This window comes from Streptomyces netropsis (assembly GCF_014203545.1).
GTDB lineage: Bacteria > Actinomycetota > Actinomycetes > Streptomycetales > Streptomycetaceae > Streptomyces > Streptomyces netropsis.
The window spans coordinates 115,343-171,270 of sequence record NZ_JACHJG010000003.1 but is presented as its reverse complement, the minus strand read 5'-3'; the positions used below and the strand labels follow the sequence as shown (position 1 = coordinate 171,270).

The following is a 55,928-nucleotide window of genomic DNA, read 5'->3' as shown; positions in this document are numbered from 1 at the left end:
CCACATCACTTCTTTCCGGCGTGCTCGTCCCTGGCACTGCCACCGCTGCCCCCGGACCTGATGGTGATGCCCCTCTGTCTTCTGCGGTTGAGACCTTCAACTACCCCAACGCAGCGAAGATTCTCAAAGAGAAGGGGATCGCGCTACGCAAGGGGGACGGGCACATCCTCCTGGCCGATTGCAGTGTTTCCAGGGATATCACGGTCCACAGTCGACACGGTGACGGCGATGGAACGTTCTGTTTCAAGGTCACGGGGTCCGGCAAGTCCGGGTACCTCTCGTTGGAGATACCCGAGACGTTCATGGTGATGGTCGGCAACTATGCCGTTCGGGCCAGTGTCACCGCCGAAGGTAATACCTCGACCGTCGACGTTCCCCGGAACGGGCAGCGCAGTGTCGGGGAGGGCGCCCAAGGCGCGTCGACCGTTCTCGTCGAGCTCCGCGTCACCGGCTGAGCACCTTCACCTTCACCTCACGCGTCACAGCTCCGGATCAGCCCCGCCTCACCCGGTCACACCCAGAAGGAAACAACATGCCTGCCATACGTCCACGCGCAGCGTGGGTGACAGGAATTCTCGCGTCTGCCGTCACAGCCAGCCTGCTGGCTGGCGTTCCGGCGAACGCGGTTGTCGGCGAGGCGGCCAAGGACGGCACGTACCCGTTCACGGCCAAGCTGGACATCGGAGGCGGGCAGCGTAGTTGCTCGGGCGCGTTGGTCGAGCAACAGTGGCTGGTCACAGCCGCCAGCTGCTTCGCAGATAACCCCGCCCAGGGTTACAAGGTGGCTGCGGGTACGCCGAAGCTGAGGACGACGGCCACCATCGGCCGCGCTGACCTCACCCGTGACAGCGGCAGCGTCGTGGACGTCGTGGAACTCGTTCCGCGCGAGGACCGAGACCTGGTGATGGCCAAGCTGGCCAAGCCGGTCACCGGGATCAGCCCCACCGGCCTCGGCTTCAACCCCCTGCTGCCGGGCGAAGACCTGTGGGTCGCCGGCTACGGGCGGACCAAGGACGAGTGGGTGCCCGACCGCATGCACTACGCGAAGTTCACCGTGGAAGCGGTGAAGGACACCACTATCGGCCTCACCGGTAAGTCCGATGACGCGGCTGTCTGCCAGGGCGACACCGGCGGCCCGACCTTCCGGGACATCGGTGGCCGATACGAGCTGGTCGGCGTCCACAGCATGTCCGGGCACGGCGGCTGCTTCGGCTCCGACGAGACCCAGACCAGCAGAAACGCCTCTGAAGCCCGTGTCGACGACATCGCCGGCTGGGTCCAGACCGTCTCCTCCCGCAATCTTCTCTCCCGGGCCAACTGGAAGAACGCCGCGCACATGGCGTCCGGCTACTTCACCGGTGGTTCGGCGGCCGGTAAGCGTCGGATGGACCTGTTCGTGGTCTGGAAGGACGGCTCGGCCAGCCTTTATCAGGGCGCGGACCATAGCGACCCCAAGTACCCCTTCTCCGCCGAGCACAAGGTCGCCGATGCGGGAAGCTACTGGAAGGACGCCCGAGCCGTCACCGGTGGCAACTTCACCGGCAGCGGCAGCGACGGGATTGCTGTGCGCTGGGCCAGCGGCAAGCTGTCGACGTACACCCATGCTGACCAGAACGGCTTCCACGACGAGAAGGAACTCGCCTACAGCGATACGTGGAAGCGGGCCCGCCTCATCACGGCGGGCCGCTATACGGCGAACCCGCTCCGCGACGACCTGCTCGTCCTGTGGGACGACGGCTCCACGTCGATGTACTCGGACACCGACACCAACGGTGTCCGCAAGGAATCGCAGCTGACCAAGGCGGACAAGAGCTGGACCGAAGCCGCGCAGATCAGCGCCGGTGAGTTCACCGGTAAGAAGACCGCCGACCTGGTCATCCGCTGGAACGACGGCAACACCAGCCTCTTCCCCGGCGTTGACACCGCGGGCTATCACGGCCGCATCCGGATCCGCCCCGACGACTCCGCCTGGAAGAACGCACAGATTCTCACCACCGGCTCGTTCACCGCAGCTGCCAACCGCCCCAATGACATCCTCATTCGCTGGAGCAACGGCAACGTCAGCTACTACCCCGGCGTGGACGCGGACGGTACGCACAGCGAGGTCCAGCTCGTCGGCTGACTCGGCTAGTGTGAAGCCCCCGCATTCCCCTGCCAGTCCGGGTTGGAATGCGGGGGTTCTTGTATTGAATCCGATCCCGTCTCGCCGTACGGCCGGGCATGCACAGCCTTCACACTAGGTGCTGACCGAGTTGTGCCATGCGCACGGCACCCCACGGGGCCCGGATGGATGTGGCGCCTCGGCCTTGGCCACATGCGGCGCGTCGACGGCGCTAGGTGTGCCGCCCGCGAGGCCGGGGGGCCCATCGCGGTGACCGCCTGTGCGAGCGAGGCTGCGCCGATGAGCGCCGGGGTGAGCGGCGGTCAGCGCGGCACCCGCCGTCCGGTGAGGAAGGCATCTGCCGGTTGGTTGAGCCGCCAGCCGCCAGCCGCCAGCCGCCAGCCGCCAGCCGCCAGCCGTCGCCGTTAGGGGGGTGCGCCGTTCGGCCCAATGCCCGGTGTTTCGCGGTTTCGGCCCTTCGAGGCCCCATTTCCGTCAGCAGAAACGGTTGTCGGGTGCATTCCGGCCGGGACCGCGGGGTTGGTAGGGGAGGGTGGGGCCGGGAGTGCCTCCACGGTTTCCGCCGCCGTCGTGGGCGGGGCAGTCAGCCCATTGGTAAAGAGCCGTCGTGACTAATTTCCGCAGTTCCCCGCCGGTGGCTCGATAGGGCCGATGTGGGCGCGTCGGGCAGGGCCGTACCTTTGCCGTACGGCGGAGAAATAAGGCGCCATAGCGGGATATCCGGAGGGGTGGAAGCCCCGGTGCCCGAGCCGCCGATCTCCGTGCACTGGCTCGACCAAGAAACTCAAGGCCCACGACCGCTAGGAGTTCTCTGGTGACACAGCCGTACGCACCGCCGCCGCAGCAACCACCCGGGTACTACCCGCCGCAGCAACCGCCGGGGTACTACCAGCCCCAACCCGGGTACTACCCGCCCCAGCAGGGGTACTACCCGCCGCAACCCCAGCCGGGGTACGGGTACTACTACCCGCCGCCGCCCCAGCCGGATGTGGAAAAGGAATACCCGCAACTCACCGCGGCGACGGTGAAGGGAACGGTTCTCGGCCAGGCGCAGGCTCAAATCAGTGCGAAGCTCATCAGTAATGACGGTGAGCCGATCAAGGGTCAGCCGATCACCTTCACCGTCTCCGACGGCCGGCAGATCGGCACCGCGGTAACCGATGCCACTGGCGTCGCGCATCTCGACAGCGGTTCGAATCTTCTCGACCCCTTGCTGTGGTTCCACGCCGTCAGCTCCGGCTACGAGGTCCACTACCAGGGGAGCAAGAAGTACATGCCCGCGAATGCCCATGGAAAGATCGAGCCCGCGATCAGTTGATATCGTCGGCCGAATTTCGACGCACCGGGCGCCGGCCTTTTTCGGGTCCGCTCCACCAGAGCGGGCGCGGGCCGGTGCCCGGTGCGCACGGTCAAGCGGGCCGGGTGCGGAGCCAGTACGAGCGGGCGGCCACGGTCAGCGCGACGCCGTAGACGGCGAAGGCGCCGAGGCCGATCCAGCTGACGAGCAGCGCGTCGGCGGAGGAAGGGAAGTCGCCGGGCCGCACGCGCACCGCCCCGACGGTGGCCAGGGCGCAGTAGCCGATCCCGAGTACACCGTACGGCGCGAGCGTGGCGGCGCCGATGAGGGCCGGGGCGAGCGGCAGCCAGCGCGGCACCCGGCGGCCGCCGAGGACGAGCGTCCAGCGAGGGAAGACCTGGCCCCAGGGCCGGATCAGCCCGAACAGCAGGAACACCCCGAGCGCGGCGAGCAGCGCGGTGGCGTCGAGACCCCAGGACGCCAGGGTGAGCCACAGCCCGGAAGCGCCGTTCTCCTCGGACTTCGCGAGCATCTCCTCGCCGCTCACGCCCGCGAAGGTCCCGCCCACCGCCCAGGTCACCTTCATCGCCGCGTACGGAACGAAGGCGGCGGTCCCGGCGTAGGCGGCGAGGTGGACGTCGCGGGACGCCGGGGACGGTGCCGGTCGGGCACCCGTCGCGGGCCGCGCGTCGCCGGCGCGGGCGGTGGCGGCGAGCAGGCCTGCGCCGACCCCGCCGAGGGCGTTCTTGAGGAAACCGGCTGCGCTGTCGGCTTCCTGATTGAACATCAGTGTGATCACGTCCATGAGCAGCCCGAATGCGCAGACGGTGGACAGCGCGCAAGCCACCCAGAGCAACGCCCGCGCCCGGGTCAGCACGGCCAGCGCGGCCAGCGCGCCCAACCCCACGATCAGCCAGCCCAGTTCGACGGGTCCGGGGTCGTCGCCCCGGTAGAAGAGGGGCGTGCCGCTCAGCACGCACCCCAGCCCGAACCCGCTGTAGGTCAGGGCCCAGCCGAGCGTCGCGTACCCCACCCAGCGTGGCCACGCCTGCCGTCGCTCGCGCCAGGACATGCTCGTCATTCGTACGACATCGGTCATGCGTCGAACGTCGCATCCGCCGTGGTCGGCGCACGTCCCCCGGCTGGACGATCCACCTCCCCCAGCCGGGCGAGAACCAGGAGCCCCGACTAGGCAGCGGGCCGGTAGGTCTTGAGCCTGGCGACCTGGGTGCGGGACACCTCCGGCGCGTTCGCTGCGATCATGTCGAGCATCTCCTGGGTCGGCGTGCCCATGAAGAACCGCTCGGCCCCTTCCCGGCCGGCCTGCTGGTGCTCGGTGACGTAGCCGCGCATCTCCCGCTCGTACGCCTCGAATGCCGCGGTGTGCTCACCGCCCGCCGCGGCCAGCTCGCCGGCCAGGACGTAGGCGCCGATCAGAGCCTGCGAGGTGCCCCGACCGGACGTCGGCGCCGCGCAGTAGCCCGCGTCGCCCAGCAGGACCACCCGGCCCGTGGACCAACGGTCCATCTTCACTTGGGCGTTGGCGTCGAAGTGGAAGTCGGAAGCCTTGGCCGCCTCCCGCAGGAGCCGGGGCACCTGCCAGCCCTCGTCGGCGAAGCGCTCGGCCACGATGCGCCGGTGCTCCTCGACGTCCCGCCAGTCGTACTCCAGCGGCTCGGAGGCGAAATGCAGGGCGGCCCTGGCCTCGGTGTTGTTCCGGGCGCTGAAGATGTTGGCCGCTCTGCCCGGCACGCTGTAGAGATGGCCGGTGTTGCGCAGCCCGAGGTAGTTGTCCAGGCTGAAGATCGCGGTGTAGATGCCCAGGTGGCGCACGAACTGCTCCTCGGGGCCGAAAGCGAGCGCCCGGGTGCGCGAGTGCAGGCCGTCGGCGCCCACCGCCAGTTCGAAGGTGCGCGGCTCGCCGCGCTCGAAGGTCACGTGCACGCCGGTGTCGTCCTGCTCCAAGGTCGCGATGGAGTCGCCGAAGACGTACTCGACGTCGTCGCGGGTGGCCTCATAGAGCAGGCGGGTCACATCGCCCTTGAGGACCTCCAGATCTCCCGCGAAGATCACCGCCGGGAGCGTCGCGTACTGCTGTCCGTCGGCGCCCATCAGCGCCGCGTCGCCCATCTCGGTGTCGAGCGCGCGTATCTCCTCCAGCAGGCCCATCCGGTCGAGCACGTCCAGCGCCTCGCCGCGGAAGTCGACCGCGTAACCGCCCTCACGCACCTGCTCGGCCCGCTCCACGACGGTGGGAGTGAAGCCGTGGCGACGCAGCCAGTAGGCGAGGGCGGGGCCGGCGACGCCGGCGCCGGAGACGAGGATGTTCATGGGAGCTCCCTGTACGTTGCTGAGATGCGTACAACGTACGAGCCGAAATTCGTTGGGGGCAAGGAAGCGAGCGCCAAAAGCGTACTAGTCCACTAGGGTAGGTGTACTAGTACGCAGAGGAGCGCCGTGACCGACCAGCCGCCCTACGCCCGCATCGCGGCCGAGATCCGCCGACGCATCGACGCCGGTGAACTCCGGCCCGGCGCGCGGGTCCCGTCCACCCGCCAGATCGCCGTGCGTTGGGGCGTGGCCATCGCCACCGCCACCAAGGCGCTCGCGGCACTGCGCCACGAAGGGCTGGTGCATGCCGTTCCGGGGGTGGGGACGGTGGTCAGCCCGACCGCGCCCGGGCGGGCTGACCAGCCCCGACGGGCCGGGCAGGCGGCCCCCCGCGCGACGAGGGCGGGCGTCCCCGACGACGCCGTCCGTGCGCGCATCGTGCGAGCCGCGATCCGGATCGCCGACGCCGAGGGACTGGCCGCGCTGACCATGCGGCGCATCGCCACCGAACTAGACGTGGCCACCATGTCGCTCTACCGGCACGTGCGGAACAAGGACGAGATCGTCGCCCTCATGGCCGACGCGGCCTTCGCCGAGGCCCCCCTGCCCGAGCCCGGTGGCGGGTGGCGGGACCGGCTCGAACTCTCCGCCAAGACCCAATGGGGGCTCTACCGCGCGCACCCCTGGCTGGCCCGGACCATGAGCCTCAGCAGGCCCCTGCTGGTTCCCCACGGAATGCTGCACATCGAATGGGCACTCCGCGCCCTCGACGGGCTCGGTCTCGACGACGACACGGTCATGCACACGGCCATCACCCTGTTCGGCTATGTCCGCGGTACCGCCGCCGACCTGGAGGTCGAGGAGCAGGCAACCCAGGACACCGGTGTCGGCGGTGAGGAATGGCTGGAAGCGCAGGAAGACGCGATGATGGCCCTGCTGGCCGGGGGCTCGTTCCCGGCCTTCGCCGCCATCAGGCGACGGCCCGGCGTCGACATCAGCGTGCAGTCGCTGTTCGAGTACGGCCTGGAGCGACTGCTCGACGGCGTCGCCGCCGTCATCGCGAAACAGCGGGCACCCGCCGTCGAGTCCACTTCGTGATCGGTCGGTGTGCGTGTCCCGGTGTCACCGGCGCGCGGACGTGCGCCCCGCCGGATGTGCCTCGGCGGTCTGGTTCACCGGTGCCGAGGTCGCCGGCCTGAAGTGCGGGCCGCCGTCTTGGTGAGGGAACCGCACGGGGAGGAGAGGTGATGACACACCCATCATGACAGGTCGGAGGGTGCTTTCCTAGGACAGAAGGCACAGGTCAGAGGCCTTGTCCGGGCTGTGTGGCGGCTCGCAGAATCGCCGCCATGAATCACTCCGAGAACGTCGATCACGATGCGGTGCTGCGAGCGCGGACGATGCTGCTCGGATCCGGCGGGCTCGCCCTCCAGCAGGAGGTCGAGGCGTACCGGGTGCTCGCCGACGTGGGCCCGCTGACCTATCTGCCGCGCCTGAGCCGGGCACTGGTGTGGCTCAGCCAGGACGCGTACCGGGACCAGCCGGAGGCGTGCCTGGCCCTGAGGGCCGAGGCGGTGGAGGCGGCCCGGCGGCTGGACGAGAACGAGCCCGCGCGGACCGAGTTGCTCGTCGACGCCCTGCGCGCCTACCAGCAATCGCTGTACGCGCTCGGCCGACGGGCGGAGGGTTTCTCCGTGCGCGAGGAGATGGCCTGCGTCGGGCGCCGGGGATATGAGACGGGCCAGGTGGAGAGCCCCGCGTACGGGCTCGGGTCGTTGGCCGCCGCCCTCGCCGAGGAGGGACGTCACCGCGAGTCGGCAGAGGCCTACGGGCAGATCGTCGACGCGGAGCGCCCACGGCCGGGCGGTGTCTCCTTCTGGACCATGGTCGACTGGACGACCCAACTGGACGCCGCCGGACTGCCCGACGAGGCCCTCGCCGCCTTCAAGGAACTCGTGGACCACACCCGCGCCCGCCTCGAAGAGGGCTGGGCCTCGCTGGCCACGCTGATCTGGGACCTGGTCCACTACTCCCGGATGCTCGACGCCCGGGGTCGGTGCGACGACGCCCATGAGGCCCGGCGGGAGGTCGACACCCTGCTGAGCGAGCTGGCCGAGACCGGCGAACGCAAGTCCTGGAGCTGCATCCTCCCTTGGTGGACCGCCCTGTTCGTCCTGTCGGACAAGGAGGAAGACGAGGGGCAGGCCGCGCCCGATGGACTCGCCGAACGGATCGCCGCGCAGCGGAGATTGACCATCGACGCGGCGAAGCGCTGGGGATCACACCACCACCGGTTCCTCGCATCGCTGCGGCCCTCGTTCGACGAGGGGGTCGAGCTGGCCCGTCGCCTGGCCGAGCTGGATGAGAGGTGCGGCACGCCCGCGCTCGTCAGGGCCCTGACCGACCGATCGGCCCTGCTCGTCGCGGGCAAGAGCTACGCCGAGGCGCTCGCCGACTTCCGCGAGGCCGCCGCACTGCGTCCGGACAGGACCCGGACGAGCCGCTGACCAGGACGGACAGGCGGTGCGATGTCCGGGACGGATATCGCTGTTGCCCCGGCCCGGGCCACGCCAGCACGCTCGGAGCAGCCGAACCACTTCGATCACGAGGGGGAACCATGCAGAAACGAGTCCGGCTCGCCGGCGTCGCGTTGGCCGCCACGCTGCTGGCGGGCGGAGCCGCCACAGCAGCCACCGCGCAGGCGGCACCCGCGTCCTCCGAGACCGCCACGGCATCCGACGTGGCCGTTCCGGGCTGGGAGTACATCGACAACTACCGCAGCAAGCGGGCGTGCCAAGCGGCAGGCAAGGACTACGCCGGCAGGTACAAGTGCGTCTCGTGGGGCGACGGCACTTGGGACCTCTACGTATGGGTGTGACCTGCCCGTAGCCTCAGGAGCGAGCCGACTCCCCGTCTGCACAGGGGAGTCGGCCGTTTCGCGGTCAGTTCTTCTGCCGACGGGCCTGCTTCAGCTCGCGGTCGGTGGCCCAGGCGTCGGCGACCGGCCCGAGGTGACCGAGCTTGTCGGGGTTGCTCACCGAGCGGATCGTCTGGATCTGCCCGTCGAGCACATCGAGGACCATGGCGTACAGCACCTTGCCGTCCCGGTCGCGGAAGATCGCGCCCGGCTGGCCGTTGACCTCGCGCAGCTCGAACGTCACGTCGACCCGGAGCAGCCAGGGGAAGACCGAGGCGAGCAACCTGGCCGCCTTCTCCGCGCCCACGATGGCCCTGGCCAGCGCCGGGGACTTGCCGCCGCCGTCACCGACCATCGCTACGTCGGCTGCCAGCAGTTCCTGCAGACCGGTGACGTCACCTTCGCGGAGGGCGTCGAAGAACCGCGCCGCCAGCTCCTGCCGCTCCTGACGGTCCGCCTCGAACCGGGGCCGTCCGGCCTGCATGTGCCGCCGGGCCCGCACCAGCAGTTGTCGGCACGCCGCCTCGGAACGCTCCACCGCCGTGGCGATCTCGTCGAACCCGAAGCCGAACACCTCCCGCAGTACGAACACCGCCCGCTCCAGCGGGCTGAGCCGCTCCAGCAGTACCAGTGCCGCCATCGACACCGAGTCGGCCAGCTCCACCGCCCGCGCCGGATCCTGATACGGATCGCTCAGCAGCGGCTCGGGAAACCACGGGCCCACGTATTGCTCCCTCCGCACCCGCGCGGAGCGCAGTACATCGATCGAGATCCGCGTCACCGTGGCCGACAGGAAAGCCTTGGTCGACGTGGGCCGGGTCGACGAGCCGTCGAAGCGCAGCCATGTCTCCTGCACCGCGTCCTCGGCCTCACCGACACTGCCCAGAATCCGATAGGCGATCGAAAACAGCAGCGGCCGCAGCTCCTCGAACTCCTCGACCTTGCTCACGCCGGCTCTCCTCCCCCTGATCCCCTCCCACCTGGCCGTACTCGTCGGCGCAGGGGGACTGCCGGTGATCATCAAGATCACCGGCAGGTCACCCTAACGCCCGTCGGCCGAGGGGCTGGCGTCGCTCAGTGGAACTGCCCGGCCACGTAGTTGCCCGCCGGCTGCTGGGTGATGATGTTCAGCCGGTTGGCCATGTTCATGGCGGAGATCAGGAGGGTCAGGGAGGAGAGCTGCTCCTGGTCGAAGTGCTTGGCGGCATTCGCCCACACCGCGTTGCTGACCCCTCCGGCCGCGTCCGCGACCCTGGTCCCCTCCTCCGCCAGCTCCAGCGCGGCCCGCTCGGCGTCCGTGAAGACCGTGGCCTCCCGCCAGGCCGCCACCAGGTTCAGCCGCACCGAGGTCTCACCGGCGGCGGCTGCCTCCTTGGTGTGCATGTCGATGCAGACGGCGCAGCCGTTGATCTGGCTCACGCGCAGCGACACCAGCTCCTGCGTGGTGGTCGGCAGCGACGACTCCCTGAACGCCTTGCCCATTGCCATGAATTGCTTGAGGGCCTTGCCGGTGGTCGGGTCGGCAAAGAAGTCCAGTCGTGCGTCCATGGTGTGCTCCTCCGTCGTCGTCAGTGGCTACACCCCTTGAGACGGGACAGCCCGAGCCCCTGTGACACGGGTGGATGTGACCTTGGTCTCCCTGCCGTCGATGGTCGCCTAGGTTGAGTGGCGGAACCGTCGGTCTGGCTGCCTCGCTGCCAGGCGATGGCCTCGCCGACCCGAACCCCGTGGGGGGCCCAGATGTTCTCCATGTGCATGATGGGGTTATGAACAGGGAAGCAGCGGGCGATGCTGTCGTTGAAGCAGGCTGGCAGGCAGTACGTGACGATGGCCGCGTGCAGGCCGAACTGCTGGAAGCGGCCTACGGGGAACCCCGCCTGCGGCAACTGTTCCCCTGGACCGGGATGGGCGAACTTCACTTCAGCCGCTGCACCGAACATCGGTGGACCTGGGACATCCCCTACATTCAGCCCGCCGCCGGAGGAACCTACTGGGTCTCGGGCCCTCTTCGAACCCAGGCGGTGGGCCCGGCAGCTACAGCTCAGGAGGCGATCGCCATGGTGGTCCAGCGCCTCCCAGCGGGCTGTGGTCCCGCTTTCCCCGGCACCCCCGAAGAACTCGCAGTTCACGAGGCCACAACGCAGAAGCAGCAGGTAAATCCAGTGCCTTCGCAGATACAGAAGCGGCGAACTACTGGCTGAAAGCCGTTGCTCATCCGCTCTAAGGCGTGTCCGACGGGTTGGGTGAGCAGGATTGACGGCGTCGGACGATCCTTAGTAGTCGAACGTCTCGAAGGTGACGGCTGCGGTGTCTTCGCCTTCCCAGCGGACGTCCACCCTCACCTCGTCGGCCTGAAGGCTGCCCGGCGGCCTGAGGATGCCAAGGGCGAGCCCTTCCTTTCGCTCCACCACGCTGTCGGATCCCACCCCGCCCGGCCGATTCCGCTCTCCGGGGAGCGAAGCGAGCCAGGAGCGGGCATCGGCGCGCGGCATGCGGAAGATGCCCGACTGGGTGTGGCCGGCAAGGCCGCCGCTGAGCTCGGTGCACCGTTGGTCGCTCGCATGGTCGGGAAGCACCCAGCCCATGGCGTACATGGCCTCCGAGCAGGCCATCGGGCGTTCTTGAAGACCTTCGCCAACGGTGTCCTCGACCCCGGTGAAGGCGTACGTCAGGCCACCCAAGGCTGTAGTCGCGGCCAAGGCGATGAGCCACAGTGCCTTGCGGCGCTTCGGGCGAGAGACGGGCGCTGGGACCTCTGCGGCTATATGCACCGAGAAAGTATGACTAGCAGTGTGATTGCAGTTCAACCCCCGAGGATAAGGGACCGACTCGCCCGCCTTCCGTGAGAGTCAGGGGGTCTCGGCCGGTGTGTCCTCCACCACGTGCGTGAGTCGCTATGGGGCGGGAACGTGGGGGTAGTTGATGGTGGGTCAGTGAACTCGGCGGTGGCCGGGTCGTCTTGTTGCTTGGAGGAAATGGAATGGCAAAACCCCCCTTCGGCGCCTTGATCGGCGCAATCGCGGCGCTCGGCACCGTGCTGGGTTGCCTCGCGGTCGAGTTGCGCGCAGTCGGCTACGAGCAGTACGTCGAGTCCGTGTCCACCGCCGCCGTCCTCATGTACATCACCGCGAGCCTGGTCGTGGTGACGTGGGCCCGTGACCGTCGGGCGCGCTTGGACTGAAAGGGCCGGCGCGCCCGTCGGCGTCGTCAGCGGGCCTGGCGGGCGGCGGCGCGTAGGCGGTCGACTTGGGAGTGGATCCAGTCGGCCGCCGGGGCCGGGTCGTCGGGTACTTCGCCTCGGCAGGGGCGGCAGAGGCCGCCGGGGAGGGCTTCCGGGCGGCCCGGTTTGCCGCAGCCGGTGCATTCCATGATGCGGCGGGGCGGGGCCTGGGGCCCCGGCGGCGGGGTCTGGGGTGGCTCGGGCGGGAGTTTGTCGACGAGCCGCTTTCGGGTGAACGCTCCGGGGGAGTGGATGACGTCCGGAAGCCCGGCGGTGAGGGTCGTCGCGAAGTCCGCCGACCGCACCCCGCGTGCCAGCCATTCGGCTGCCAGGGGTTCCAGGGCCTTGCATTCCGCCGCCGAGAGGGTCAGGCGGGCGTCGGTCCGGCCGAGTGCGGCCAGCGCCTCGTAGGCGTCCGTCCGCTTCGGCTGCCGATCTTGTGGCGCAGGCGCCTGCGGTTCCACCTCCGTCTCCGGTACGTCTCCCGCCAGGAAGCGGCTCCACCAGGCGTCGCTGCGGGCGGTTCGCGAGAAGTACGTACGGAACACCCACTGCGTACGGCCGTCCCCGACCGGTTCCCGTACGCGGCGCAAGTGGCCAGCGATGGAGAGGGCGTTGAGGGCCGTACGGATCGCTTGCTGGCCGTAGGCCGCCAGCTCTTTGGCCAGAGTCTTCGTGTCGATGGCCGCACCGTCCGGCAGGCGGTCGATGTGCGTGGCGATGGACGCCTCACGGGCCGGTAAGTGCGTGAAGTCGTCCCGGCGGCGGGGTGCTTCGCCGGGCGCGGAGCGTTTTCCGTAGCCCGGTGCGGCCATGGGTGGGGCGGCGGTAGGGTTGGCAACAGCCATTGGGATCGGGCCTCGATCTTGGTGGTCAGACCCCCGTTCGGTGTTCCACCACCGGCGGGGGTTGTTTGTTGCTCCGCACGCTACCGGGCGCTGCGCGTCGCCGTGACCTCGTTGCGCAAAAGTCATCTGTACGAGTGCACACGGGAGTTGGGAGGGAGGGTGGGTTATCTCTTCCCCACCATTCCGTTGGTAAGGAGCTCGGATCCCGACCCCCGAAGCTCGACGCTCAAGCCTCGGCTATGTGCGATATGAACTTCCCCCAGGTGGCCGCACTGACATGGATCTCAGGTCCGGACCCGAGCTTCGAGTCTCGGACGTGGATGGTGTGGGGGTGCTGGGCGGCCACTTCCACGCACGCGCCTCTGCAGGAGTCGCTGTAACTGGACTTGCATCAGGCGAGTCTGATGAATTCCGCAGATTCCTCATGGCTGAGCGCCTGCATGCGGATCAGGTCATGGCGTTGTGCAAGGAGACTGAGCCTCTCGGGGTCCGCGTATAGCGCTCCCGTTTCCTGGCCCTCTACGTAGGCGTGCTGTTCGTGGCTGGCCGACTCCAGCAGTACCACCGGGCCGCTGAGCCCTGCGTGAGCGCCGCGATCGGCAGGCAGAATCTGGATGGATACGTTGCGCAGAGTGCCCACTTCGAGCAGGTGGCGGAGTTGCCCCCCGCATCACCTGCGAGCTGCCCACTCCGGTGCGTAGCGCTGCCTCGTAGAGCACGAAGTTGAAGAGCGTCGTCGGGCTCGGCCTCAGTTTTAACTGGCGCTCCAGGCGTCCTGCCACCCGCTCCTCAACGGTCTCGTCGTCCACGGGTGGGCAGCGGTTGCTGATCAGTTCCCTTGCGTACTCCTCGGTCTGGAGCAGACCTGGAATGAGTACCGTCTCGTACCAGTGCAGGGCAATCGCCTCGGCCTCGGCCGTCATGAACTCCTGCGTTCGCACCGGGAACTTATCCGGCTTCAGATCATCGCGCGCCGCGAGCAACAACCCCCGCGCCCCGCACATTTGGTCCGCCACCTCAAGCAGTCGAAGCTGCGGCTTCCGCCGCCCCTGCTCCATCGACTTGACCGACTCGTACTCGTACCCGGCTTCCTTGCCCAACTCCTCGCGGGAGATGCCCGCTTGAGTTCGCCACAGTTTGATCTGGTTCCCGCAATACCGCCATGCCATCGGCGGCTGGGAGGTCTCTCCGGTCGCAGCACCCCGCCTTTCCCCGTACCCATGTCGTTACTGGCGACGCTATTGCCGGGCAAGGGGCATATGAGCCGGGTTCGGGGAGACTCCCCGCTCCCGAGTGACGGGAGCGGCGGAGTGACGGGGTGCCCCAAGATGCCCCGAGAAGGGAGAAGGTCAGGCTCGGCCGCGCGTCGTGCGCAGGCGCTTGGCGACCGGGGCGAGCGCGGCGTAGAGCGCCTTGAGGTCCTCGGGGGACAGCAGGTCGATGAAGTGCTCGCGCACGGAGGCGACATGGTGCGGGGCGACCTCGCGCATGGTCTCCCAGCCCTGGTCGGTGAGGACGGCGAAGAGGCCGCGCCGGTCCGACTCGCAGTTCTCGCGGCGGACGAGGCCCGCCGTCTCCATCCGGGTGATCTGGTGCGAGAGGCGGCTCTTGGACTGGAGGGTCGCGGTGGCGAGGTCGCTCATCCGCATCCGGTGGTCCTCGGACTCCGAGAGGTTGACCAGGATCTCGTAGTCGTTATTGGTGAGTCCGAACGGCTGGAGGTCCCGTTCGAGCTGGTGCATCAGCAGTCGGCTGACCTCCAGGTGGGCACGCCAGGCGCGCTGTTCCTCGTCGCTGAGCCAACGGGTGCCGTTCTCGGTGTCCATAGATGGATTCTACCTAAGAAAGTTGAAAGATGAACCAATGGTCATTGCGGAGCGATCGGGGCTGAGAAGTCACGCGTTCGACGTCACACTCCGCAGGGTACCGCTCACAGCCCGAAGCGACGCTGGAGGTCTCCGAGCTGGCCGGGCATCCGGGGTGTCATTGGCTGGTTTGCCGGTGTTGCGTTCGGGACGCCGGCCTGCTGTGGCGTGACGCCCGTGTTCTGCTCGTCCATCAGCTGCTCGGTGGACTGCAGGAGCACCGTACCGGCACCGACGAACTCGAATTGGTGCTCCTCGCCCGATGTGCCGCCGAGGCCGGTCAGGGAGCGGATTCCGCCGAGGACGCCCTTCAAGTACTGGTGGTCGTAGTGGTGGCAAGGGGAAGGGCAGTCGGCCCAGCCGACGAGGGCCTGGGGGTCCACGCGGATCGGCGGTTCGATGAAGTGGACCGGGCCGTTGGAGGCGGCCACGAACTTGCCCGTGCCGATGAGCGTCAGAAAGCCGGGGATGATCGACTGCTTCAGCGAGAGCGAGGGCTGGAAGGCGAGGAGATTGCCCGAGCGAACGGTGAGGTTGCCGTCTTCGAGGTCGAAGGAATTGACGTCGAAGCTACGGTCCGCGAGGAGCATCTTGCCCTGGCCCTCGGCGACGACCCAGTCCGAGGCGTGCAGCGGGGAGTGGAAGCTGCTGCGGATGAGACGGTCGAGGGGGCCGTGGCCGATGCCGTGGAAGTCGATGCGCCCGTAATAGGCGATCATCTTCCCCTTCTGCAGGAACCACTGGCCGTCGAGGTCGACGGAGAACGCGTACGGATTGACGTTGTCGTCGACCGGGAGCGTGGTCGCGTCATGGATGACCGGGCCGTTCACAGCTTTTCCTCCGACGCCTGTACGTACACCGTGCCGCTGCCGGACAGCTCCAGCTGGAAGCCCTCGCCCGAGCCGCGGCCGACCATCTCCCGCCAGCCGATGGCGGTCGAGAGCTTGTTGCGGACGTCGCCGCGGTGGGCGACGTAGGCCTGCGGGTCGACGTGAACGGGGCGCTGCGGGGTGATGGGCAGCTCGATGAAGCCGCCGTGGGCCATCACCGCCACTGCCCCGTGGCCCTTGAGGGTCGTGGTGAAGAGGCCCTGGCCGGTGACCTGGCCGCGCACCATGCCCATCACACCTCCCTGGGATCCCATGAACATCGTGCCTTGCTGGAGCGTGCCGTCGAAGGCGAGCAGCCGGTCGGCCTCGACGTAGAGGGTGTCGCCGGACAGCTCGATCACCGAGACGTGGTGGCCGCCGTGGCCGAACATGACCGTGCCGCTGCCTTCGACGGTCATCAGCGGGGTGGCCTCGTTGGCGATCCGGCGGCCGATCATCCCCATGACGCCGCCCTGGCCGCCGGTGATGCTGGGGGTGAAGGAGACGTCGCCCTGGTAGGCGAGCATCGCGCCGCGCTGGCTGAAGAGCCGCTGGCCCGGCAGGACGCTGGCTTCGACCATGCGCGAGTTCAGAAGCCGGAAGGGCATCAGACGTCACCCCCGATGGTGTTGCGCTCGCTGGGTTGCACGTAGACGAGCCCCTCGCCCTCGAAGCGGATCTGGAAGGCCTCGCCGGAGCCCTCGCCCATGAAGGTCCGGAAGTTCACACCCGACTGGAAGTGCTGCTTGAGCTTGCCGGTGTGGGCGATGTACGCGCCGGGGTCGACCTGGAGCGGCATGTTCGGGGTCACCCGCAGGACGACGGCCGTGCCGGCCGACATGATCGCGGCCTGGCCGGAGCCCTCCACGGTGGTCGTGAACAGTCCGGTGCCCTGCGAGGCGCCGCGCAGACCGGTGAACGAGGTGCCCGTGCGGAGGCCGCTGTCCGTGCAGAGCAGATTGCTCGACTCGACGTACAACGTGTCGCCGTGCAGCGTGACGAGATTGATCTCGCTCGCGCGGTCGGCGAAGTAGCAGGTGCCGTGTCCCTTCACCTCCATGACTTCCATCTGCTCGCCGGTGAGCCGACGGGTGACCATGCCGCGCAGGCCGTCACCGCCGCCGGTCATCTTCTTGAACGTCATCTCGCCCTCGTACGCGACCATGGCGCCGTTCTTGGCCTTGACCGCGTCACCCGCCATGTCGACGGCGAGGACTTTGCTCCCTTGGAGCCGAAACTGAGCCACGGACCAGACGCTAGCGGCAGGACATACCGCTCCAACAGGCCCCATGGTCCCGGAACGGTCCCGAAGAGGTCCCGAAGGAAGATCGACGGGAGCCCGGCGGCGGAGATCACCGGGAGGCCGACGGGGGATCGACGGGAGATCCGCGGGCGCTTCGGGCGGACCCGGAAGGCTTGATCAACTTGTGAGCTGCAACAATGGGGTGGTTTGTGAATGCCGTCACAAGCCGTAGCCGATTCGCCACTGCCTACCGAAGGTGCGTGCCCCCGTGGACATGACGACCGCATCCGCCCTGCGCCGACTCCGCCTGGTCTCCGCCCCGGAGGCCGTCTCCTTCCTCCTGCTGCTGCTCTGCTCGGTGCTCAAGCGGACCACGGACTTCAACGCGGTGCCCGTGATGGGCGCCGTGCACGGCGTGCTGTTCGTGCTCTACGTGATCTTCTGGCTGGACGCCTGGAACAAGACCAAGTGGGGCCTCAAGACCGCCGCCCTCTACTTCGTCCTCTCCGTCCTGCCGACCGGCGGCTTCTTCGCCGACCGCATGCTGCGCCGTGAGGCCGAGGCGAGCGTCATCGCCGCCCGCGCCCGCAAGGAAGGCGTGGTCAACGCATGATCGTCGCCTTCTCCGTCTCCCCGCTGGGTGTGGGTGAGGACGTCGGCGAGTACGTGGCCGACGCGGTGCGCGTGGTGCGCGAGTCCGGGCTGCCGAACCGCACGGACGCGATGTTCACGTCCGTCGAGGGCGAGTGGGACGAGGTCATGGACGTCGTCAAGCGCGCGGTGGCCGCCGTCGAGGCGCGGTGCGGGCGGGTGTCGCTCGTGTTGAAGGCGGACATCCGGCCGGGCGTGACGAACGGACTGACGTCGAAGGTCGACACGGTGGAGCGGTATCTCTCCGAGGGGTGACCCGCTCACACGGCCTGGACGTGCACATCGGGCGGATTGAGCACCGACAGATACGCCGCGATGTCCTCCGGGTCACTAGTGAAGATCACCGCGCTGCCGTGCTTTGCGGCGGCCAAGGCCACGCTGGCGTCTACTGCGTCCGGCCGTTTCTTCGGGGGGAGTTCGGCCTCCCCGAGAGCGGTACCGATTCGGCGCCAGTCCGTCAGGTCGAAGCCCGTCGCGCACGCGATGCACTCCGGCCGGCCGGCCTTGGTTTCGCGCATCGGTGGGGCCGAGCTGCGCGCCTGGGGCACGGAACACTCCCTCAGTGCCGTGGCCAGCGCGTGCACCAGCCCCGCGTTCGGGCGCCAGACCTGAGCCAACACCGGCCCGAGGACAAGCGCCCGGTGCGGAGTCTCCTTCAAGGCCTCGTGCAGGTGGACCGCCTTGGCCTTGCGGTCGGCGAGAGCGATGAGCATTCCGGTGTCGTAGACGGGGACCCTCGCCACACTCACGCGGCTTCTCCCGGACGCGCACCCGGTCGGTCCGCCCCGTAGACGAGATCGAGGGCCGCTTCGACCTCCCGTCGCTCCTGCTCCGTCAATTCCCCGACCGGTGCGTCCGCCTCCGGCGACGCACCCGCGGCCTCGACCTCAGCTGCCGCGATCAAGGCGTCCACGGCCGCGAACTGCGCCTCTATGGTCTCGGTCTCCGCCATCTGCCGTGTTGCGGCGTGCACGAGATACGCCGAGACATCCAGGCCGGCCCGCTCGGCATGACGCCTGATGCGCTCGGCCTGCTCCTGCTCAAGGCTGATACTGATCCTCGTCTTGGCCACACCCGTAGTGTATGACGCGTATTACGCCCTGCCAAGCGTGGCTCACTTCGTGGCGCCGGCGGGGCCAGCAACCACGGACCGGGTCGTTGTCGTGCGGTACCTCAGCCGATGCGGCCCTCGGCTTCCAGACCGAGTCGGCCCCGCGCGGCGTCGTGAGGGATGCCGGCCGCCGCACCGGCGGATCGGCGCTCCCGGTACCTGCCCAGTGCGAGGGCGTCCTCGATGTCGGGGAAGACCGGGATTCCGGTGAATCCACCCCCCGTCACCTCCCCGCCAACGCCATCCCCAACGGAGTGCGTTCGTACAGGACCTGGTGGCCGTGGCGGCGGGAGGCCAGGAGGCCGGCGGCGCGCAGTACCGACAGGTGGGCGGAGACCGACGACAGGGCGAGGCCGTGGCGGTGGGCCAGGGTGGTGGTGGAGGCGGGCTCGTCCAGGGCGGACAGGACGGCGGCGCGGTTCGGGCCCAGGAGACGGACGAGCGCGTCCGACGTCTCCGCGTCCGGCTCGGCCCACAGACCGCCGATGCCGCGCGCCGGGTAGATCACGGTCGCCTGCCAGGGCGCGTCGAAACCGCCGATCACCTCCGGCCATGCGAAGACGCTCGGCACCAGCATCAGGCCCTGACCGCCCAGTTCACGCACGTGATCGCCGCGATTGGTGATCGTGAGGGTGCCGTCCGACCAGATCAGCCGTGGGTGCAGATCGGCGAACAGCCGCTCCAGGCCGCCTTCCGCCAGCCGCCGCGTATGGAAGGCCACGTCGGCCTCCAGCAGTGCGCGCAGCCGCGGCCAGTCCGGGGCGAGCAGTGTGAGCCAGGCCTGTTCCAGCAGACCGGTCAGCTCGCCGAGGGCGCGCTCGGGGTCGGCCAGCAGCGCCCTGCCGTGCACGGACTCGGCCGCGCCCGGGGTGTCGGCCATGGACCGCGCCAGCTCGGCGCGGACGACCGCCGGGTCGGTGGCCCGTACGCGCGTCAGCTCGTCCTCGAACGACGACAGGGGGCCGACGGGCGGCGGGCAGAGGAAGTCCGGGTGGTAGCCGCCGGAAGCGGCGGGCGCCAGCAGCGACATCCGCGCGAGGTCCAGCCGGTCGACCGCCTCCCGCATCCGGCGCAGCCACGGCAGGTGGTAGCCGTGCCGTTCGGGGCGCAGCAGTGTGTACAGCGCCTGGTGGGTCTCCCACAGCGGGGAGATCCCGAACCGGCAGCGCAGCAGATCGTCGGCCCCGAACCGCATGTGGAACGGCATTCGGTTTCCTTTTGTGGGGTTGCTTTCGGCTCCAGCCGAAACACTAGTGGCCCGGGGACGCGCTCGGCACGCTGACCGGCATGTCTTCCGCCTCCACCGCCCCGCCGGCCGTCGGCTACGCCGCCGTCTTCGCCGTGCGCGAGTTCCGAACCGTCTTCGCCGCCCACCTGCTGTCCCTGCTCGGCATCGTCGTCGGGGAGATCGCGCTGTCCGTGCTGGTCTACCGGCTGACCGGTTCGCCGATGCTGACCGCGCTGACCTTCGCCCTCGGCTTCCTGCCGTACGTCGTGGGCGGCACGCTGCTGTCCGGCACGGCCGACCGGTATCCCGCCCGGCGGGTGCTCGTCGTCTGCGACCTCGTGTGCGCGGGGGCCGCCGCGACCATGGCGCTGCCCGCGACACCGATCGCCGGGCTGCTCGCCCTGCGCTGCGTCCTCGCCGCCGTCGCACCCGTCTTCGGCGGGACCAGGGCGGCGACCCTGGGCGACATCCTCGGCGAGGGCGAACTGTTCGTGCTGGGGCGCTCGCTGATCCGGATCGTGTCGCAGGGCGCGCAGCTCGCCGGGTTCGCGGCGGGCGGGGTGCTGCTGACGGTGGCGTCGCCGCGCGAGGTGCTGGTGGCCACGGTCGTCGGGTTCCTGGGCTCGGCCGCGCTGCTGCGCTTCGGGACGCGACGGCGGCCGGCCCGTACGGGCACGGGCGGCGCGCTGGTGAAGTCCTCGCTGTCGGGCGCCCGACAGCTCTTCGCCGACCGGCGCATACGGGCGTTGCTGCTGCTGTCCTGGGTGCCGCCGTTCCTCCTCGTCGCACCGGAGGCCCTCGCGGCGCCGTACGCGGACGCGATCGGGGTGGGGCCCGTGGGCCTGGGGCTGCTGATGTGCGGGATGCCGGTGGGCTCGATCGTGGGGGAGATGCTCGCGGGATCGGTACTGAGCGCGCGGGGCCGGGAGCGGATCACCTTGCCGGTGGCGGCGGTGACCCTGCTGCCGTTCCTCGCCTACGCGTTCCGGCCGACGCTGGGGTGGGCGCTGCTGGCCGTGGCACTGGCCGGTACGGGCATGGCGTACACACTGGGCCTGGACCAGTGGTTCATCGCGGCCGTCCCGGAGGAGCTGCGCGGGCGGGCGATGACGCTCCAGACGGCCGGGATGATGACGATCCAGGGCCTGGGCATGGCACTCGCGGGCGTGGCCGCGGAGTTCGCGCCGGTGCACGGGGTGGTGGCGGGGGTGGGGTTGCTGGGGACGGCGGCGGTGGTTGTCGTGGTCCGGCTTGTCGTACGCTCGGCTGCCTGATCAAGATCGAATCAAACCGGGGGAGTGGACGGATGCTGGATTTCCTGGGCGGTGGCGGCAAGAAGACCGGGATCGAGCACGAGGTCCTCGTGCTGCGCGACACCGAAGCGGTCGCCGACGCGATACGCGAGGCGCTGGCCGGTGCGAGTGACGAGGAGCGGCCGGGCCTGGAGCGCGCCGCCGCGATCGTCGCCGAGTACGGGGCCCGCCCGGAGGCGGAGGCCCGCGTGGCGTGGGTGCGTGGCGTCCTCGCGGAGGCGGGACTGGACCCCGTCAAGCAGGAGATCCACGCGATCAAGGCGGTCCGGCAGGCGGAGCGCGGCCTGAGCCTGCGCGCGGCGGTGGAGCTGGTGAACGAGGCGAAGCGGTAGGCGTTGCCCGCCTTTTCGGCACAGCGGGCGGTTCTCCTTCGCGGAGGTCGGCCGCTTCGGGGCCGTGACCGGGGCGGGGCCCGGCGGCCGGTCGTGCCGGGTGGGGCGGCGAATGGCAGGGTCCCGGGCACATTGGTGATCGTGGGCCCCTGACCGCCCGAGGCGCGGGCCGGCGGGGCCCGGCGGCCGGTCACTCCGGCTCCGTGGGCTGGGTGAGGCCCCCGGCTGTCGGGGCTTGCGTCGCCCGCGGCGGAGGTCCGGCAGCCCAGCCGCGTCGGCTGTCCGCCAAGGCGTAGCCGGGCGCTGTTGCCCACCCCGAGGGCGAGGCCCGGCTGCGGCCGCCCGGCTCGCATCGCCCCGGCCGGCGGGCCCGTTGTCGGGCCCGCCCCCCCGGCAGGGCCGGCTCGGGCCCAGGTCCGTCCCGCCCCGCCCGGCCAGGGCAGAGGTTGTCCGGAGTGCGAGATATCGGCGACCAGGATGTGGCCGCCGGGTAGGCTCGGTGCCGTGCCGAAGCCCCTCAGCCTCCCCTTCGATCCCATCGCCCGAGCCGACGAGCTCTGGAAGCAGCGCTGGGGATCCGTGCCGTCCATGGCCGCCATCACCTCGATCATGCGCGCCCAGCAGATCCTGCTCGGCCAGGTCGACGCGGTCGTCAAGACGTACGGGCTGACCTTCGCGCGCTACGAGGCCCTCGTGCTGCTCACGTTCAGCAAGGCGGGCGAGCTGCCGATGTCCAAGATCGGTGAGCGGCTGATGGTCCACCCGACCTCCGTCACCAACACCGTCGACCGGCTGGTGACCGCCGGCTTCGTCGACAAGCGGCCCAACCCCAACGACGGGCGCGGCACGCTCGCCTCGATCACCGACAAGGGGCGCGAGGTCGTCGAGGCGGCCACGCGCGATCTGATGGCCATGGACTTCGGGCTCGGCGCGTACGACGCGGAGGAGTGCACGGAGATCTTCACGATGCTGCGGCCGCTGCGGGTCGCGGCGAACGACTTCGAGGACGCCCCCGCGGTGGACTAGGGCGTGTCCCGGCGGTTCTTCGGCTGCGGGCCCGTCGTTGCCGCCTCTCGCCTGACCGGCGGGCCTTCGACCGCCGACCGCTGTGCCGTCTGCGGCGGCGGGCGCCCTGCGGGCGCGTCCGGCGTTTGAGGACACATGCACAGGAGCCGACACGGCGCGGCCGAAGGGGCGGCGAAGATCGCCCCGGAACGTGGCGTTACGCTCGACTACTGCTGCGGTCTTCCGTCCCGGGAGACGGCCGCTCCGAGACGGTAATGCGAGGAACCCCTCAGTGAAGAAGAGCGTGCTGACCCGCTACCGCGTGATGGCATACGTCACGGGTGTGCTGCTGGTCCTGCTGACGATCGGCGTCATCGCCAAGTACCTGCTCACGATGGACGGCGCGGACGGCTTCGTCAGCCTCGTCGGCATCGCGCACGGCTGGCTCTACGTCCTCTACCTGATCTTCGCCTTCGACATGGGCTCGAAGGCCAAGTGGTCGTTCGGCAAGCTCGTGTGGGTGCTGCTCGCGGGCACCATCCCCACGGCCGCGTTCTTCGTCGAGCGCAAGGTCGCCCGGGAGCTGGAGCCGCTGATCGTGGACGGCGCGGAGCCCGTCGGCGCCTGAGCGCTGCCGCTGGGCGGGCACCCGGGACGGCCGTACTCCGGCCGGGGCGTCGGGGCGTCGCAGCTCCGTGACCTCGCCGCCGTGTCGGCCTCGCCCCCGCGGTCGCCGCCCTGTCGTGACCGCGTGGGAAGCCGCCAGGCGTCGCGCCCGATCACTCCCGACCCGGCCGGTCGACCACCACGCCCCGGACAAGCCTTGTGTCCGGGGCGTTTGTGCGCGACCATTTACTAGGACGTCCTAGTAAATCTGGCCCCGCGAGGCGGCGGGCAGCGCGAGAGGCGGCAGGCAGCGTTATGGACGCAGAGGCGATCGAGGCAGGGCGCAGCCGATGGCAGGCCCGTTACGACGCGGCACGCAAGCGTGACGCCGACTTCACCACGCTCTCCGGTGACCCGGTCGACCCGGTCTACGGGCCCCGCCCCGGCGACTCCTACGAGGGCTTCGAGCGGATCGGCTGGCCCGGCGAGTACCCCTTCACCCGGGGGCTCCACGCGACCGGCTACCGCGGCCGGACCTGGACCATCCGCCAGTTCGCCGGCTTCGGCAACGCCGAGCAGACCAACGAGCGGTACAAGATGATCCTCGCCGCGGGCGGCGGCGGACTCTCGGTCGCGTTCGACATGCCGACCCTCATGGGCCGCGACTCCGACGACGCGCGCTCGCTCGGCGAGGTCGGCCACTGCGGCGTCGCCATCGACTCCGCCGCCGACATGGAGGTCCTCTTCAAGGACATCCCGCTCGGTGACGTGACGACCTCGATGACGATCAGCGGGCCCGCCGTGCCCGTCTTCTGCATGTACCTGGTGGCCGCCGAGCGGCAGGGCATCGACCCCGCCGTACTCAACGGCACGCTCCAGACCGACATCTTCAAGGAGTACATCGCGCAGAAGGAGTGGCTCTTCCCGCCCGAGCCGCACCTGCGCCTGATCGGCGACCTGATGGAGCACTGCGCCCGCGCCATCCCCGCCTACAAGCCCCTCTCCGTCTCCGGCTACCACATCCGCGAGGCCGGGGCCACGGCCGCGCAGGAGCTCGCGTACACCCTTGCCGACGGCTTCGGCTACGTGGAGCTCGGGCTCTCCCGGGGCCTGGACGTGGACACGTTCGCCCCGGGGCTCTCCTTCTTCTTCGACGCGCACCTCGACTTCTTCGAGGAGATCGCCAAGTTCCGCGCGGCCCGCCGGATCTGGGCCCGCTGGATGAGGGACGTCTACGGCGCCAAGACCGACAAGGCCCAGTGGCTGCGTTTCCACACACAGACGGCGGGCGTGTCACTGACCGCGCAGCAGCCGTACAACAACGTCGTCCGCACGGCCGTGGAGGCCCTGTCCGCCGTCCTCGGCGGCACGAACTCCCTGCACACCAACGCCCTCGACGAGACCCTCGCCCTCCCGAGCGAGCAGGCCGCCGAGATCGCCCTGCGCACGCAACAGGTGCTGATGGAGGAGACCGGCGTCGCCAACGTCGCGGACCCGCTGGGCGGTTCCTGGTACGTCGAGCAGCTCACCGACCGGATCGAGGCCGACGCGGAGAAGATCTTCGAGCAGATCCGTGAGCGCGGCACCCGTGCCGTGCACGGCGGCGGCGAGCACCCCATCGGCCCGATCACGTCCGGCATCCTGCGCGGCATCGAGGACGGCTGGTTCACGGGCGAGATCGCCGAGTCCGCCTTCCAGTACCAGCGGTCCCTGGAGAAGGGCGACAAGCGGGTCGTCGGCGTCAACTGCCACCACGGGTCGGTGACCGGCGACCTGGAGATCCTGCGGGTCAGCCACGAGGTCGAGCGGGAGCAGGTCCGGGTCCTGGGCGGGCGGAAGGCCGGGCGCGACGACGCGAAGGTGAAGGCCGGTCTCGAGGCCATGCTGACCGCGGCCCGGGAGGGCGCCAACATGATCGAGCCGATGCTGGAGGCGGTGCGGGCCGAGGCGACGCTGGGTGAGATCTGTGACGTGCTGCGGGACGAGTGGGGGACGTACACGGAGCCGGCGGGGTTCTGACGGCTCCTGACCCGGGGCTCCGCCCCGGACCCCGGTCCTCAATCGCCGGACGGGCTGGATTGTGCCCGGACGGGCTGGAAAACCAAGCCCGTCCCGCGCTTGAGGACAAAAGGGGCCTGGGGCATGCCCTCGGTTTCGGGAAGGGGCGGGTCAGGGGAGAGTTCCCACCGACGCCAGCCCGCCGACCACCAGCGCCGCGAAGCTCCGCGCCCACTCAGCGTCCACCGACTCCGCGCTGACCAGCGTGCGGTGCAGCACCGTCCCCGCGATCACGTCGAAGATCAGGTCCGCGTTGCGGTCGGCCGCGCCCGGGTCCGACTCGTGCGGCAGTTCCCCCCGCGCCTGTGCCCGCTCCCGCCCCAGGAGCACCAGCGTCTTCTGCCGGTCCACGATCGCGGAACGGATCCGGGCGCGCAGGGCGTCGTCGCGAGTGGATTCGGCCACCACGGCCATCAGGGCCGTCTTCGTCTCCGGGCGTTCCAGCAGGGCCGCGAACTGGAGCACGACCCCCTCGATGTCGGCCTGGAGGCCGCCCCGGTCGGGGAGCTCCAGGTGTTCGTCGAAGAGCGCGGCCACGGCGTCCACGACGAGTTCGCTCTTGCCCGCCCAGCGCCGGTAGAGAGTGGTCTTCGCGACCCCGGCGCGGGACGCCACGTCGCCCAGCGTCAGCTTTCCCCAGCCGAGTTCGACCAGCGCCGCGCGCGTCGCGTCGAGGATCGCGCGGTCGGCCTCGGCGCTGCGCGGGCGGCCCGTCCGGCGCCCGGAGGGGGAGGCGGAAGTCATGCCCGCGACCTTACCCGTGAGTACGACCGGTGACGCGTGACCCTCGTGCGCCTCTTCGTGCGCCCCTTTGTGCGCCTGCCCGTGAGGCAGATCACCGGAAATGCTTGCGGAGGGGTGTGGGGTTGCAGTTACGCTACGACTCGTAGCGAAAGAGCGACAACCACGGATGCCGGGTGGGGACCCGGTGTCGATTGCGAACCGCTATGAGATCACGTGACGACGTGCGTTTTTCCGATCGCCGCGCGGAGGGGGGAGGATAGGCCCATGCAGCCACGGAACATGTCCATGAGTGGAGTGGTCGACCTCGCCGCGGTGAAGGCGGCCGGGGAAGCCAAGCAGAAGGCCGAGCAGGCGCGCGCGGAAGCGGCGCGCCAGGGCGGTACGCCGCCCGCCGCCGCCTCGAGCCTCGTCTTCGACGTCGACGAGGCGGGTTTCGAGCTCGAGGTCCTCCAGCGCTCCGCCGAGGTGCCGGTCGTCATCGACTTCTGGGCCGAATGGTGCGAGCCGTGCAAGCAGCTCGGCCCGCTGCTGGAGCGACTGGCGGCGGAGTACGCCGGCCGGTTCGTGCTCGCCAAGGTCGATGTCGAAGCCAATCAGATGCTCTTCCAGCAGTTCGGCGTGCAGTCCATCCCCGCGGTCTTCGCGGTGGTGGCCGGGCAGGCCCTGCCGCTGTTCCAGGGTGCCGCGCCCGAGGCGCAGATCCGGGAGGTGCTGGACCAGCTCATCCAGGTCTCGGAGCAGCGCTTCGGGATCGTGGGCGCACCGGTGCAGCCCGGTGCGGCCGACGGGTCGGCCGCACCGGCCGCGCCGCAGCCGCCCGCGGGCCCGCACGACAGCGCGCTGGCCCTGGCCCACGAGGCGCTGGACGCCGGTGACCTGGGCGGCGCCCTCCAGGCGTACAAGAATGTGCTGTCCGACGACCCGGGCAATCTGGAGGCGAAGCTCGGTCTGTCCCAGGCCGAACTCCTCCAGCGCGTCCAGGACCTGGACCCGCAGAAGGTGCGCCGGGAAGCCGCCGAGCGCCCCACCGATGTGACCGCGCAGCTCGCCGCCGCCGACCTCGACCTGGTCGGCGGGCATGTCGAGGACGCCTTCGGCCGTCTGATCGACGCGGTGAAGCGGACGGCCGGCGAGGACCGGAACGCGGCACGGGTGCGGCTGTTGGAGCTCTTCGAGGTGATCGGTCCGGATGATCCGCGGGTGACGGCAGCGCGTACCGCGCTCTCCCGCGCGCTGTTCTGACGGACTCCCGCACCTCCCGCAACACAAACGGAACGATCGCAGCGCTTTGCCAAAACTTGGTAAACGGCGCCGCTGTTACTGGCAGTAAGAAAACCCGGGCCCTTCGCCCGGGTTTTTTCTGTTAGCTCCCTTCTTTCCCGGGCACGCTCCGACGCTCTCGCACGCCCGGCCGATGCGGGTCGGTCGCCCTTCGGTTATCCCCCCGTTACTCGCTAGTAACGAACCTCTTGTGCCCCGGCCGGGAATGGACCACGATCGGCCGAGCTCGGTCCATTCCCCCGGCACGGCCTCCAACGGGTCCGCGCCCGGGGGTGATGGGTCCCCACCGAGTGGCCGGCGGCACCATCAGCCGGCCTTGGGGCAGGGGGGTCTCCGTCGTCAACGGCGGTGCCTGTCCACCGAGGTTGCGCGAAGGCGTGGCCAGTGGTTGTCGCTCGGGGGTGATCGCCGGAGTATCGGGTGCGGAGCGGTTGGCGCCACCGAAGCGACGGTGCTCCTTCCCGAGGACGTAGCACTTCTCCCATCCCGGCACGGGTGTCCCAGCCCCTGTCGGAGATGTACGTCCGAGAAGGAGGAAAGTCATGGAGTCGATGACGACTCGCGGTGGCACCAGATGGAAGCGGTTCGCCGTCGTCATGGTGCCCAGCGTCGCGGCGACGGCCGCCATCGGGGTGGCCGTCGCGCAGGGCGCCCTCGCGGCGTCCTTCAGCGTGTCGGGGCAGCAATTCGAAGTGGCGGCCGAGAGCCTGCACGGCTGGGGTTTCGTCCAGTACGGGGCGAACGACGTCACCAAGCAGGGAAACAAGCCGGTCGCGGTGGTCGGTATCGAGAAGGCGGAGATCACCAAGCTCTGCCAGGCGGTCACCATCCCCACCCCGTTCGGCAAGGTGTCGATGAAGCTCCAGGCCGGAGGCGGCAAGGACAAGGTCAAGGCGGAGAAGCTCTACATCGACGCCGACGACCTCCAGGCCAACGCGAAGTTCACCAATGTGGACATCGGCGTCTCGGTGACCGACACCACCAAGGGCCCCGGCCCGGCCAAGCCCGGTGGTGAACACGGTGAGCGGGGCGGTTACGTACCGGGCTCGTTCGCCCAGCAGGCCGATGAGGTGGAGTTCAGCGACGTCCACCAGCGCGCCTGGGCGACCTCGGCCGGATCGTTCACGCTTCCCGGCCTGAAGATGGGCGTCAATATGGGCGAAGCCGATTGCAAGAACAACTGACGCACTGAACGGGCGGGTATGGGGGCTTGGTTCGCGCCCCCGTACCCGCACCGCGCCGCGCCCCGGACCGCCGGAGCGGTGGCGCCGGGTTCAGGTTCCACCGATTCGCCGGTTCCGAGGAGCTGTACGCCATGAGCGCCGACACGCGCCCCCAGCCGATCGACAATTTCCGCCGCTTCCGTCATTCGTTCCGGCACTGGCGCGGACAACGTCCGTTCTGGGCCGGGTTGTTGACCTTGCTGGGCGGGATTCCGATCATGTACATCCCGTACCAGACCATGACGCTGGGCGACTTGAGCATCCGCTTGGCCACCACGGCGGGCGCCGGCTCGCTGATCATCGGTGTGCTGCTGGTCGTGCTGGGCCTGACCATGTGGTTCCAGCAGCATTCGCGCATCTTCGCGGGTGTCGCGGCCATCCTGCTCGGGCTCGTCTCCCTGGTCGTCTCCAACTTCGGCGCGTTCCTCATCGGTTTCCTGCTGGCTCTGATCGGCGGCGCGCTCAGCGTGTCCTGGATGCCCGGCAAGCCGATCGCCGCCCCGGCCGCGGACGGTCCTTCGGAGGAGCCGGTACGGCTGACCAAGGACGCCTCCCCCGGGGGCGAGGTGTCAGGAACGACGCCGGGTGGCGAATTCGACGGGGGGCACCGTGGCGACTGACGACGCACACGAGGAAGGCACGGCCCCCGGGCCGGCCGGCCGGTCGAGAACCGGGCCACGGCACGCCGCGCCCAGGAAGCCGCTGCTGACCCGGCTGCACATGCCCGCGGGCAAGGCCGTGGCGCTGGCCGCGATGCCGACCGCGGTGCTGATGGGGATGGGCTTCACGCCCCAGCTGGCACAGGCCAAGCCCCTGCCGAAGAACCCCTTCCTGGACGGGCCGTGTGTCACGGCACCGGACCAGACACCGAGCGGGACGCCGAGCGGGACGGCCGACGCGAGTCCCCGTCCGGAGCCGAGCGGATCCACGAAGGACGCCGGGGAACCGGACAGGGCGACGAAGCCCGGCAAGCCCTCGTCGTCGGCGTCGCCCGCCGCGCCCCGTAAGCGGACCGCCGCGCCCAGGACGTCCCCTTCGGCGACTGCCACTCCCACCCCGTCGGCCTCCAAGTCCACGAACCCGCTCGATCCGCTGGGCATCGGCGAAAAGCTCGGCGACATCCTCACGGGCAGCAAGTCGGACCAGGGCGACAAGGCCGCACCCGTCACGCCGCCGAGCACTTCGCCCAGCCCTTCGGCCTCGAAGTCCGCCGGGCCGGGGAAGCCCGTTCCGCCCACCGGGACGCCCGCCGACAAGGCCCGGCCGTCGAAGAAGGCCACGCCGACGCAGGACCCCACGCCGTCCGGCTCCGCCACCTCGTCGCCGCCGCCCACGCCGAGCACGAGCGCGAGCCCCGACGCGTCCGAGGAGACGCCCTGCCCCAGCCGTGCCGTGACGGACGAGAACGAGCAGCACGCCTTCCCGATCCAGCCCTGGTACCTGGAGACCAGCAAACTCTCCTTGCACGGCCTCAAGTACGAGGGCATCAAAGAGATCACGATGGTGAACGGGCAGCGGAAGAAGGTCCTGAAGTTCACCGCGAGCGCCCTGGACATCAAGGACCTGCACCAGATCGTCAACAGCGGCGGCAAGCAGTACCACGTCACGGGCATGGGGAAGACGTCCACGATCCGCGACGGCAAGGTGACCATGTACACCGAGGAGCTCAAGGGCACCCTCAACCTCCTGGGCATCCCCACGCTCAAGGTCACCTTCAGCCCGGAGACCCCGCCCCCGCTGTCCCTCCCCGAACTCGTCTTCACCGACGTCAAGATCCGGCAGGCGGGCCAGTTCGGCGGCACCCTCGCCATTCCGAACCTGCACCAGTACCTGACGGATGGGACGTATCCGTAGACCGGTTCAGGGCCTGTCCGGGTGGCATTCGCCGACGGCTGACCCGCCGTTTCGTCCTCAATCGCCGGACGGGCTGAAATCAGCCCGTCCGGCGATTGAGGACACTGCCGCGCAGCGGAGGTGCGGACGACTCCGTGGGAACCGAAACGGCCGTGGCCGCCTCCCCTGTCATCAGGGGAGGCGGCCACGGCCGTTGGCGCTACGAGCGGAAGACCTAGCGGTTCTCGCCCAGGTGGTGCACCCGCACCATGTTGGTGGTGCCGGGGACGCCGGGGGGCGAACCGGCCGTGATGATCATGGTGTCGCCCTCGCCGTAGCGGTTGAGCTTGAGCAGCTCGGCGTCGACCAGGTCGACCATCGCGTCGGTGTTCTCCACGTGCGGGACGACGTAGGTCTCGACGCCCCAGCTCAGCGCGAGCTGGTTGCGGGTCGAGGCGTCCGTGGTGAAGGCCAGGATCGGCTGGGCCGTGCGGTAGCGGGACAGACGGCGGGCCGTGTCACCGGACTTGGTGAAGGCGACCAGCGACTTCGCGCCCAGGAAGTCCGCGATCTCGCAGGCCGCGCGGGCGACGGAACCGCCCTGCGTGCGCGGCTTCTTGCCCGGCACCAGCGGCTGGAGGCCCTTGGAGAGCAGCTCCTCCTCGGCCGCCTCGACGATGCGGGACATCGTCTTGACGGTCTCGATCGGGTACGCGCCGACGCTGGACTCGGCGGACAGCATGACCGCGTCCGCACCGTCGAGGATCGCGTTGGCGACGTCGGAGGCCTCGGCGCGGGTCGGCCGCGAGTTGGTGATCATCGACTCCATCATCTGGGTCGCCACGATCACCGGCTTGGCGTTGCGGCGGCACAGCTCGATGAGGCGCTTCTGCACCATCGGGACCTTCTCGAGCGGGTACTCCACCGCCAGGTCGCCACGGGCCACCATCACGCCGTCGAACGCCATGACGACGTCCTGCATGTTGGCCACGGCCTGCGGCTTCTCGACCTTGGCGATGACCGGCACCCGGCGGCCGACCTCGTCCATGACGCGGTGCACGTCGAGGACGTCCTTCGCGTCGCGGACGAAGGACAGCGCGACCATGTCGCAGCCCATGTTCAGGGCGAACTTCAGGTCCTCGATGTCCTTCTCGGACAGCGCCGGGACGTTGACGGCCGCGCCGGGCAGGTTGATGCCCTTGTGGTCGGAGATCACACCGCCCTCGATCACGATGGTCTTGACCCGGGGGCCCTGGACCTCGGTGACGCGCAGCTCGACGTTGCCGTCGTTGATCAGGATCTGGTCGCCCTTGGAGACGTCGCCCGGCAGACCCTTGTAGGTCGTGCCGCAGATCGTCTTGTCGCCGGGGACGTCCTCGATGGTGATGACGAACTCGTCACCGCGCACCAGCTCCACGGGACCGTCCGCGAAGGTCTCCAGGCGGATCTTCGGGCCCTGGAGGTCGGCCAGGACGCCGACCGCGCGGCCGGTCGCCTCGGTGGCCTGACGGAGGCGGTCGTACCGCTCCTCGTGCTCCTGGTGGGTCCCGTGGCTCATGTTGAAGCGGGCCACGTTCATACCGGCCTCGATCAGCGTCTTCAGCTGGTCAAAGGAGTCGACGGCGGGGCCCAGGGTGCAGACGATTTTGGAACGGCGCATGGGGCAGATCCTATCGGTTTGTTTCGGAGCGGAATATTCGAGCTGTGGGAACGACCGAGCGCCGGCCGTCGATCAAGCGCTGACCAGGGCGTACGTCTGAGTGGCGATCTCCAGCTCCTCGTCCGTGGGGACGACTGCCACCGCGACCCGGGCGTACTCGGGGGAGATCAGCCGTGCCTCGTCGCCCCGGACGGCGTTGAGATCGGCGTCCACGGCCAGGCCCAGCTCCTCCAGACCGGCCACGGCGGCCTCCCGCACGGGGGCCGCGTTCTCGCCGACGCCCGCCGTGAAGGCCACGGCGTCGACCTTGCCGAGGACCGCGTAGTAGGCGCCGATGTACTTCTTCAGCCGGTGCACGTAGATGTCGAAGGCGAGCGCCGCCCGCTCGTCGCCCGCGTCGATCCGCCGGCGGATCTCGCGCATGTCGTTGTCGCCGCACAGTCCGATCAGACCGCTCTTCTTGTTGAGGAGCGAGTCGATCTCGTCGATGGACATGCCCGCGTTGCGCGCCAGGTGGGAGATCACCGCCGGGTCGATGTCACCGGAACGGGTGCCCATGACCAGGCCCTCCAGCGGGGTCAGGCCCATGGAGGTGTCGACGCAGCGGCCGCCCTTGACGGCGGAGGCGGAGGCGCCGTTGCCCAGGTGCAGCACGATGACGTTGACCTCGGAGGGGTCCTTGCCGAGCAGCTTGGCGGTCTCGCGCGAGACGTACGCGTGCGAGGTGCCGTGGAAGCCGTACCGGCGGATGCGGTGCGCGTCGGCGGTCTCCACGTCGATCGCGTAGCGCGCGGCGGCCTCGGGCATCGTGGTGTGGAAGGCGGTGTCGAAGACCGCGACCTGCGGGAGGTCGGGGCGCAGCGCCTGGGCCACGCGGATGCCGGTGATGTTGGCCGGGTTGTGCAGCGGCGCGACCGGGATCAGCCGCTCGATCTCCGCCGTCACCTCGTCGGTGATCACGGTCGGCTCGGTGAACTTCTTGCCGCCGTGCACCACCCGGTGGCCGATCGCGGCCAGCTCCGGGGAGTCCAGGCCCAGCCCGTCCGCCGCCAGCTCCCCGGCGACGGCCCGCAGCGCGGCCTCGTGGTCGGCGATCGGCTGCTCGCGCTCGCGCTTGGCGCCGCCCGTCGCGAGCGGCGTGTGCGCCAGCCGGGAGGTCTCCTCACCGATGCGCTCGACCAGCCCGACGGCCAGCCGGGCACCGTCGGCCATGTCGAGCAGCTGGTACTTCACCGACGAGGAACCGGAGTTGAGGACGAGGACTCGGGTGGCGTTGGCAGTCATGAAGGGCTTTCCGGGTTGGGGGCGGTGCGTGGCGTCGTGGCGTCGTGGGGGGAGTCACGGCCGTACGGGGACCGGGCGGGTCCCCGTACGGCCGTACGGGCGTCAGGGGCGCTGCTCGCCCTGCGCCTGGATGGCGGTGATGGCGACCGTGTTGACGATGTCCTGCACGAGGGCGCCGCGCGAGAGGTCGTTGACGGGCTTGCGCAGGCCCTGCAGGACCGGGCCGACCGCGACCGCGCCGGCCGAGCGCTGGACGGCCTTGTAGGTGTTGTTACCCGTGTTCAGGTCCGGGAAGACCAGCACGGTGGCCTTGCCCGCGACCTCCGAGCCCGGGAGCTTGGTCGCCGCGACGGCCGCGTCCACGGCGGCGTCGTACTGGATCGGGCCCTCGACCAGCAGGTCCGGGCGGCGCTCACGGACGATCTCGGTGGCCTTGCGGACCTTGTCGACGTCCGCGCCGGACCCGGAGGTGCCGGTGGAGTACGACAGCATCGCGATCCGGGGCTCCACGCCGAACTGGGCGGCGGTCGCGGCGGACTGGATGGCGATGTCCGCGAGCTGCTCGGCGTTCGGGTCCGGGTTGACCGCGCAGTCGCCGTAGACGAGGACCCGGTCGGCCAGGCACATGAAGAAGACCGAGGAGACGATCTGGGCGCCCGGCGCGGTCTTGATGATCTCGAAGGCGGGCCGGATGGTGGCGGCCGTGGAGTGCACCGCGCCCGAGACCATGCCGTCGGCCAGACCCTCCTGGACCATCAGGGTGCCGAAGTAGGAGACGTCGGCGACGACGTCGTGCGCCAGCTCCACCGTCATGCCCTTGTGGGCGCGGACCCTCGCGTACAGCTCGGCGAAGCGCTCGCGCAGCGGCGACGTCTGCGGGTCGATGAGCTGCGCCTCGGTCAGGTCGATGCCCAGCTCGGCGGCGCGCTTGCGGATCGCGTCCTCCTCACCCAGGAGGGTGAGATCGCAGACGTCGCGGCGCAGCAGCACATCGGCGGCGCGCAGCACGCGCTCCTCGGTGCCCTCGGGCAGGACCACCCGGCGGCGGCCGGAGCGGGAGCGCTCGATCAGCTCGTGCTCGAACATCATCGGCGTGACCCGGCTGGAGCGGGCCACCGAAATGCGGTTCGTCAGCTCGGCGGTGTCCACATGGCGCTCGAACAGGCCGAGGGCGGTCTCCGACTTGCGCGGCGACGCGGCGTTCAGCTTGCCCTCGATCGCGAACAGCTCGGCCGCGGTGGGGAAGGAACCACCGGGCACGGAGATCACCGGCGTGCCCGGGGCCAGCCGGCCGGCGAGGGCCAGGATGCTCGGGCCCGGACGCTCGTCGAGGGTGAGCAGCAGTCCGGCTATCGGCGGCGCGCCGGCGCTGTGCGCGGCCAGCGCGCCGATGATCAGGTCGGTGCGGTCGCCGGGGGTCACCACCAGGCAGCCCTCGGTCAGGGCGGGCAGGAACGCGGGGAGCATCGCGCCGCCGAAGACGAAGTCGCGGGCGTCGCGGTTGAGCCCCGCGTCGTCGCCGAGCAGCACCTCGGCACCCAGCTTGCGGACGATCTGCGCCACGGTCGGCGCGGACAGCGAACCGTCCTCGGGGAGCGCGTAGCAGGCCACCGGCAGGCTCGCGGCGAGCCCCTCGGCGACGGCCGCGCGGTCGGCGGGCGCGACGCGGTTGACGACGAGCGCCACGACGTCGCAGCCCAGCGCCTCGTAGGCGCGGTAGGCGTTGGCCGCCTCGGCCCGTACGGCCTCGGCGGCCTGGTCCTGGCCGCCGACGACGGTGATCACGGAGGCGCCGAACTCGTTCGCCAGACGGGCGTTGAGGGCCAGCTCGTCGGGGACGTTGGTGGCGGCGAAGTCGGTGCCGAGCACCAGGACGTACTCGTACTCCCGGGCGACCGCGAGGAAGCGCTCGACGAGGGCCGAGACCAGCTCGTCCATGCCCCGCTCGGCCTGGAGGGCGGAGGCCTCGCCGTAGGTCAGGCCGTAGACGGACTCGGGCGACTGACCGAGGCGGTAGCGCGACCGCAGGAGGTCGAAGAGACGGTCCGGGCCGTGGTCGTGGACGAGCGGGCGGAAGACGCCCACCCGGTCCACGTGGCGGGTCAGGAGCTCCATGACTCCCAGCTCGATGACCTGGCGGCCGTCGCCCCGGTCGGTCCCGGTCACGTACACGCTGCGCGTCACGCGTGCTCTCCTTGTTCCGTCGCTTGTTTGCATCGCCGAGTGCTGCTGCTGAAAAAATAGCCGTTAGGGTGGCCTTGCCCTCTTGACAATACCTGCGACCGTGGATAAGGCGCTCGGCGGTGGACGTCGACGGGATGTCGGAGGGGCGTCCTTAGGGGTGCGGCAGTACCGCCCGGCCCGTGAAACAATCGGTCCCGGCTCACATGTACCAGTAGCGAGCAGGAGAAACAGCACGATGCGCATCGGAGTCCTCACCGCAGGCGGCGACTGCCCCGGCCTGAACGCTGTCATCCGCTCGGTGGTGCACCGGGCTCTCGTCGGCCACAACGACGAGGTCATCGGCTTCGAGGACGGCTTCAAGGGCCTCCTCGACGGCCGCTTCCGCAAGCTCGACCTCGACGCCGTCAGCGGCATCCTGGCCCGCGGCGGCACCATCCTCGGCTCCGCGCGCCTCGAGCGCGCCCGGTTGCGCGAGGCGTGCGAGAGCGCCCAGGACTTCTCCCGTGAATACGGCATCGACGTCCTCATTCCCATCGGCGGCGAGGGCACACTGACCGCCGCCCGGATGCTGTCGGACGCCGGCATGCCCGTCGTCGGTGTCCCGAAGACCATCGACAACGACATCTCCGCCACCGACCGCACCTTCGGCTTCGACACCGCCGTCGGCGTGGCCACCGAGGCCATCGACCGTCTGAAGACCACCGCCGAGTCGCACCAGCGCGTCATGGTCGTCGAGGTCATGGGCCGCCACGCGGGCTGGATCGCCCTGGAGTCCGGCATGGCCGGCGGCGCCCACGGCATCTGCCTCCCGGAGCGCCCCTTCGACGTCGCCGACCTGGTCTCGATGGTCGAGGAGCGCTTCTCCCGCGGCAAGAAGTTCGCCGTCATCTGCGTCGCCGAGGGCGCGCACCCCGCCGAGGGGTCGATGGACTACGCCAAGGGGGCCATAGACCAGTTCGGCCACGAGCGCTTCGCCGGCATCGGCACGAAGCTCGCCGTCGAGCTCGAGAAGCGCCTCGGCAAGGAGGCCCGTCCGGTCATCCTCGGCCACGTCCAGCGCGGCGGCACGCCCACCGCGTACGACCGCGTCCTCGCCACGCGCTTCGGCTGGCACGCCGTCGAGGCCGCCCACCGCGGCGACTTCGGCAGGATGACCGCGCTGCGCGGCACGGACATCACGATGGTGCCGCTCGCGGAGGCCGTCACCGAGCTGAAGCGGGTGCCGGAGAGCCGGATGGACGAGGCGGAGTCGGTCTTCTAGGACCGGGCCCGGAAACGCGAAAAGGCCGGACGGGCCGGAGAAAACCAGCCCGTCCGGCCTTCTTCGAGTTCGCACTACTTGCGCAGCAGCTCCACCAGACCGGACAGGTCCTCGTGGGCGTGACCGGCCGCGACCCGGCGGTCCATGAGCGGCTTCAAGGGGGCGATCAGCTCCGGGCTGATGCCCTGGTCCTCCGCGGCCCGGATGAGGTTGACGTAGGCCGCGGCCTGCATGCCGACGTTGGAGACGACGCCGTGCGCGTAGTCACCGGAGTCGATCTGCTCCGCGTACAGCGGGATGCCGATGGTCATGGCGGTGATCCAGCCCTGGAGCATCGGGGCGAACTCCGTCGCGGCGACGTTCTCCGTACCCACCAGGGCCAACGCGTGCAGGGCGCCGGCGATCATGCCGGACATCCCGCTGAGCAGGGCGATGTCGAAGAGCGGGGCGAGCCCGGCATCGCGGCCGAGGAAGTGCGCCCGGCCCAGCCGCTCCAGGACCGGGCGGTGGGTGTCGAAGGCGCCCTGGTCCCCGCTGTACAGCAGGAACGCGTGCTCGGTGCCGATGCCCGGCGGGATGGCCATGATGCCGCCGTCGAGGTACGCGGCGCCCTGCGCCGCGACCCACTCGGCCATCTCGCGGGCCTGCGCCGGGGTCCCGTTGGTGAGGTTCACCAGCGTGCGGCCGCGCAGGGCACCCGCCACCGGGCCGAGGACGTCACGGACCGAGGCGTAGTCCAGGAGACAGACGACGACCAGCTCGTTCGCCGCGACCGCCTCGGCCGCGCCGGCGGCGTCCGTGGCCCCCAGCGCCACCAGCGGCTCGGCCTTGCCGGGCGTGCGGTTCCACACCGTGGTCGGGTGGCCGCCGGTGAGGAACGCGGTGGCCAGGGCCTTGCCCATGGCGCCCAGACCGAGAAGGGTGACGGGGGAGTTGCTCATGAGGGGTACTCCAGAAGGTGTGCGGTGGTCTCGGGCTCGGCGCGCCTCCACAAGACTCGTCGACGGCTTCCACGGCCTCAAGTACGCACAAAAAAGTGGGCACTTACCTTCAGGTGGGTGTGCGCCGGACGCAAAAGCCGGTGGGCCGGTCCTCGGATCGAGGACCGGCCCACCGGCTGGTGAGGCGCCTACTGCGCCCCGATCGACTCCAGCATGTTCAGCTTCGCCGCCCTGCGGGCCGGCCAGACCGCGGCCAGGACGCCGACGACGAGCGCGAGCAGCAGGAACAGGCCTATCCGGGCCCACGGCACGACCATCTCGTACTGCGGGAACGAGGACCGCAGCAGATGGCCGCCGGACCAGGCGAGGAAGATACCGACGCCGACGCCGAGCACCGCACCGAACATCGAGATCATCACGGACTCCAGCCGCACCATCTGCTTGATCCCGGTGCGGGCCAGACCGATCGCGCGCAGCATCCCGATCTCGCGGGTCCGCTCGAACACCGACATCGCGAGGGTGTTGACGACCCCGATGACCGCGATGACGACGGCCATGCCCAGCAGCCCGTACATCAGGTAGAGGATGTCGTCGATGCTGCCCGCCTCGGAGCGGCGCAGGTCGTCCTGGCTCTGGACCTTGATGATCGGGTTGCCGCCCAGGGTCTCCTTGATCTTGGCGGGCAGGCTGCTCGCCTTGCCGGGGGCGGCCTTGATCAGCACCTCGTCGTCGCGGACCTTGTCCAGGTGCGGGTCCACGAGAGCCGGGGCGGCGAGGACCTCGGCGAGGACGTCGTTGTCGGCGTAGACGGCGACGACGCGCGGGGCGGCCTTCTTGCCGTCGTAGAACTCCATGGGCAGGGCGGAGCCGACCGCGAGGCCGTTCTTCTTCGCGTAGCCCGCGGCCACCGCGACGGTGGTCGTGCCGCGCACCTCGGTGAGCGAACCGCCGGTGATCTTCAGGTCGGTGACCTTCGAGATCTTCGAGAGGTCCGTGGCGCGGAGCCCGGCAGGTACGTCCTTCGACTGGAAGCCGACCATCCGGACGGGCACCGAGGCGGCGACGCCCGGCTGCTCGGCGAGCTTCTTGGCGACGTCGGGGGAGAGGCCGAGGTAGCTGTTCGACGTGACCTTGTAGTCGGCCGTCAGGTCCTGGGCGCCCATCTTGTCCACGCCCTGGTTCGCGGAGACCGCGGCCACCGTCAGACCCGTGATCAGCGTCAGACCGATCATCAGCGCGGAGGCGGTGGCGGCCGTACGACGCGGGTTGCGCAGCGCGTTCTGGGTGGCGAGCTTGCCGCTGACGCCGGACACCCGGACGGCGAGGCGGCCGAAGAGGTTCACGAACGGGCGGGAGAGCAGCGGCGCCAGCACGATGACGCCCGCGAGGGTCAGGGCCGAGCCCGTCATGGCGGCCGTCAGACCACCGCTGTCGCGCAGCGTCGTCACGTACAGCATGACGGCGACTCCCAGCGCGGTGAGGACCGCGCCGATGGAGTTGCGGACGACGAGGCTGCGGGTGGTCGGCGCCTGGTCCACGGCCGACAGCGCCTCGACGGGGGCGATCTTCGCGGCCTTGCGGGAGGGCAGCCACGCGGCGAGCACGGTCACGAGGACACCGACGGCGAGGGCGGACAGCGCGGCGTTCGGCTCGACGACCAGCGGGCCCTCGGGCAGCGAGGCACCGGACGAGTTCAGCACCGACCACAGGCCCGTGGCGATGCCGAGACCCAGCACGAAGCCGACGGCGGAGGCGACCAGGCCCAGCAGCCCGGCCTCGATCATCACCGAGCGCACGACCTGGCGGCGGGAGGCACCGACCGCGCGCAGCAGCGCGATCTCACGGCTGCGCTGGGCGATGAGCATGGTGAAGGTGTTGGCGATGATGAAGATGCCGACGAAGAGGGAGATGCCCGCGAAGACCAGGAAGGTGTTCCGGATCGAGCTGGTCTGCTCGTCGATGAGCTTGGACTGCTCGGCCGCCAGCTTCTTGCCGCTCTGCGCCTGGAAGCCGTCCTTCGGCAGGACGTCCCGGACCTTGCGGGTCAGCGCCTCCTGGTCGGTGCCCGGGGTGGCGGAGACGACGAGCTCGCTGAACTCGCCCGGCTTGCCGAAGAGCTTCTGTGCCGTCGGGGTGTCGAACAGCGCCAGGCTGCCACCCGCGCTCACGCGCGGGTCGTCGGTCTCGACGATGCCGACGAGCTTCTTCGTCATCACCGGGCCGTCGACGGCCAGCCGGACGGTGTCGCCGACCTTGGCGCCCGTCTTCCCGGCGGTCTTCACGTCCAGGGCGATCTCGCCGGCGGCGGTCGGGCCCCGGCCCTTCAACAGCGGGTACCGGCTGTCCTTGCCGCCCTTGCCGGGCACGTAGTTGGCGGCGCTGCTGCCCCACTCGCTGCCCGCCGGGTCGTTGTTCTTGTCGGCGACCGTGGCGACGCCACCCACCGAGGGACGTACGGACGTCACGCCGGGCAGCGCGCGGACGGTGGCGACCATCCGGTCGTCGAGGACCCGGCGGTCCCCGCCCGGCCCGGTGCCGGGACGGCCGAAACCCGTCACGGAGACGGCGACGTCGTCCAGGTTCTTGGCCGTCTTGTCGCGATAGGCGCTGCCGACGGAGTCGCTGAAGACGAGCGTGCCGGAGACGAAGGCGGTGCCGAGGAGGACCGCGAGGGCGGTCATCATCAGCCTGGCTTTGTGCGCGAGGAGATTGCGCAGGGCGGTACGGAACATGGCGGGTCCTGGTGGTTTCCCTCGGCCCGGTGAGGGGCGAGGGGAGAGCGGCTACGGGCGTCGGGTCGGGAGCTGTCCGTTCCTCAGCTCGTGCGGCCCTTCGCGTCGAAACGCTTCATGCGGTCCAGGACCGCGTCGGCGGTGGGCTCGCGCAGTTCGTCGACGATGCGGCCGTCGGCGAGGAAGATCACGCGGTCGGCGTAGGAGGCGGCGACGGGGTCGTGGGTGACCATGACGACCGTCTGCTCCAGGGCCCGCACGGATCCGTGCAGGAAGCCCAGCAGCTCGGCGCCGGAGCGGGAGTCGAGGTTCCCGGTCGGCTCGTCCGCGAAGATGATCTCGGGGCGGGAGGCCAGCGCACGGGCCACCGCGACGCGCTGCTGCTGGCCGCCGGAGAGCTGGCTGGGGCGGTGTGCGAGCCGGCCGGACAGGCCGAGCGTCGTCACGATCTGGTCCAGCCAGGCACGGTCCGCCTTACGGCCCGCGATGTCCATCGGCAGCGTGATGTTCTCCAGCGCGGTCAGCGTCGGCAGCAGGTTGAACGCCTGGAAGATGAAGCCGACCTTGTCGCGGCGGAGCCGGGTCAGCTGCCGGTCACCGAGGGAGGCCAGCTCGACGTCACCGATCCGGGTGGAACCGGAGGAGACGGAGTCCAGGCCCGCCATGCAGTGCATGAGCGTCGACTTGCCCGAACCGGACGGGCCCATGATCGCCGTGAACTCCGCGCGGCGGAACTCGACGGAGACCGAGTCCAGGGCGGCCACCCGGGTCTCGCCCTGCCCGTAGACCTTGCTCAGGTCGGTGGCGCGGGCGGCGACGGAGCCGTGGGGCGCGTGGAGGGCGGGTGAAACGGGGAAAGGCGTCGCGTGGGACACGGGGGCTCCTCCGGAGGGGCGGGATGCGTCGAGAAGGCCGACGAGGTCGGCAAGGAAGGCGACCGACCGGCCGACAAGGTCGAGACGTCGAGACCGGGGGGAATCAACGCTTCCAATTCTCGGAGCCGCAACCCGCCGCCGCCTCAGCCGTACGGCTTGAACCCGGCGTCGGACTTTAGGTCCCTGGGGGTGCGCGGCCGTAGTCCTTCAGACGGACGCCGTCATCCTCAAGGACCGACGGGCCGGGCGTGCTCAGCCCGCGGAGAGCCCGCCCTCGCAGGGCAGCACCGTGCCCGTGGTCCAGCGGGACTCGTCGGAAAGGAGGAAGAGCGCGGCCCGTGCCATGTCGTCCGGGTCGGCGACGTAATTCATCGGGAAGCGGTCGGCCAGCGCGGCCCGCGCCTCGTCGGTCGGCATCCAGCGGTCGAACATCTCCGAGCGGGTCGGCCCGGGCGCGATGGCGTTGACCCGGATGTTGTCCCGGGCGTAGTCCAGCGCGGCGCACTTCACGAGGCCGGTGAGGGCGTGCTTGCTGGTGGAGTAGTCGGTGTTCAGCGCGCTCCCCACCAGCCCGGCCACCGACGAGGAGATCACGACGGACCCGCCGCCGCTGTCGAGCATGGCCGGAATCTGGTGCTTCATGGACAGGAAGACGCCGCGCACGTTCGTGGCCATGACCGTGTCGAAGTGATCCGTGTCCAGCTCGTGCAGCCGCGCCCGCGCGCCGCCCGCCCCCGCGTTGTTGAACGCACCGTCGAGCCGGCCGTAGGCGCGCACGGTCTCCGCCACGGCGGCGGCCACCGACCGCTCGTCCGTCACGTCGCACTCCAGGCCCAGCGCCTCGTGCCCCGCCGCGCGCAGCTCGGCGGCGAGCGCGGCCACCCGGTCGGCGCGGCGGGCGGCCGCGACGACGAGCGCGCCCTCGGCGGCGAACCGGCGGACCGCCGCGGCGCCGATGCCGCTGGACGCGCCGGTCACGAATATGACGCGCCCGGTGAGCCGCCCGGCGGTGAACGCCAGTGGCTCGGGCTGCTGGTAGGTCATGTCGGTCGTGCCTCTCTCGTACTGCTCGTACTGCTCGTACTGCCCGTGCGTCGCGGCCGTGCGGCTCACATGCGCAGGGTGTGGGACGGCGCATGGCCGTAGCGCTGCTGGTAATACGCGGCGAAACGGCCCAGGTTGGAGAAACCCCAACGGTAGGCGACGTCGGAGACGGTGACGCCCCCGTTCCCCTGCGCGGCGACGAGCTCCTCGTGGGCCCGGCCCAGCCGGACCTCGCGTAAATAGCCCAGCGGCGTGGTGTCCAGATACCGGCGGAAGGCCTCCTGGAGCGCGCGTGGGCTGCACCGCGCCACCGCCGCGAGCTCGGTCAGGGTGAGGGGCTCGTCGGCCCGCTCCTCGGCCACGGCCATGACCCGGCGCACGGCGGGATGCGCGACGACGCCGGTGCGGCGCGCGTCGATCCCCCCGGTGACCAGATGGTGGGTCTCCATGAGCATCGCGGCCGTCGTCTGGGTCAGATGCGACGCGAGGATGGGGCTGTTGCGCGCGATGCCCTCGCCGAGCACCTCCCGGTGCACCGCCTCGGAGATCCCCTCCCAGCTCCTGGCGGCCTTGCCGGAGACCGTGCCCTCCAGCGTGAACCGCGCCCGGACGGGCCCCTCGACGCCGAGCGCGTCGGCCGCAGCCTGCTCCACGGTCTCCCGGGCGAGGCGGACGGTCGTCATCCGGGCGCCGGGGGTCCAGTGCACCTGGAACTTGCGGTACGGGTCGAGCACATAGGTCTGGCCGGTCCCGACGAACCGCTCCTCCCGGCCCGGCGAGGACACCCGGACCCCGCCGTTCACGAGCCGGCAGACCAGGAGGTACGAGCCGAGGGGCTGGGGGTCCACGAGCGTCTCGGCGCCGTACTGGAGCCCGGAGAGGGTGATCCCCGGGAATCCGCCTTCCGCGTACCAGGCGGAGAAGTCCTCGGGATCGCCCAGGCAGCTCAGCCGGTAGGGGCTGTACGCGGAGCTGATGGCTTCCTGCGTTTCCTCGAGGTCGTTGCTGAGCACGAGCGTGCGCATATTGCTGTTGTCAATGAGGTCATTGGGGCCATCGGGGCTGATGGATCCCGTGTCGGATTCACTCATCGGGCTTCCTCCCGGGATGACCGCGTTATCCGGCCGACAGCCGCGTTTCGCGAGTAGCCGACGGGTGGCCCCGTTAGTACCGTTCTGCTTGTTCGCAGTCAAGGCGCCGGCAATTCCCACATCGGTTTCGGGACAGGCCGGCGCGGTCCGCGGACCCGGCCTTGGGTTAACGGGGGAGATTCAGGGCCGGCCATCCGACATCGGATGGCGCGCCCCGCCGTCTGGGCACGGACGGCGGGGCTTTCCATGTCCGGCGGGGGCCTCGCGCCCCGCCGTCCCGCCTGCCACGTCACGGCTACCCCTTCACGGCTCCGCCGAGGGCGAAGCCGCCGCCCAGTCGGCGGGAGATCAGGGCGTAGAGCAGGATCACGGGCGTCGAGTAGAGGATCGAGAAGGCGGCGAGCTGGCCGTACGCGACCTGCCCGTAGTTGCCGAAGAACGTGAAGATGCTGACCGACGCGGGCAGTTGGTCGGGGGAGAGCAGCAGCATGAAGGGGACGAAGAAGTTCCCCCACATCATGATGAAGCTGTAGATCGTCACGACCGTGATCCCCGGCCCCATCAGCGGCAGGATCACCCTGACCAGCGCCTGTAGCCGGCTCGCCCCGTCCGTCCAGGCGGCCTCCTCGAGGACGGTGGGGACGCCGTCCATGAAGTTCTTCATCAGCCAGATCGCGAAGGGTAGTTGGGCGGTCGCCATGAACAGGGCCGTCCCGTACACCGTGTCGATCAGGTCGATCCGCACGAACAGCCCGTAGACCGGCACCATGACGGCGGTGATCGGCAGGCACGTGGTGAACAGGACCCCCATCAGGTACGGCCTGCTGAAGCGCGACCGGTAGCGGGAGAGGGGGTACGCCGCGAGCGCGGCGCACGCGATGGTGAGGACGGTGGCCCCGCCGCAGAGCAGCAGGCTGTTGAGCATCGGCCGGAAAGTGATCTCGTCGGTCAGTACCGCCGAGAAGTTGTCCGTCGTCGGCGAGGTGGGTGCGGCGACGCGTAGTCCCGCCTCGGAGTCGATGGAGGAGGCCAGCAGCCAGACGAGCGGAACGGCGAAGGAGACGGCCACGGCGAGCAGGGCGAGGTCGGCGGCCAGACGGTGACGGGTGCGGCGGGTGAGGAGCGGGAGCATGGCACCTCCGTGCGCGGCGAGCGCGGGCAGCGCTCGGAGGATAGCGCGCGGGGCGGGGTGGGTATCAGAGGGCACAAGGCGGCGGGTGCCGCATTCGAATCCGCGTTGCCTTTGCTTTCTCTTTAATATTTGATGATGCTCGCCTTTCCGTGCTTTCCCTGCCCTTGAAGGAATTACCGCCGTGTGAAGCTCTGTCCGTAACGCCCTGTCCGCATTCGTCGTCGCCGGTCTCGCTCTCACGGCCACCGGTTGCTCGGAAGCCGCAAAGGAGAAGGCGGAGGAAACGTACGAGGTGACATACGAGATCACCGGCAAGGACCTGGCCTCGGTGGACTTCGACAACGGCAAGGGCAAGCTCGCGGTGGCCGCCTGTGTCGCCCTCTCGCCGATCGCCCGGTAGCCCCGCGCCGGCCCTAGTCGGCCACCGGCTCCATGTGCCACCACTGGGCCGGGCTGTCCTTGTCCTCCCACTGCTGGACGTTGTCCCCGGGGGCCGTTCCCGCGTCGGCGACCTCCAGGAGGAGGCCGCTGACGTGGTTGACGAGGGTGACCGTGCCCGGTGCGTCCAGGTGCTGCTCGATCAGCCACTCCTGGGCGCCGTAGTTATTGGCCTTCCACTGCTGGACGTTCGCCCCGTTCTCCGTGGAGGCGCCCGTGACGTCCAGGCGCTTGCCGCTGCCCACGTTCTCCAGGTGGTGCACGCCGCCGCCCGCGTGGACCGGGCTCACCCGCCACAGCTGCGCGGGCGTGCCGTCGTCCTTGCCCTGCCGCACATTGGCTCCGCTGCCCTTGCGACCGTCGGCGACCTCCAGCAGCAGACCGCTGTGGACATTGCGTACGTGGTACGTGCCTTCCATGCGCTGATCGTAAAGGCAGGGTCTGACAGTCCCCGGGTGCCTCGGGCGCCCCGGCTGTCACACCTCCTCCCGCATCAGGCGCAGGTACACCATCGAGAACACCGCCCCCACCAGCAGGAGCAGTAGCGCCACCGCCGTGCCGTAGCCGATCAGCGACTTGAGGAACGCCTGGTCGTACATGAACACCGGCAGGGTCTGGCTGCGGTTGCCGGGGCCGCCCCGGGTCATGGCCCAGATGAGGCCGAAGACCGACAGCGTCTGGAGGGTGTTGAGCATGAGGTTGGTGCCGATCGAGCGCCGGATCATCGGCAGCGTGATGTGCCAGAAGCGGCGCAGGCCGCTCGCGCCGTCCACCTCGGCCGCCTCGGTGACGTCCCGGGGGATCTCGGCGAGGGCGGCGGAGTAGACGAGCATGGAGAAGGCCGTGCCGCGCCAGACGTTGGCGAAGGAGACGGCGAGGATGGGCAGGGTGAACAGCCAGTTCTGGGCGGGCAGATGGAGCCACTCCAGCACGGCGTTCAGCGTGCCGCGCCGGTTGAAGAAGGTGTAGAGCAGGAAGCCCGCCACGATCTCCGGGAGCACCCACGCGGCGATCACGATCGAGCCGGTCAGGGAGCGCACGGGCTTCGACGCGCGCCGCATCAGGGCGGCGAGGGCGAAGCCGAGGCTGTTCTGGCCCACGATCGAGGAGAGGACCGTGAAGAGGAGCGTGAGGACGACGGCGTTGCGGAAACCGTCGTCGCCGAACGCGCGGCGGAAGTTGGCGAGGCCGACGAAGGACGCGGAGGCCTGGCCGGTCAGCTGGGTGTCGGTGAAGGCCAGGTAGACGCAGTAGGCGATCGGCCCGGCCAGGAAGAGGACCAGCAGGACCGTCGCCGGGACCAGGGGCAGCCAGCGGGCGGCCCGGCGGGGTCCCGGGAGCGAGGCGGGCGGCGCGCTCGTCGCGCCCGTCACCGCTCCCCGTCCCGAACGCCGTCGCCACCCGCGATCGACCTCAGCTGCGCGTCATAGCCCCGCGCCGCCTTCGCCGCCGTCGCGTCGCCGGTCGTGACCGACTCCATGGCTTCCCCGATCGCCCCCGACACCTGCGGGTACACGGGCAGGGTGGGGCGGTAGTGGGTGTACCGGACCAGGCCGGTGAAGAAGTCGATGCCGGGCATCGACTTCAGATACCTCGGGTCCGCCGCCACGTCGTCCCGCACGGCGATCTGCCCGTCCCGCACGGTCCACTCGAGCGCGTTCTCCTTCGTCTGGAGCAACTCCACGAGCTGCCACGCCAGGTCCGGCTTCGTGGACTTCGCGCCGATCGACCAGGTCCAGCCGCCCGAGAGGCTCACCTTGCCCGGTGCCGCGCCGTTCTGGGTCGGGAAGGCGGCCCTGCCCATCACCTTCGACCACTGCGGCCAGGGCCGGGCGCCCTTCGGGAGCCAGTTCTTGGCGAGCCAGTTGCCGTCGAGGGCGATGGCGAGCTTGCCGTCGGGGATCCACTCGGCGGTGACGCGGGTGCCGACGTTGGGGTCCAGCGCGTCCGCGGGGTCGGGGCCGAGCTTCTCGCCGTAGACGGTCCGCACGAACTCGAGGGCGTCGGTGAAGCCCTTCCCGCCGGCCACCCACTTCTTCGCCGCCGGGTCGTAGAGGGGGTCCTTGCCCGTGCCGTACAGCAGCATCTCGAAGCCCTGCATGACGGCGGCCTCGCCCGGCCCCTTGCCCGTGTAGACGTTGAGGGGGATGACGCCCGGGACCTTCCGCTTGACCGCGCGGGCCGCGCCCAGGACCTCCTGCCAGTCCTTCGGCTGCCAGTCGGCGGGGAGCCCCGCCCTGGCGAAGACCTCCTTGTTGAACCACAGGCCGCGGGTGTCCGTGCCGTCCGGTACGCCGTAGGTCTTCCCGTCCTCCGCTCTCGCCGAGGACTTCGCGGTCTCGGCGTACCGCCCCCAGTCCTTCCAGGCCGCCAGCTTGTCGTCCAGGGGACGCAGATAGCCGCTCTTGATATCGGAGTTGATGAGGAAGGTGTCCTCGTGCACCACGTCCGGCGCCGTCTTCGGCGACCGCATCATCTGCTGGATCTTGGTGTAGTAGTCGTCCTGGGAGGCCTGGATCGGGACGAGTTCGAGCTTCTTGCCCCGGTGGCGCTGCTCGAACTGCGTTTTGATCATGGCCAGGTACTCGTCCATGATCCGCACCTTGTTGTCGGTGCTGCGCGGGTAGGCGACCTTCACGGTGTCGGGGTCGCCGCCGGAGCCACCGCCGCAGGCGGTGAGCGATGCCGCGGCGAGGACGGTGACCAGGAGCAGAGGGGCGGTGGGACGCACGGGCACGACCTCCTACAAGCCTCGTGGGCTTGGCCGGCGGCCGTCCGTGAGCGCTCGGTCCGTTCGTCGCGGGACGGCCGGGGCCTGGTGAAGTCGTACGTTCCCTGGTTGGTGCCCTCGCACGCGTCCGGGCCGATTACCGCCGCTACCGCCGGCTCAGCCACCGGTAGCGCAGTTCGGGCCGGCCGATCTGCCCGTACTGCGGGGCCCGGGCGGCCCGGCCGCCGGTCACCAGGTGTTCCAGATAGCGGCGGGCGGTGATCCGCGAGATCCCCACGGTGGCGGCGGCCGTGCCCGAGGAGACGCCCTCGGGGCCCGCCGCGCGCAGCGCCTCGGTGATCGCCTGGAGCGTGTCCAGGCTCAACCCCTTCGGCAGCGCGGCGGGTTGCGGTGCGCGCAGCGCGGCGAGCGCGCGGTCCACCTCGTCCTGGCCGCTCGCCTCGCCGACGACGGCGCGGAACTCCGCGTAGCGGACCAGCCGGTCGCGGAGGGTGGCGAACGTGAAGGGCTTCAGCACGTACTGGACGACGCCGAGCGAGACGCCCTCCCGGACGACGGCCAGATCGCGCGCCGACGTCACCGCGATGACGTCGGCGGTGTGCCCGGCGCTGCGCAGCGAACGCACGAGCTGGAGCCCGTGGCCGTCGGGGAGGTACAGGTCGAGCAGCAGCAGGTCGACGGCCGTCCGCTTGAGGAACTGCGAGGCGTCCGCGCGCGAGTGGACGACCCCGGCGACGGTGAAGCCGGGAACGCGCCCGACGTACAGCGCGTGCGCGTCGGCGGCGAGGGGGTCGTCCTCGACGACGAGGACCCGGATGGGCGGTGCGGTCGCCTGCGGCGTGCTCATGCGGTGGCTCCTGGGGCGGCTTCCGCGGTGGGTTGTGCCGGGTTGGGTGCGCTCGCGGGTGCGAGCAGGGGCAGACGGACCGTGAACTCGGCACCCCCGGCGGGGGACTCCCCGACCGTGACCGTGCCGCCGTTGCGCCGGGCGGCCTGCCGGACCAGCGCCAGCCCGAGGCCACGACCGTGCGGCGCGGGACCGGGCGACTTGGTCGACCACCCCCGGCGGAACACCTCGTCCACCGCCCCGGCCGCGACCCCGGGCCCGGTGTCCCCGACCCGCAACAGCAACTCCCCGCCGCCCGCCCGCACGGTCACGGTGACCTGCGGTCGGCGGTGCGGTGCCGCGTGCGCGGGCGCGAGGACGAGCACGGGGGCGCGCCCCGCGCACGGCTCTGTCACGTCGTCGCTCCCGGCTGCCGGGCGGACGGGGTGCCCGGCCGGGTGCGGTGCTGCGACGTCCCGCTCCGTGGCCGTGTGGTGCGCTGCGGCGTGTCCCGTCGGCCGGGGTGCTGTCTCGTCCGGCGCGCTCGCCGGGTCCGTCCGCGGCTCCGCCGCGCCGTGGCTCCCGGCCTCCGGCCGGGCCGTGTCGGGCGCGCCGGGGCGGCCGGGGCGCGAGAGCGGGGCCTGCGCGTCGGTGACCGCCATGCCGGCGTCCGTCGGATCAGCTTGGGACAAGGGCCGGTTCGCCTCCGACGCGGACGCGTCCAGGGCGTTGTCGATGAGGTTGCCGAGGATCGTGACCAGGTCGCGGGGCGGGAGGGCGGGCGGGAGGAGGCCGTCGTCTATGCGGGTGTCGGGGGTGAGGAGGAGCTCCACGCCGTGTTCGTTGGCCTGGGCGGCCTTGCCGAGGAGGAGGGCTGCGAGGACCGGTTCGGCGACGGCGGCCATGACCTGGTCGGTGAGGGCCTGGGCGAGTTCGAGTTCCGCCGTCGCGAAGTCGACGGCCTCGTCCGCGCGGCCGAGTTCGATCAGCGAGACCACGGCGTGCAGCCGGTTCGCCGCCTCGTGGGACTGGGAGCGCAGCGCCTCGGCGAAGCCGCGCACGGAGTCCAGCTCGCCCGACAGCGCCTGGAGTTCGGTGTGGTCCCGCAGGGTGACGACCGTGCCGCGCCGCTCCCCGCCGGAGACGGGCGAGGTGTTGACGACCACGATCCGGTCGGCGGTCAGATGCACCTCGTCGACGCGCGGCTCGGTGGCCAGCAGGGCCCCGGTCAGGGCCGGCGGCAGGCCGAGCGCGTCAACGGGGCGGCCGACGACATCGCCGTGGAGGCCGAGCAGCTCACGGCCGCCGTCGTTGACGAGTGCCACGCGCCGCCGCCCGTCGAGCATCAGCAGCCCCTCGCGCACCGCGTGCAGCGCGGCCTGGTGGTAGTCGTGCATCCGGCTCAGCTCGGCGGCGTTCATGCCGTGGGTGTGCCGGCGCAGCCGGGCGTTGAGGAGGTACGTGCCGAGGCCGCCGAGGGCGAGCGCGGCGAGGGCGACGCCGAGCAGCCCGGTGAGCTGCCGGCGCACGTCCGCGCTGATCGAGTCGACCTTGATGCCCGCGCTGACCAGCGCCACGACCCGGCCGTCGGGCTGGTCGGTGTCGCGCACCGGGGCGACCGCCCGCACGGAGGGGCCCAGGGTGCCGGTGTAGGTCTCGGAGAACGTGACGCCCTCGAGCGCGGGGCGGGTGTGGCCGAGGAAGCGCTCGCCGATCCGGGTGGAGTCCGGGTGCGTCCAGCGGCTGCCGTTCGGGCGCATGATCGTCACGAAGTCGACGTCCGTGTCGCGGCGCACCTGCTCGGCGTACGGCTGAAGCGTGGACGTGGGGTCCGTCGAACGGATGGATTCGCGTACGGCGGGCGACGCGGCGACGGCGGTCGCCGTCGCCGTCGCCTGGCGGCGCGCGGCCGCCTCGGCCTGGGCCTGGTCGGTGAGGTACGCGAAGACCGCGCAGCCGGTCACCACGGCGGCGACCAGCACGGTCTGCATCGCGAAGAGCCGGCCGGCCAGGCTGCGGGGGCGACGTATGCGAGGTTTGCGCATGGCGGACAGTCTGCACTGCGGCGGGTTCGTGAACGTAATGCACGTAATCGTGACCGCTGTCACAGGGGGGTGCATAGTCGCCGGGACCCCACTCGTCGGGAGGAAGGGGTCACCCACGAGCCGCGACGACGAGGAGTCCCCCCATGACAGGCGCAGCGGCGCAGTCGCCACCACCGGGTCAGGCACGCAGAAGACCGGACCGGACGCACTATCTCTACCTCGCGGTGATCGCGGCGGTGCTGGTCGGCATCGCGGTCGGCTTCGCGGCTCCGGGGGTGGCCGTCGAGCTGAAGCCGCTCGGCACCGGCTTCGTGAACCTGATCAAGATGATGATCTCGCCGATCATCTTCTGCACGATCGTGCTCGGCGTCGGCTCGGTACGGAAGGCGGCGAAGGTCGGCGCGGTCGGGGGGCTCGCGCTCGGTTACTTCCTGCTGATGTCCACCGTCGCGCTCGCCATCGGCCTGGTCGTCGGCAATCTCCTGGAGCCCGGCAGCGGGCTGCACCTGACCGAGTCCCTGCGGCACGCGGGCGAGGCCCAGGCCAAGGGCGCGCACGAGTCGACGGCCGACTTCCTGCTCGGGATCATCCCGACCACCATGGTGTCCGCCTTCACCGGCGGCGAGGTGCTCCAGACCCTGCTGGTGGCACTGCTGGCGGGCTTCGCGCTGCAGGCCATGGGCCCGGCGGGCGAGCCGGTGCTGCGCGGCATCGGGCACATCCAGCGGCTGGTCTTCCGGATCCTGGCGATGGTCATGTGGGCGGCGCCGGTGGGCGCCTTCGGCGCGATCGCGGCCGTGGTCGGCGCGACCGGCGTGGACGCGCTCAAGTCCCTCGCCGTCATCATGATCGGCTTCTACGTCACCTGCGCGCTCTTCGTCTTCCTGGTGCTCGGCGCGATCCTGCGGCTGGTGGCGGGGGTGAACATCTTCGCGCTGTTGAAGTACCTCGGCCGGGAGTTCCTGCTGATCCTGTCCACGTCCTCCTCCGAGTCGGCGCTGCCGCGCCTGATCGCGAAGATGGAGCACCTGGGCGTGAGCAAGCCGGTCGTCGGCATCACCGTGCCGACCGGTTACTCCTTCAACCTCGACGGCACGGCCATCTATCTGACGATGTCCTCGCTGTTCGTGGCCGAGGCGATGGGACAGCCGCTCTCGGTCGGGCAGCAGATCTCGCTGCTGGTCTTCATGATCATCGCATCCAAGGGCGCGGCGGGCGTGACGGGTGCCGGACTCGCGACGCTCGCGGGCGGTCTCCAGTCGCACCGCCCGGAGCTGGTGGACGGCGTCGGCCTCATCGTCGGCATCGACCGTTTCATGAGCGAGGCGCGCGCCCTGACGAACTTCGCGGGCAACGCGGTCGCGACGGTCCTGGTCGGCACCTGGACCAAGGAGATCGACAAGGAGCGGGTCGGGGAAGTCCTCGCCGGGCGGCTGCCGTTCGACGAGACGACGCTGATCGGCGACGGGCACGGTGGCCCGGAGCTGCCCGAGCAGCGCGGCGATGCGAAGGAGGCCGCCGGGGTCTGAGGCCGATGTGAGCGCGAGCGCTCACCCCAAGCCGCCGGAGGGCGGGGTGGACCGGAGTCCTACACCCCAATGTCCCCGCTTCCCGGCACCGCAGCGTCCGACGCCCTCGCGTCGGGCGCTGCGGCGTTCCCGGTCGCCAGGATGCGCGCCACCAGCTCGGTGGCCGCGGCGACGGGGACGCCCAGCGTGGCCAGGGCGGTGATCGCGGCGGAGCGGCCCGCCTCCTCCGGGGCCAGGAGCCCCTCGTTGACGGCCTGCATGAGGCCGAGGATCACCTGCTCGCGTACGTACGCGAGGGCCGTGACGGGCAGCGGCGAGGTGAACTGCCCCGCGTCCAGGCCGCGCTGGAGCACCGTCGCGGTCTCGAGGCGCACCGGCTCCAGGCGCCGGTGGATGCCCTCCACGGTGACGCTGCGCTGGGCCAGCGAGATCAGCAGGCGGTAGCCGTCGGCGATCTCCCAGACGGCGAGCACCGACCGGGCCAGCGCCTCGGCCGGGTCGTCCACCCCGTGCAGCGCCGCCGCGTGGACCGTGCCGACGGTTTCGGCCACGTCGTCGACGAGCGCGACGATCAGCGCGTCGCGGCTGGGGAAGTGCCCGTAGACCGTGCGGCGGACGACGCCCGCCGCACGCGCGATCTGATCCATGCTCGCGTCCGCGTCGCGCAGCAGCTCGGCGAGCGCGATGTCCATGATGCGGCGGCGATTGGCGTCCGCTCTGCCGGCCATTGGGTCTCTTCTCGCTCGGGCGGACCGTATGAACTGTCCGGATTCCGCCCCTGGATGGAGCTGGGCGCTGCCCTCATTTTGCACACCGCGGAATCGGGCCGTAAATTGCACACCAGTGTGTAATTGCACAACCCTGTGCAAGTTCTGGAAAGGGGGGCCGATGGGCCTCGCGATGTCGACTCCGGTCGACGAGATGGATGGTCCGTACAAGCGACGCTGGGCGGCCCTGGTGGTCCTGTGCCTCAGTCTGCTGATCATCGTCATGGCGAACACGTCCCTGACGGTCGCCGCTCCGGACATGGTCCAGGACCTCGGCCTCGGCAGCTCGGACCTCCAATGGGTCATCGACGGCTACACCGTCCCGTACGCCGCGCTGATGCTGATCCTCGGTGCGATCGGTGACAAGTACAGCCGTCGTGGCGCGCTCGTCCTCGGCCTCTTCGTCTTCGGCGCCGCCTCCGTCGCGGGCTCGCTGGTCGACAGCTCGGGCGGCGTCATCGCCGCCCGCGCCGTGATGGGCGTCGGCGCGGCCATGATCATGCCCGCCACGCTGTCGCTGCTCGCCGCCACGTTCCCGCGCGCGGAGCGGGCCAAGGCGATCACCATCTGGACCGCCACCGCCGGTCTCGCCATCGCCGTCGGCCCGCTGGTCGCCGGTGCGCTGCTGGAGGACCACGGCTGGGCCTCGACGTTCCTGATCAACGTGCCGATCGCGGCCCTCGGCATCGTCGGCGCGCTGCTGCTGGTGCCGCCGTCCAAGGCTGCCGACGTCGACAGGATCGACTACATCGGCGGTCTGCTGTCCGTCATCTGGGTCGGCTCGCTGATCTACATGATCATCGAGGGTCCGCACTTCGGCTGGGGCGCCAAGGCCGTCACCGCCGCAGTGCTCGCCGGCGTCGGCCTGGTCTGCTTCGTCTTCTGGGAGCTGCGCCACCCGCGCCCGGTCCTGGACGTCCGCCGCTTCGGCCGGCGCGCCTTCGCCGGCTCGACCCTGGCCGTCGCGCTGTTCTTCCTCGCCGTCTTCGGTGCCTTCTACTACCTCACCCAGCACCTCCAGTTCGTCCTCGGCTACTCGCCGCTGGACACCGGTGTGCGCATGCTGCCGCTGGCCGGCGCGGTGTTCGTGGGCGGCGTGCTGACCGCCCTGCTCACGCCGAAGTTCGGCATGAAGATCACGGTCGCGCTGGGCATGACCGTCGGCACGGTCGCGATCGCGCTGCTCACCCGCGTCGACGAGGGCTCCACGTACGGCGACTTCCTCGTGCCGCTGATGATCCTGGGCCTGGCCATCGGCCTGTCCCTGTCGCCCTGCACCAACGCCATCATGGGCTCCTTCCCCGAGAACCAGCTCGGCGTCGGCGGCGCGGTCAACAGCACCTCCATCGAGATGGGCGGCTCCCTCGGCATCGCCGTCCTCGGCACGGTGCTGGCCAAGACCTACTCCTCCAACCTCGCCGACGCCGCCGCGAAGGTGGCGGCCGGCGGCGGTCCGAAGCTCCCGGGGAAGGCGCTGACCGCCGCGCAGGACTCGGTCGGCGCGGGCCTGTACGTCGCCAAGGAGGTCGGCAAGCAGGTCACGGCCGGCGCCACGCCCAAGATGGGCGCCGAGAAGGCGGCCGCGTACGGTGCGCAGCAGGCGCAGTCCGTCGTGGAAGCCGTGCACAAGGCGTTCGCGGACTCCGTCGCCCACACCAGCCTGATCGGCGCGATCGTCCTCGGCGTCGGCACGGCCGTCGTCGTCACCCTGCTGCCGCGCGACGCGGGCAAGTCGACGACGGCCGCTCCGACCGAGGCCCCGGCCGCGAAGAACGACGAGCGCGCGGACGAGCGCGTCTGACCCTGTGGCAAGGCCGTTGTGCCCCGTGCCCCGGTGGGGGTGCGGGGCACTGCGCGTCCATGGCCGAGGTCAGGCGATGACCCCGCTGCTTGACCTTGACCTTGCCGTTGGCGGCAGGGTTGCACGATCGGCGGCATGAACAGCACCGCATCGCAGAACAGCAGGGTCGTCGCCGTCACCGGAGCCGGGACCGGGATCGGCCGGGCCACCGCCCGCGCCTTCGCCGCCGAGGGCGCCCGCGTGGTCGCGATCGGTCGGCGGGCCGAACCGCTGCGGGAGACCGCTGCCGGGGACGACCGGATCACGCCGCTGGTCGCCGACATCACCGCCGAGGACGGGCCCGAGCGAATCGTCGAGACCGTGCTGGAGACCCACGGCCGGCTGGACGTCCTCGTCAACAACGCGGGCATCGCGCGCGGCGGCGCCCTCGGCACGCTGACCCCGGAGACGATCACGGCTCAGCTCGCCACCAACCTGATCGCCCCCGTCCTGCTGACCCAGGCAGCGCTCCCGCTCCTGGAGGCGGCCGGCGGCGTGGTCGTCAACGTGAGCACGTCGGTGGGGCAGCGGGCCTGGCCCGGCAGTTCGCTCTACGCCGCGACCAAGACCGCGCTGGAGCTGCTGACCCGCAGCTGGGCGGTCGAGCTGGCACCCCGCGGCATCCGCGTGGCCGCGGTCGCCCCCGGAGCGATCGACACCCCGATCGGCGAACACCAGGGCCTGACGCCGGAGGCGATGGCCGCCGTGCGGGAATGGCAGCTGGCCCACACCCCGCTCGGCCGGATCGGCCGGCCCGAGGAGGTGGCCTGGGCCATCACCCAGCTCGCCTCGCCGGCCGCGTCGTTCGTCACCGGGGTCGTCCTCCCGGTCGACGGTGGGGCGGTCGTGGCGTGATAGGAGTGGCCCGTGAGGTGGAACGAGTGAGGATCGGCGAACTGGCCAAGGCGACCGGGACGACGGCCCGCGCGCTGCGGCACTACGAACAGGCCGGGCTGATCTCCTCCGAGAGGGCCGCCAACGACTACCGCGTCTACGACGAACGGGCAGTCGTCCGGGTCCGCAACATCCGCTACCTGCTGGCCGTCGGACTCACCCTCGACGACGTGCGGGTCTTCCTGCCCTGCCTGGACGGCGACGTGGCTGCCGCCCCGCCGTCGGACAAGGGCCTGCGCGTCGCGTCGGAACGGCTGGCGGTCCTCAACGAACGGATCGCCGCCCGGACCGAGGCCCGCGACCGGCTGGAAGCAGCCCTCCGGGACACCACCGGCCGCCTCTCCCGTGCGGCAACGGTGTCGTGAGACCGGTACCGATCGGGCCGATCCGGTGTCGTGCCGTACGGTTCAACCTACCGACGCGGGGTGGAGCAGCTCGGTAGCTCGCTGGGCTCATAACCCAGAGGTCGCAGGTTCAAATCCTGTCCCCGCTACACATGGTGAAGGCCCGGCAGCCAAGCTGCCGGGCCTTCACCGCGTTCGGGCCCGTTCCGGCCC

At 70.4% G+C, this 55,928-nt stretch carries 54 protein-coding genes, 1 tRNA gene and 2 pseudogenes (1 of these 57 cut by a window edge); 25 read left to right on the top strand and 32 right to left on the bottom strand.

Annotated features, from left to right (window positions below; all coding sequences use genetic code 11):
• The 3 genes from FHS38_RS08565 to FHS38_RS08555 all read left to right on the top strand — a co-directional run.
• Positions 1–455: the 3' portion of a hypothetical protein gene (locus FHS38_RS08565; RefSeq protein ID WP_229822730.1), read on the top strand. Its footprint begins 7 nt before the window's first position; the window shows 455 of its 462 coding nt (coding positions 8–462); the start codon falls outside the window, past its left edge; it ends in the stop codon at positions 453–455.
• 77 nt (positions 456–532) lie between these two features.
• On the top strand, positions 533–2,122 hold the full coding sequence (locus FHS38_RS08560) for a S1 family peptidase (protein ID WP_184732512.1): 1,590 nt from the start codon (positions 533–535) through the stop codon (positions 2,120–2,122).
• Positions 2,123–2,936: 814 nt separating this feature from the next.
• Entirely contained in the window at positions 2,937–3,440 is a 504-nt protein-coding gene (locus FHS38_RS08555; protein WP_184732510.1) for an Ig-like domain-containing protein, read from the top strand.
• Between the two features lie 91 nt (positions 3,441–3,531).
• Here the strand turns inward: FHS38_RS08555 and FHS38_RS35180 are convergent, their stop codons facing one another.
• Together FHS38_RS35180 and FHS38_RS08545 are read right to left on the bottom strand one after the other, a co-directional pair.
• A complete protein-coding gene (locus tag FHS38_RS35180) occupies positions 3,532–4,518 on the bottom strand; it encodes a hypothetical protein (protein WP_229822729.1) in 987 nt (328 codons plus the stop codon).
• Positions 4,519–4,607: 89 nt separating this feature from the next.
• Entirely contained in the window at positions 4,608–5,750 is a 1,143-nt protein-coding gene (locus tag FHS38_RS08545) for an FAD-dependent monooxygenase (RefSeq protein WP_184732508.1), read from the bottom strand.
• Positions 5,751–5,876: 126 nt separating this feature from the next.
• On the opposite strand from FHS38_RS08545, the gene FHS38_RS08540 reads away from it, so the two are divergent.
• The 3 genes from FHS38_RS08540 (at position 5,877) to FHS38_RS08530 (ending at position 8,628) form a co-directional block, all read left to right on the top strand.
• Complete coding sequence (locus tag FHS38_RS08540) at positions 5,877–6,848, top strand: TetR/AcrR family transcriptional regulator C-terminal domain-containing protein (protein WP_184732506.1); 972 nt, start codon at positions 5,877–5,879, stop codon at positions 6,846–6,848.
• Positions 6,849–7,099: 251 nt separating this feature from the next.
• Positions 7,100–8,257: a hypothetical protein gene (locus FHS38_RS08535; protein ID WP_184732504.1), complete on the top strand. Its 1,158-nt coding sequence runs from the start codon at positions 7,100–7,102 to the stop codon at positions 8,255–8,257.
• Positions 8,258–8,367: 110 nt separating this feature from the next.
• Positions 8,368–8,628 carry a hypothetical protein gene (locus FHS38_RS08530; RefSeq protein ID WP_184732502.1) on the top strand — a complete coding sequence of 87 codons (261 nt, stop codon included), beginning with the start codon at positions 8,368–8,370 and terminating at the stop codon, positions 8,626–8,628.
• A gap of 64 nt (positions 8,629–8,692) precedes the next feature.
• Here the strand turns inward: FHS38_RS08530 and FHS38_RS08525 are convergent, their stop codons facing one another.
• Both FHS38_RS08525 and FHS38_RS08520 read right to left on the bottom strand, forming a co-directional pair.
• Positions 8,693–9,616 (bottom strand): RNA polymerase sigma-70 factor, encoded by a 924-nt coding sequence (locus tag FHS38_RS08525; protein ID WP_184732500.1) that lies wholly within the window; start codon positions 9,614–9,616, stop codon positions 8,693–8,695.
• Between the two features lie 125 nt (positions 9,617–9,741).
• A complete protein-coding gene (locus tag FHS38_RS08520) occupies positions 9,742–10,215 on the bottom strand; it encodes a carboxymuconolactone decarboxylase family protein (protein ID WP_184732498.1) in 474 nt (157 codons plus the stop codon).
• 218 nt (positions 10,216–10,433) lie between these two features.
• Here FHS38_RS08520 and FHS38_RS08515 point away from each other — a divergent pair, with 218 nt between their 5' ends.
• A complete protein-coding gene (locus tag FHS38_RS08515) occupies positions 10,434–10,868 on the top strand; it encodes a DUF6193 family natural product biosynthesis protein (RefSeq protein ID WP_184732496.1) in 435 nt (144 codons plus the stop codon).
• A 72-nt stretch (positions 10,869–10,940) separates the two neighbouring features.
• Here FHS38_RS08515 and FHS38_RS08510 read toward each other — a convergent pair whose 3' ends face one another.
• Positions 10,941–11,438 carry a hypothetical protein gene (locus FHS38_RS08510; protein WP_184732494.1) on the bottom strand — a complete coding sequence of 166 codons (498 nt, stop codon included), beginning with the start codon at positions 11,436–11,438 and terminating at the stop codon, positions 10,941–10,943.
• A gap of 209 nt (positions 11,439–11,647) precedes the next feature.
• Between FHS38_RS08510 and FHS38_RS08505 the strand changes: the two genes are divergently transcribed.
• On the top strand, positions 11,648–11,848 hold the full coding sequence (locus tag FHS38_RS08505; protein WP_184732492.1) for an SCO3870 family protein: 201 nt from the start codon (positions 11,648–11,650) through the stop codon (positions 11,846–11,848).
• 26 nt (positions 11,849–11,874) lie between these two features.
• Here the strand turns inward: FHS38_RS08505 and FHS38_RS08500 are convergent, their stop codons facing one another.
• From FHS38_RS08500 to FHS38_RS08470, 7 genes and pseudogenes are all read right to left on the bottom strand, one after another.
• Complete coding sequence (locus FHS38_RS08500) at positions 11,875–12,702, bottom strand: hypothetical protein (RefSeq protein WP_184732490.1); 828 nt, start codon at positions 12,700–12,702, stop codon at positions 11,875–11,877.
• Between the two features lie 259 nt (positions 12,703–12,961).
• Positions 12,962–13,111 (bottom strand): annotated as a pseudogene (locus FHS38_RS08495) (DUF397 domain-containing protein); the annotation flags it as partial.
• Positions 13,112–13,126: 15 nt separating this feature from the next.
• Positions 13,127–13,904: pseudogene (locus FHS38_RS08490) on the bottom strand (helix-turn-helix domain-containing protein).
• Between the two features lie 180 nt (positions 13,905–14,084).
• The gene (locus FHS38_RS08485; protein WP_184732487.1) at positions 14,085–14,561 is read right to left on the bottom strand and encodes a MarR family winged helix-turn-helix transcriptional regulator; all 477 of its coding nucleotides are present in this window, start codon (positions 14,559–14,561) and stop codon (positions 14,085–14,087) included.
• 104 nt (positions 14,562–14,665) lie between these two features.
• Positions 14,666–15,430 carry an AIM24 family protein gene (locus FHS38_RS08480; protein ID WP_184732485.1) on the bottom strand — a complete coding sequence of 255 codons (765 nt, stop codon included), beginning with the start codon at positions 15,428–15,430 and terminating at the stop codon, positions 14,666–14,668.
• Complete coding sequence (locus FHS38_RS08475; RefSeq protein ID WP_184732483.1) at positions 15,427–16,077, bottom strand: AIM24 family protein; 651 nt, start codon at positions 16,075–16,077, stop codon at positions 15,427–15,429. Before FHS38_RS08475 ends, FHS38_RS08480 begins: the two co-directional genes overlap by 4 nt.
• Positions 16,077–16,760 carry an AIM24 family protein gene (locus FHS38_RS08470; protein ID WP_184732481.1) on the bottom strand — a complete coding sequence of 228 codons (684 nt, stop codon included), beginning with the start codon at positions 16,758–16,760 and terminating at the stop codon, positions 16,077–16,079. The genes FHS38_RS08475 and FHS38_RS08470 overlap by 1 nt, the downstream gene beginning before the upstream one ends.
• Before the next feature lie 220 nt (positions 16,761–16,980).
• Here FHS38_RS08470 and FHS38_RS08465 point away from each other — a divergent pair, with 220 nt between their 5' ends.
• Both FHS38_RS08465 and FHS38_RS08460 read left to right on the top strand, forming a co-directional pair.
• The gene (locus FHS38_RS08465; RefSeq protein ID WP_184732479.1) at positions 16,981–17,325 is read left to right on the top strand and encodes a DUF3817 domain-containing protein; all 345 of its coding nucleotides are present in this window, start codon (positions 16,981–16,983) and stop codon (positions 17,323–17,325) included.
• Positions 17,322–17,618 (top strand): MTH1187 family thiamine-binding protein, encoded by a 297-nt coding sequence (locus FHS38_RS08460; protein ID WP_184732477.1) that lies wholly within the window; start codon positions 17,322–17,324, stop codon positions 17,616–17,618. The genes FHS38_RS08465 and FHS38_RS08460 overlap by 4 nt, the downstream gene beginning before the upstream one ends.
• 5 nt (positions 17,619–17,623) lie before the next feature.
• Here FHS38_RS08460 and FHS38_RS08455 read toward each other — a convergent pair whose 3' ends face one another.
• The 4 genes from FHS38_RS08455 to FHS38_RS08440 all read right to left on the bottom strand — a co-directional run bounded on the left by FHS38_RS08455 (position 17,624) and on the right by FHS38_RS08440 (position 19,681).
• Positions 17,624–18,112 (bottom strand): hypothetical protein, encoded by a 489-nt coding sequence (locus FHS38_RS08455; RefSeq protein ID WP_229822727.1) that lies wholly within the window; start codon positions 18,110–18,112, stop codon positions 17,624–17,626.
• Complete coding sequence (locus tag FHS38_RS08450) at positions 18,109–18,435, bottom strand: plasmid mobilization protein (protein ID WP_184732475.1); 327 nt, start codon at positions 18,433–18,435, stop codon at positions 18,109–18,111. The genes FHS38_RS08455 and FHS38_RS08450 overlap by 4 nt, the downstream gene beginning before the upstream one ends.
• Before the next feature lie 101 nt (positions 18,436–18,536).
• Positions 18,537–18,701: a hypothetical protein gene (locus tag FHS38_RS08445; RefSeq protein ID WP_184732473.1), complete on the bottom strand. Its 165-nt coding sequence runs from the start codon at positions 18,699–18,701 to the stop codon at positions 18,537–18,539.
• Complete coding sequence (locus FHS38_RS08440; RefSeq protein WP_184732471.1) at positions 18,698–19,681, bottom strand: ArsR/SmtB family transcription factor; 984 nt, start codon at positions 19,679–19,681, stop codon at positions 18,698–18,700. Before FHS38_RS08440 ends, FHS38_RS08445 begins: the two co-directional genes overlap by 4 nt.
• Positions 19,682–19,761: 80 nt before the next feature.
• Here FHS38_RS08440 and FHS38_RS08435 point away from each other — a divergent pair, with 80 nt between their 5' ends.
• The 5 genes from FHS38_RS08435 to icmA all read left to right on the top strand — a co-directional run bounded on the left by FHS38_RS08435 (position 19,762) and on the right by icmA (position 24,977).
• The gene (locus FHS38_RS08435) at positions 19,762–20,976 is read left to right on the top strand and encodes an MFS transporter (protein WP_184732469.1); all 1,215 of its coding nucleotides are present in this window, start codon (positions 19,762–19,764) and stop codon (positions 20,974–20,976) included.
• A 32-nt stretch (positions 20,977–21,008) separates the two neighbouring features.
• On the top strand, positions 21,009–21,347 hold the full coding sequence (locus tag FHS38_RS08430) for a hypothetical protein (protein WP_184732467.1): 339 nt from the start codon (positions 21,009–21,011) through the stop codon (positions 21,345–21,347).
• A gap of 504 nt (positions 21,348–21,851) precedes the next feature.
• Positions 21,852–22,373, top strand: a complete 522-nt coding sequence (locus tag FHS38_RS08425) for a MarR family winged helix-turn-helix transcriptional regulator (RefSeq protein ID WP_184732465.1) — start codon at positions 21,852–21,854, stop codon at positions 22,371–22,373.
• 271 nt (positions 22,374–22,644) lie between these two features.
• Positions 22,645–22,980: a DUF3817 domain-containing protein gene (locus FHS38_RS08420; RefSeq protein ID WP_184732462.1), complete on the top strand. Its 336-nt coding sequence runs from the start codon at positions 22,645–22,647 to the stop codon at positions 22,978–22,980.
• Between the two features lie 293 nt (positions 22,981–23,273).
• A complete protein-coding gene (icmA, locus tag FHS38_RS08415; RefSeq protein WP_184732460.1) occupies positions 23,274–24,977 on the top strand; it encodes a coenzyme B12-dependent isobutyryl-CoA mutase large subunit in 1,704 nt (567 codons plus the stop codon).
• A gap of 150 nt (positions 24,978–25,127) precedes the next feature.
• Here the strand turns inward: icmA and FHS38_RS08410 are convergent, their stop codons facing one another.
• Positions 25,128–25,760 (bottom strand): TetR/AcrR family transcriptional regulator, encoded by a 633-nt coding sequence (locus FHS38_RS08410; RefSeq protein WP_184732458.1) that lies wholly within the window; start codon positions 25,758–25,760, stop codon positions 25,128–25,130.
• A 264-nt stretch (positions 25,761–26,024) separates the two neighbouring features.
• Between FHS38_RS08410 and FHS38_RS08405 the strand changes: the two genes are divergently transcribed.
• The 4 genes from FHS38_RS08405 to FHS38_RS08390 all read left to right on the top strand — a co-directional run bounded on the left by FHS38_RS08405 (position 26,025) and on the right by FHS38_RS08390 (position 30,118).
• On the top strand, positions 26,025–27,002 hold the full coding sequence (locus tag FHS38_RS08405; RefSeq protein ID WP_184732456.1) for a tetratricopeptide repeat protein: 978 nt from the start codon (positions 26,025–26,027) through the stop codon (positions 27,000–27,002).
• Between the two features lie 581 nt (positions 27,003–27,583).
• Entirely contained in the window at positions 27,584–28,225 is a 642-nt protein-coding gene (locus FHS38_RS08400) for a DUF6230 family protein (protein WP_184732454.1), read from the top strand.
• 131 nt (positions 28,226–28,356) lie between these two features.
• On the top strand, positions 28,357–28,884 hold the full coding sequence (locus FHS38_RS08395) for a DUF6114 domain-containing protein (RefSeq protein WP_221494750.1): 528 nt from the start codon (positions 28,357–28,359) through the stop codon (positions 28,882–28,884).
• On the top strand, positions 28,874–30,118 hold the full coding sequence (locus tag FHS38_RS08390; protein ID WP_184732452.1) for a hydrogenase expression protein HypF: 1,245 nt from the start codon (positions 28,874–28,876) through the stop codon (positions 30,116–30,118). The genes FHS38_RS08395 and FHS38_RS08390 overlap by 11 nt, the downstream gene beginning before the upstream one ends.
• Positions 30,119–30,332: 214 nt before the next feature.
• Here the strand turns inward: FHS38_RS08390 and pyk are convergent, their stop codons facing one another.
• From pyk to pta, 3 genes are all read right to left on the bottom strand, one after another.
• Positions 30,333–31,757: a pyruvate kinase gene (gene pyk, locus FHS38_RS08385; protein ID WP_184732450.1), complete on the bottom strand. Its 1,425-nt coding sequence runs from the start codon at positions 31,755–31,757 to the stop codon at positions 30,333–30,335.
• A gap of 72 nt (positions 31,758–31,829) precedes the next feature.
• Positions 31,830–33,041 carry an acetate kinase gene (locus FHS38_RS08380; RefSeq protein WP_184732448.1) on the bottom strand — a complete coding sequence of 404 codons (1,212 nt, stop codon included), beginning with the start codon at positions 33,039–33,041 and terminating at the stop codon, positions 31,830–31,832.
• A gap of 102 nt (positions 33,042–33,143) precedes the next feature.
• A complete protein-coding gene (pta, locus tag FHS38_RS08375) occupies positions 33,144–35,225 on the bottom strand; it encodes a phosphate acetyltransferase (protein ID WP_184732446.1) in 2,082 nt (693 codons plus the stop codon).
• 235 nt (positions 35,226–35,460) lie between these two features.
• On the opposite strand from pta, the gene FHS38_RS08370 reads away from it, so the two are divergent.
• On the top strand, positions 35,461–36,486 hold the full coding sequence (locus tag FHS38_RS08370; RefSeq protein ID WP_184732444.1) for an ATP-dependent 6-phosphofructokinase: 1,026 nt from the start codon (positions 35,461–35,463) through the stop codon (positions 36,484–36,486).
• A gap of 74 nt (positions 36,487–36,560) precedes the next feature.
• On the opposite strand, the gene FHS38_RS08365 is transcribed toward FHS38_RS08370, so the two are convergent.
• The 11 genes from FHS38_RS08365 to FHS38_RS08315 form a co-directional block, all read right to left on the bottom strand.
• Positions 36,561–37,427: an NAD(P)-dependent oxidoreductase gene (locus tag FHS38_RS08365; RefSeq protein WP_184732442.1), complete on the bottom strand. Its 867-nt coding sequence runs from the start codon at positions 37,425–37,427 to the stop codon at positions 36,561–36,563.
• Positions 37,428–37,615: 188 nt separating this feature from the next.
• The gene (locus FHS38_RS08360) at positions 37,616–40,159 is read right to left on the bottom strand and encodes an ABC transporter permease (RefSeq protein WP_184732440.1); all 2,544 of its coding nucleotides are present in this window, start codon (positions 40,157–40,159) and stop codon (positions 37,616–37,618) included.
• Positions 40,160–40,242: 83 nt separating this feature from the next.
• Positions 40,243–41,034 (bottom strand): ABC transporter ATP-binding protein, encoded by a 792-nt coding sequence (locus tag FHS38_RS08355; protein ID WP_184732438.1) that lies wholly within the window; start codon positions 41,032–41,034, stop codon positions 40,243–40,245.
• Positions 41,035–41,286: 252 nt separating this feature from the next.
• Entirely contained in the window at positions 41,287–42,147 is an 861-nt protein-coding gene (locus FHS38_RS08350) for an SDR family NAD(P)-dependent oxidoreductase (protein WP_229822724.1), read from the bottom strand.
• Positions 42,144–43,169 (bottom strand): AraC family transcriptional regulator, encoded by a 1,026-nt coding sequence (locus tag FHS38_RS08345; protein WP_229822723.1) that lies wholly within the window; start codon positions 43,167–43,169, stop codon positions 42,144–42,146. Before FHS38_RS08345 ends, FHS38_RS08350 begins: the two co-directional genes overlap by 4 nt.
• 295 nt (positions 43,170–43,464) lie before the next feature.
• Positions 43,465–44,301: a carbohydrate ABC transporter permease gene (locus FHS38_RS08340; RefSeq protein ID WP_184732436.1), complete on the bottom strand. Its 837-nt coding sequence runs from the start codon at positions 44,299–44,301 to the stop codon at positions 43,465–43,467.
• A 413-nt stretch (positions 44,302–44,714) separates the two neighbouring features.
• Positions 44,715–45,158, bottom strand: a complete 444-nt coding sequence (locus FHS38_RS08335) for an RICIN domain-containing protein (RefSeq protein WP_184732434.1) — start codon at positions 45,156–45,158, stop codon at positions 44,715–44,717.
• Positions 45,159–45,215: 57 nt separating this feature from the next.
• Positions 45,216–46,112, bottom strand: coding sequence for a carbohydrate ABC transporter permease (locus tag FHS38_RS08330; protein ID WP_184732432.1), 897 nt, complete (start codon positions 46,110–46,112; stop codon positions 45,216–45,218).
• Entirely contained in the window at positions 46,109–47,470 is a 1,362-nt protein-coding gene (locus FHS38_RS08325; protein ID WP_184732430.1) for an extracellular solute-binding protein, read from the bottom strand. Before FHS38_RS08325 ends, FHS38_RS08330 begins: the two co-directional genes overlap by 4 nt.
• 145 nt (positions 47,471–47,615) lie before the next feature.
• Positions 47,616–48,317, bottom strand: coding sequence for a response regulator (locus FHS38_RS08320; RefSeq protein WP_184732428.1), 702 nt, complete (start codon positions 48,315–48,317; stop codon positions 47,616–47,618).
• Complete coding sequence (locus tag FHS38_RS08315; protein ID WP_184732426.1) at positions 48,314–50,341, bottom strand: ATP-binding protein; 2,028 nt, start codon at positions 50,339–50,341, stop codon at positions 48,314–48,316. The genes FHS38_RS08320 and FHS38_RS08315 overlap by 4 nt, the downstream gene beginning before the upstream one ends.
• 143 nt (positions 50,342–50,484) lie before the next feature.
• Here FHS38_RS08315 and FHS38_RS08310 point away from each other — a divergent pair, with 143 nt between their 5' ends.
• Positions 50,485–51,870 carry a cation:dicarboxylate symporter family transporter gene (locus FHS38_RS08310; RefSeq protein WP_184732424.1) on the top strand — a complete coding sequence of 462 codons (1,386 nt, stop codon included), beginning with the start codon at positions 50,485–50,487 and terminating at the stop codon, positions 51,868–51,870.
• Between the two features lie 59 nt (positions 51,871–51,929).
• Here the strand turns inward: FHS38_RS08310 and FHS38_RS08305 are convergent, their stop codons facing one another.
• A complete protein-coding gene (locus FHS38_RS08305) occupies positions 51,930–52,598 on the bottom strand; it encodes a TetR/AcrR family transcriptional regulator (RefSeq protein WP_184732422.1) in 669 nt (222 codons plus the stop codon).
• A 160-nt stretch (positions 52,599–52,758) separates the two neighbouring features.
• Here FHS38_RS08305 and FHS38_RS08300 point away from each other — a divergent pair, with 160 nt between their 5' ends.
• The 4 genes from FHS38_RS08300 (at position 52,759) to FHS38_RS08285 (ending at position 55,864) form a co-directional block, all read left to right on the top strand.
• On the top strand, positions 52,759–54,438 hold the full coding sequence (locus tag FHS38_RS08300; RefSeq protein WP_184732420.1) for an MFS transporter: 1,680 nt from the start codon (positions 52,759–52,761) through the stop codon (positions 54,436–54,438).
• A 135-nt stretch (positions 54,439–54,573) separates the two neighbouring features.
• Entirely contained in the window at positions 54,574–55,332 is a 759-nt protein-coding gene (locus FHS38_RS08295) for an SDR family NAD(P)-dependent oxidoreductase (protein ID WP_184732418.1), read from the top strand.
• Positions 55,333–55,358: 26 nt separating this feature from the next.
• Positions 55,359–55,736: a MerR family transcriptional regulator gene (locus FHS38_RS08290; protein ID WP_195826257.1), complete on the top strand. Its 378-nt coding sequence runs from the start codon at positions 55,359–55,361 to the stop codon at positions 55,734–55,736.
• Between the two features lie 54 nt (positions 55,737–55,790).
• Positions 55,791–55,864 (top strand) — tRNA-Met (locus tag FHS38_RS08285).
• Positions 55,865–55,928 lie beyond the last annotated feature (64 nt).

Excerpts from the sequence above, each read along its gene's own strand:
- FHS38_RS08305 (WP_184732422.1), bottom strand. The coding sequence starts at position 52,598 with ATGGCCGGCAGAGCGGACGCCAATCGCCGCCGCATCATGGACATCGCG.
- FHS38_RS08400 (WP_184732454.1), top strand. The coding sequence starts at position 27,584 with ATGGAGTCGATGACGACTCGCGGTGGCACCAGATGGAAGCGGTTCGCC.
- FHS38_RS08380 (WP_184732448.1), bottom strand. The coding sequence starts at position 33,041 with ATGACTGCCAACGCCACCCGAGTCCTCGTCCTCAACTCCGGTTCCTCG.
- FHS38_RS08515 (WP_184732496.1), top strand. The coding sequence starts at position 10,434 with ATGAACAGGGAAGCAGCGGGCGATGCTGTCGTTGAAGCAGGCTGGCAG.
- FHS38_RS08370 (WP_184732444.1), top strand. The coding sequence starts at position 35,461 with ATGCGCATCGGAGTCCTCACCGCAGGCGGCGACTGCCCCGGCCTGAAC.
- FHS38_RS08360 (WP_184732440.1), bottom strand. The coding sequence starts at position 40,159 with ATGTTCCGTACCGCCCTGCGCAATCTCCTCGCGCACAAAGCCAGGCTG.
- FHS38_RS08535 (WP_184732504.1), top strand. The coding sequence starts at position 7,100 with ATGAATCACTCCGAGAACGTCGATCACGATGCGGTGCTGCGAGCGCGG.
- FHS38_RS08340 (WP_184732436.1), bottom strand. The coding sequence starts at position 44,301 with ATGCTCCCGCTCCTCACCCGCCGCACCCGTCACCGTCTGGCCGCCGAC.
- FHS38_RS08335 (WP_184732434.1), bottom strand. The coding sequence starts at position 45,158 with ATGGAAGGCACGTACCACGTACGCAATGTCCACAGCGGTCTGCTGCTG.
- FHS38_RS08475 (WP_184732483.1), bottom strand. The coding sequence starts at position 16,077 with ATGCCCTTCCGGCTTCTGAACTCGCGCATGGTCGAAGCCAGCGTCCTG.
- FHS38_RS08485 (WP_184732487.1), bottom strand. The coding sequence starts at position 14,561 with ATGGACACCGAGAACGGCACCCGTTGGCTCAGCGACGAGGAACAGCGC.
- FHS38_RS08545 (WP_184732508.1), bottom strand. The coding sequence starts at position 5,750 with ATGAACATCCTCGTCTCCGGCGCCGGCGTCGCCGGCCCCGCCCTCGCC.
- FHS38_RS08470 (WP_184732481.1), bottom strand. The coding sequence starts at position 16,760 with ATGGGGCCTGTTGGAGCGGTATGTCCTGCCGCTAGCGTCTGGTCCGTG.
- FHS38_RS08320 (WP_184732428.1), bottom strand. The coding sequence starts at position 48,317 with ATGAGCACGCCGCAGGCGACCGCACCGCCCATCCGGGTCCTCGTCGTC.
- FHS38_RS08310 (WP_184732424.1), top strand. The coding sequence starts at position 50,485 with ATGACAGGCGCAGCGGCGCAGTCGCCACCACCGGGTCAGGCACGCAGA.
- FHS38_RS08345 (WP_229822723.1), bottom strand. The coding sequence starts at position 43,169 with ATGAGTGAATCCGACACGGGATCCATCAGCCCCGATGGCCCCAATGAC.
- FHS38_RS08440 (WP_184732471.1), bottom strand. The coding sequence starts at position 19,681 with ATGCCGTTCCACATGCGGTTCGGGGCCGACGATCTGCTGCGCTGCCGG.
- FHS38_RS08430 (WP_184732467.1), top strand. The coding sequence starts at position 21,009 with ATGCTGGATTTCCTGGGCGGTGGCGGCAAGAAGACCGGGATCGAGCAC.
- FHS38_RS08315 (WP_184732426.1), bottom strand. The coding sequence starts at position 50,341 with ATGCGCAAACCTCGCATACGTCGCCCCCGCAGCCTGGCCGGCCGGCTC.
- FHS38_RS08300 (WP_184732420.1), top strand. The coding sequence starts at position 52,759 with ATGGGCCTCGCGATGTCGACTCCGGTCGACGAGATGGATGGTCCGTAC.
- FHS38_RS08365 (WP_184732442.1), bottom strand. The coding sequence starts at position 37,427 with ATGAGCAACTCCCCCGTCACCCTTCTCGGTCTGGGCGCCATGGGCAAG.
- FHS38_RS35180 (WP_229822729.1), bottom strand. The coding sequence starts at position 4,518 with ATGACCGATGTCGTACGAATGACGAGCATGTCCTGGCGCGAGCGACGG.
- FHS38_RS08435 (WP_184732469.1), top strand. The coding sequence starts at position 19,762 with ATGTCTTCCGCCTCCACCGCCCCGCCGGCCGTCGGCTACGCCGCCGTC.
- FHS38_RS08295 (WP_184732418.1), top strand. The coding sequence starts at position 54,574 with ATGAACAGCACCGCATCGCAGAACAGCAGGGTCGTCGCCGTCACCGGA.
- icmA (WP_184732460.1), top strand. The coding sequence starts at position 23,274 with ATGGACGCAGAGGCGATCGAGGCAGGGCGCAGCCGATGGCAGGCCCGT.
- FHS38_RS08410 (WP_184732458.1), bottom strand. The coding sequence starts at position 25,760 with ATGACTTCCGCCTCCCCCTCCGGGCGCCGGACGGGCCGCCCGCGCAGC.
- FHS38_RS08560 (WP_184732512.1), top strand. The coding sequence starts at position 533 with ATGCCTGCCATACGTCCACGCGCAGCGTGGGTGACAGGAATTCTCGCG.
- FHS38_RS08405 (WP_184732456.1), top strand. The coding sequence starts at position 26,025 with ATGCAGCCACGGAACATGTCCATGAGTGGAGTGGTCGACCTCGCCGCG.
- FHS38_RS08505 (WP_184732492.1), top strand. The coding sequence starts at position 11,648 with ATGGCAAAACCCCCCTTCGGCGCCTTGATCGGCGCAATCGCGGCGCTC.
- FHS38_RS08520 (WP_184732498.1), bottom strand. The coding sequence starts at position 10,215 with ATGGACGCACGACTGGACTTCTTTGCCGACCCGACCACCGGCAAGGCC.
- FHS38_RS08500 (WP_184732490.1), bottom strand. The coding sequence starts at position 12,702 with ATGGCCGCACCGGGCTACGGAAAACGCTCCGCGCCCGGCGAAGCACCC.
- FHS38_RS08395 (WP_221494750.1), top strand. The coding sequence starts at position 28,357 with ATGAGCGCCGACACGCGCCCCCAGCCGATCGACAATTTCCGCCGCTTC.
- FHS38_RS08460 (WP_184732477.1), top strand. The coding sequence starts at position 17,322 with ATGATCGTCGCCTTCTCCGTCTCCCCGCTGGGTGTGGGTGAGGACGTC.
- pyk (WP_184732450.1), bottom strand. The coding sequence starts at position 31,757 with ATGCGCCGTTCCAAAATCGTCTGCACCCTGGGCCCCGCCGTCGACTCC.
- FHS38_RS08530 (WP_184732502.1), top strand. The coding sequence starts at position 8,368 with ATGCAGAAACGAGTCCGGCTCGCCGGCGTCGCGTTGGCCGCCACGCTG.